Origin of the sequence: Specibacter sp. NPDC078709 (assembly GCF_040686795.1) — a bacterium.
Taxonomy (GTDB): Bacteria; Actinomycetota; Actinomycetes; order Actinomycetales; family Micrococcaceae; genus Specibacter.
This window is the reverse complement of record NZ_JBFBLU010000002.1, coordinates 1-57,671: the sequence shown is the minus strand read 5'-3', so window position 1 is coordinate 57,671 and position 57,671 is coordinate 1. Positions and strand designations below refer to the sequence as shown.

Annotated in this window: 48 protein-coding genes (1 of these 48 running past the window's edge); 19 read left to right on the top strand and 29 right to left on the bottom strand. The window is 60.9% G+C overall.

Annotation, left to right across the window (positions count from 1 at the left end; all coding sequences use genetic code 11):
* Nucleotides 1-2,837 carry the 3' portion of an FtsK/SpoIIIE domain-containing protein gene (locus AB0P14_RS04350; RefSeq protein ID WP_363838323.1) on the top strand. Its footprint begins 1,417 nt before the window's first position, so the window shows 2,837 of its 4,254 coding nt (coding positions 1,418-4,254); its start codon lies off the left edge, out of view; its stop codon occupies nt 2,835-2,837.
* A gap of 59 nt (nt 2,838-2,896) precedes the next feature.
* Here the strand turns inward: AB0P14_RS04350 and AB0P14_RS04345 are convergent, their stop codons facing one another.
* Nucleotides 2,897-3,406, bottom strand: a complete 510-nt coding sequence (locus tag AB0P14_RS04345; protein ID WP_363838320.1) for a hypothetical protein — start codon at nt 3,404-3,406, stop codon at nt 2,897-2,899.
* 233 nt (nt 3,407-3,639) lie between these two features.
* Here AB0P14_RS04345 and AB0P14_RS04340 point away from each other — a divergent pair, with 233 nt between their 5' ends.
* The gene (locus tag AB0P14_RS04340; protein WP_038469266.1) at nt 3,640-3,888 is read left to right on the top strand and encodes a WhiB family transcriptional regulator; all 249 of its coding nucleotides are present in this window, start codon (nt 3,640-3,642) and stop codon (nt 3,886-3,888) included.
* 241 nt (nt 3,889-4,129) lie between these two features.
* Here AB0P14_RS04340 and AB0P14_RS04335 read toward each other — a convergent pair whose 3' ends face one another.
* The 4 genes from AB0P14_RS04335 to AB0P14_RS04320 form a co-directional block, all read right to left on the bottom strand.
* On the bottom strand, nt 4,130-5,608 hold the full coding sequence (locus tag AB0P14_RS04335; protein WP_363838316.1) for a histidine kinase N-terminal domain-containing protein: 1,479 nt from the start codon (nt 5,606-5,608) through the stop codon (nt 4,130-4,132).
* 118 nt (nt 5,609-5,726) lie between these two features.
* A complete protein-coding gene (locus tag AB0P14_RS04330) occupies nt 5,727-10,598 on the bottom strand; it encodes an NAD-glutamate dehydrogenase (protein ID WP_363838313.1) in 4,872 nt (1,623 codons plus the stop codon).
* Nucleotides 10,599-10,666: 68 nt separating this feature from the next.
* Nucleotides 10,667-12,277, bottom strand: coding sequence for a chromosome partitioning protein (locus AB0P14_RS04325; RefSeq protein WP_363838310.1), 1,611 nt, complete (start codon nt 12,275-12,277; stop codon nt 10,667-10,669).
* A 29-nt stretch (nt 12,278-12,306) separates the two neighbouring features.
* Nucleotides 12,307-12,948 (bottom strand): SAF domain-containing protein, encoded by a 642-nt coding sequence (locus AB0P14_RS04320; RefSeq protein WP_363838307.1) that lies wholly within the window; start codon nt 12,946-12,948, stop codon nt 12,307-12,309.
* A gap of 196 nt (nt 12,949-13,144) precedes the next feature.
* Between AB0P14_RS04320 and AB0P14_RS04315 the strand changes: the two genes are divergently transcribed.
* The gene (locus tag AB0P14_RS04315; protein ID WP_363838304.1) at nt 13,145-13,363 is read left to right on the top strand and encodes a helix-turn-helix domain-containing protein; all 219 of its coding nucleotides are present in this window, start codon (nt 13,145-13,147) and stop codon (nt 13,361-13,363) included.
* A 44-nt stretch (nt 13,364-13,407) separates the two neighbouring features.
* Here the strand turns inward: AB0P14_RS04315 and AB0P14_RS04310 are convergent, their stop codons facing one another.
* Complete coding sequence (locus AB0P14_RS04310; RefSeq protein WP_363838302.1) at nt 13,408-13,983, bottom strand: hypothetical protein; 576 nt, start codon at nt 13,981-13,983, stop codon at nt 13,408-13,410.
* A gap of 174 nt (nt 13,984-14,157) precedes the next feature.
* Here AB0P14_RS04310 and AB0P14_RS04305 point away from each other — a divergent pair, with 174 nt between their 5' ends.
* Both AB0P14_RS04305 and AB0P14_RS04300 read left to right on the top strand, forming a co-directional pair.
* A complete protein-coding gene (locus tag AB0P14_RS04305) occupies nt 14,158-14,946 on the top strand; it encodes a LysM domain-containing protein (protein ID WP_363838299.1) in 789 nt (262 codons plus the stop codon).
* 90 nt (nt 14,947-15,036) lie between these two features.
* Entirely contained in the window at nt 15,037-15,693 is a 657-nt protein-coding gene (locus AB0P14_RS04300) for an Rv3235 family protein (RefSeq protein ID WP_363838297.1), read from the top strand.
* Between the two features lie 151 nt (nt 15,694-15,844).
* Here the strand turns inward: AB0P14_RS04300 and secA are convergent, their stop codons facing one another.
* The 8 genes from secA to AB0P14_RS04260 form a co-directional block, all read right to left on the bottom strand.
* A complete protein-coding gene (gene secA / locus AB0P14_RS04295) occupies nt 15,845-18,625 on the bottom strand; it encodes a preprotein translocase subunit SecA (protein WP_363838294.1) in 2,781 nt (926 codons plus the stop codon).
* Nucleotides 18,626-18,701: 76 nt separating this feature from the next.
* Nucleotides 18,702-19,928, bottom strand: coding sequence for a crosslink repair DNA glycosylase YcaQ family protein (locus tag AB0P14_RS04290; protein WP_363838291.1), 1,227 nt, complete (start codon nt 19,926-19,928; stop codon nt 18,702-18,704).
* Nucleotides 19,929-19,977: 49 nt separating this feature from the next.
* Nucleotides 19,978-20,673 (bottom strand): ribosome-associated translation inhibitor RaiA, encoded by a 696-nt coding sequence (gene raiA / locus AB0P14_RS04285; RefSeq protein WP_363838288.1) that lies wholly within the window; start codon nt 20,671-20,673, stop codon nt 19,978-19,980.
* Between the two features lie 128 nt (nt 20,674-20,801).
* The gene (locus AB0P14_RS04280; protein ID WP_363838285.1) at nt 20,802-21,062 is read right to left on the bottom strand and encodes a phosphoribosyltransferase family protein; all 261 of its coding nucleotides are present in this window, start codon (nt 21,060-21,062) and stop codon (nt 20,802-20,804) included.
* Nucleotides 21,063-21,857: 795 nt separating this feature from the next.
* Nucleotides 21,858-23,639: an LpqB family beta-propeller domain-containing protein gene (locus AB0P14_RS04275; protein WP_363838282.1), complete on the bottom strand. Its 1,782-nt coding sequence runs from the start codon at nt 23,637-23,639 to the stop codon at nt 21,858-21,860.
* Complete coding sequence (gene mtrB / locus AB0P14_RS04270) at nt 23,639-25,648, bottom strand: MtrAB system histidine kinase MtrB (RefSeq protein ID WP_363838279.1); 2,010 nt, start codon at nt 25,646-25,648, stop codon at nt 23,639-23,641. Before mtrB ends, AB0P14_RS04275 begins: the two co-directional genes overlap by 1 nt.
* Before the next feature lie 34 nt (nt 25,649-25,682).
* Nucleotides 25,683-26,357: an MtrAB system response regulator MtrA gene (gene mtrA / locus AB0P14_RS04265; protein WP_062286912.1), complete on the bottom strand. Its 675-nt coding sequence runs from the start codon at nt 26,355-26,357 to the stop codon at nt 25,683-25,685.
* 236 nt (nt 26,358-26,593) lie between these two features.
* The gene (locus AB0P14_RS04260) at nt 26,594-26,908 is read right to left on the bottom strand and encodes a hypothetical protein (RefSeq protein WP_363838274.1); all 315 of its coding nucleotides are present in this window, start codon (nt 26,906-26,908) and stop codon (nt 26,594-26,596) included.
* A 198-nt stretch (nt 26,909-27,106) separates the two neighbouring features.
* Here AB0P14_RS04260 and AB0P14_RS04255 point away from each other — a divergent pair, with 198 nt between their 5' ends.
* From AB0P14_RS04255 to AB0P14_RS04235, 5 genes are read left to right on the top strand one after another with little or no spacing between them, the layout of a single operon-like run.
* On the top strand, nt 27,107-28,198 hold the full coding sequence (locus tag AB0P14_RS04255; protein ID WP_363838272.1) for a glycerophosphoryl diester phosphodiesterase membrane domain-containing protein: 1,092 nt from the start codon (nt 27,107-27,109) through the stop codon (nt 28,196-28,198).
* 15 nt (nt 28,199-28,213) lie between these two features.
* Nucleotides 28,214-28,888: a DUF4129 domain-containing protein gene (locus tag AB0P14_RS04250; protein WP_363838270.1), complete on the top strand. Its 675-nt coding sequence runs from the start codon at nt 28,214-28,216 to the stop codon at nt 28,886-28,888.
* Between the two features lie 29 nt (nt 28,889-28,917).
* Nucleotides 28,918-30,204 carry a DUF4350 domain-containing protein gene (locus tag AB0P14_RS04245; RefSeq protein ID WP_363838267.1) on the top strand — a complete coding sequence of 429 codons (1,287 nt, stop codon included), beginning with the start codon at nt 28,918-28,920 and terminating at the stop codon, nt 30,202-30,204.
* Nucleotides 30,201-31,313, top strand: a complete 1,113-nt coding sequence (locus AB0P14_RS04240) for a MoxR family ATPase (RefSeq protein ID WP_363838264.1) — start codon at nt 30,201-30,203, stop codon at nt 31,311-31,313. Before AB0P14_RS04245 ends, AB0P14_RS04240 begins: the two co-directional genes overlap by 4 nt.
* Before the next feature lie 15 nt (nt 31,314-31,328).
* The gene (locus AB0P14_RS04235) at nt 31,329-32,621 is read left to right on the top strand and encodes a DUF58 domain-containing protein (RefSeq protein ID WP_363838262.1); all 1,293 of its coding nucleotides are present in this window, start codon (nt 31,329-31,331) and stop codon (nt 32,619-32,621) included.
* A 79-nt stretch (nt 32,622-32,700) separates the two neighbouring features.
* On the opposite strand, the gene AB0P14_RS04230 is transcribed toward AB0P14_RS04235, so the two are convergent.
* The 11 genes from AB0P14_RS04230 to AB0P14_RS04180 form a co-directional block, all read right to left on the bottom strand.
* Nucleotides 32,701-33,522: a hypothetical protein gene (locus AB0P14_RS04230; protein ID WP_363838260.1), complete on the bottom strand. Its 822-nt coding sequence runs from the start codon at nt 33,520-33,522 to the stop codon at nt 32,701-32,703.
* 140 nt (nt 33,523-33,662) lie between these two features.
* Entirely contained in the window at nt 33,663-34,610 is a 948-nt protein-coding gene (locus AB0P14_RS04225) for an SGNH/GDSL hydrolase family protein (protein ID WP_363838257.1), read from the bottom strand.
* 77 nt (nt 34,611-34,687) lie between these two features.
* Entirely contained in the window at nt 34,688-35,848 is a 1,161-nt protein-coding gene (locus AB0P14_RS04220; protein ID WP_363838255.1) for a hypothetical protein, read from the bottom strand.
* Nucleotides 35,845-36,330 carry a chorismate mutase gene (locus AB0P14_RS04215; RefSeq protein WP_363838252.1) on the bottom strand — a complete coding sequence of 162 codons (486 nt, stop codon included), beginning with the start codon at nt 36,328-36,330 and terminating at the stop codon, nt 35,845-35,847. The genes AB0P14_RS04220 and AB0P14_RS04215 overlap by 4 nt, the downstream gene beginning before the upstream one ends.
* Before the next feature lie 101 nt (nt 36,331-36,431).
* A complete protein-coding gene (locus AB0P14_RS04210; RefSeq protein WP_363838250.1) occupies nt 36,432-38,141 on the bottom strand; it encodes an ABC transporter ATP-binding protein in 1,710 nt (569 codons plus the stop codon).
* Nucleotides 38,138-39,088: an ABC transporter permease gene (locus AB0P14_RS04205; RefSeq protein ID WP_363838247.1), complete on the bottom strand. Its 951-nt coding sequence runs from the start codon at nt 39,086-39,088 to the stop codon at nt 38,138-38,140. Before AB0P14_RS04205 ends, AB0P14_RS04210 begins: the two co-directional genes overlap by 4 nt.
* Nucleotides 39,089-39,091: 3 nt before the next feature.
* Nucleotides 39,092-40,183 carry an ABC transporter permease gene (locus AB0P14_RS04200; protein WP_363838244.1) on the bottom strand — a complete coding sequence of 364 codons (1,092 nt, stop codon included), beginning with the start codon at nt 40,181-40,183 and terminating at the stop codon, nt 39,092-39,094.
* 148 nt (nt 40,184-40,331) lie between these two features.
* Nucleotides 40,332-41,960 (bottom strand): ABC transporter substrate-binding protein, encoded by a 1,629-nt coding sequence (locus AB0P14_RS04195; protein ID WP_363838241.1) that lies wholly within the window; start codon nt 41,958-41,960, stop codon nt 40,332-40,334.
* A gap of 224 nt (nt 41,961-42,184) precedes the next feature.
* Nucleotides 42,185-42,808: a TIGR03086 family metal-binding protein gene (locus AB0P14_RS04190; protein ID WP_363838238.1), complete on the bottom strand. Its 624-nt coding sequence runs from the start codon at nt 42,806-42,808 to the stop codon at nt 42,185-42,187.
* Nucleotides 42,809-42,978: 170 nt separating this feature from the next.
* Entirely contained in the window at nt 42,979-44,118 is a 1,140-nt protein-coding gene (gene mnmA / locus AB0P14_RS04185) for a tRNA 2-thiouridine(34) synthase MnmA (RefSeq protein ID WP_363838235.1), read from the bottom strand.
* 74 nt (nt 44,119-44,192) lie between these two features.
* Complete coding sequence (locus AB0P14_RS04180) at nt 44,193-45,422, bottom strand: cysteine desulfurase family protein (protein WP_363838233.1); 1,230 nt, start codon at nt 45,420-45,422, stop codon at nt 44,193-44,195.
* A 178-nt stretch (nt 45,423-45,600) separates the two neighbouring features.
* On the opposite strand from AB0P14_RS04180, the gene AB0P14_RS04175 reads away from it, so the two are divergent.
* Nucleotides 45,601-47,115, top strand: coding sequence for a S8 family serine peptidase (locus tag AB0P14_RS04175; protein WP_363838230.1), 1,515 nt, complete (start codon nt 45,601-45,603; stop codon nt 47,113-47,115).
* Between the two features lie 120 nt (nt 47,116-47,235).
* Here AB0P14_RS04175 and AB0P14_RS04170 read toward each other — a convergent pair whose 3' ends face one another.
* Nucleotides 47,236-47,976: a helix-turn-helix domain-containing protein gene (locus AB0P14_RS04170; RefSeq protein WP_363838227.1), complete on the bottom strand. Its 741-nt coding sequence runs from the start codon at nt 47,974-47,976 to the stop codon at nt 47,236-47,238.
* Nucleotides 47,977-48,117: 141 nt separating this feature from the next.
* Between AB0P14_RS04170 and folE the strand changes: the two genes are divergently transcribed.
* The 4 genes from folE (at nt 48,118) to AB0P14_RS04150 (ending at nt 51,914) form a co-directional block, all read left to right on the top strand.
* Entirely contained in the window at nt 48,118-48,723 is a 606-nt protein-coding gene (folE, locus tag AB0P14_RS04165; RefSeq protein WP_363838224.1) for a GTP cyclohydrolase I, read from the top strand.
* Nucleotides 48,724-48,829: 106 nt separating this feature from the next.
* Nucleotides 48,830-50,101, top strand: a complete 1,272-nt coding sequence (locus tag AB0P14_RS04160; RefSeq protein WP_363838221.1) for an FAD-dependent oxidoreductase — start codon at nt 48,830-48,832, stop codon at nt 50,099-50,101.
* An 8-nt stretch (nt 50,102-50,109) separates the two neighbouring features.
* Complete coding sequence (folP, locus tag AB0P14_RS04155; RefSeq protein ID WP_363838218.1) at nt 50,110-51,099, top strand: dihydropteroate synthase; 990 nt, start codon at nt 50,110-50,112, stop codon at nt 51,097-51,099.
* Nucleotides 51,096-51,914, top strand: coding sequence for a pyrimidine reductase family protein (locus tag AB0P14_RS04150; protein ID WP_363838216.1), 819 nt, complete (start codon nt 51,096-51,098; stop codon nt 51,912-51,914). The genes folP and AB0P14_RS04150 overlap by 4 nt, the downstream gene beginning before the upstream one ends.
* A 54-nt stretch (nt 51,915-51,968) precedes the next feature.
* On the opposite strand, the gene AB0P14_RS04145 is transcribed toward AB0P14_RS04150, so the two are convergent.
* A complete protein-coding gene (locus AB0P14_RS04145; protein WP_363838214.1) occupies nt 51,969-52,682 on the bottom strand; it encodes a hypothetical protein in 714 nt (237 codons plus the stop codon).
* A gap of 95 nt (nt 52,683-52,777) precedes the next feature.
* A complete protein-coding gene (locus AB0P14_RS04140) occupies nt 52,778-53,719 on the bottom strand; it encodes a diacylglycerol kinase family protein (RefSeq protein WP_363838211.1) in 942 nt (313 codons plus the stop codon).
* 175 nt (nt 53,720-53,894) lie between these two features.
* On the opposite strand from AB0P14_RS04140, the gene AB0P14_RS04135 reads away from it, so the two are divergent.
* The 3 genes from AB0P14_RS04135 to AB0P14_RS04125 all read left to right on the top strand — a co-directional run bounded on the left by AB0P14_RS04135 (nt 53,895) and on the right by AB0P14_RS04125 (nt 56,345).
* Entirely contained in the window at nt 53,895-54,920 is a 1,026-nt protein-coding gene (locus AB0P14_RS04135; RefSeq protein ID WP_363838208.1) for a DnaJ domain-containing protein, read from the top strand.
* Nucleotides 54,921-54,992: 72 nt separating this feature from the next.
* A complete protein-coding gene (locus AB0P14_RS04130) occupies nt 54,993-55,466 on the top strand; it encodes a tRNA (cytidine(34)-2'-O)-methyltransferase (RefSeq protein ID WP_363838205.1) in 474 nt (157 codons plus the stop codon).
* 72 nt (nt 55,467-55,538) lie between these two features.
* The gene (locus AB0P14_RS04125; protein WP_363838202.1) at nt 55,539-56,345 is read left to right on the top strand and encodes a class I SAM-dependent methyltransferase; all 807 of its coding nucleotides are present in this window, start codon (nt 55,539-55,541) and stop codon (nt 56,343-56,345) included.
* Between the two features lie 73 nt (nt 56,346-56,418).
* Here the strand turns inward: AB0P14_RS04125 and AB0P14_RS04120 are convergent, their stop codons facing one another.
* Complete coding sequence (locus AB0P14_RS04120) at nt 56,419-57,465, bottom strand: type IV toxin-antitoxin system AbiEi family antitoxin domain-containing protein (protein WP_363838199.1); 1,047 nt, start codon at nt 57,463-57,465, stop codon at nt 56,419-56,421.
* Between the two features lie 20 nt (nt 57,466-57,485).
* Between AB0P14_RS04120 and AB0P14_RS04115 the strand changes: the two genes are divergently transcribed.
* The coding region (locus AB0P14_RS04115) for a hypothetical protein (protein ID WP_363838196.1) at nt 57,486-57,671 on the top strand (186 nt) is incomplete at its 3' end.

The following is a 57,671-nucleotide window of genomic DNA, read 5'->3' as shown; positions in this document are numbered from 1 at the left end:
GCACATCCCGGCCTGTTGGCGACGGCTCCTATGCGGCGCCTTGTGTGCTCCTCATGGTGGGGAATGTTGATAGTGCTGGAATGGCTTTGGGGTCCTACGTCCGGACTCTCCACTTCACTGCGAACGATACCGATACTGCTCCGGCAGCTTCCTCCGAGCGAAACCTGATCATGCTCCGTGCGGATGGACCAGGCCTTGCTGCTTCGTGGGCTGGAGGGGATTTCATTCCCGACGGTGTGCCGCCAAAAGTATTTGCGGCTCATGCCCGACGTCGTGCATGGATGGCGGCTACACAGCGGCAAGAAGCCGGCGGTTCCCTCGCCGCAAACTACCTTCCATTATCCGAGCAGTGCAATGCCGCTTCCTTGACTACTGCATGGGCGCGGTCAGCGGGTGGGCCGTTGTTGCCGGTGCCCATCGGTAGGTCGCTGGCCGGACCCACATTGTTCAATTTTCAGCAGGACGGTCCACACCTACTTGTGGGTGGAACTACTGGTTCGGGAAAGTCAGAGTTTCTACGGACCCTGGCGGGTAGTCTTGCCGCCGCCCACTCCCCTGCTGACCTGCAGTTTGTCTTCGTTGATTTCAAGGGTGGTGCTGGGCTGGGTACCTTAGGGAAACTGCCGCACACCAGTTCATTGGTCACCGATCTGGGTGGCCACGGGATGGACCGAACCTTGGCGTCGCTGCGGGCGGAGTTGCACCGGCGGGAAGCCGCACTGTCGACCGTCGATGCTGCTGACAGTGCCGCCTACCGCACCCACGCTCACCTGCTGGGAAACGGCGCTTCCAGTTATGGCATGGCACACCTGGTGATAGTGATTGATGAATTCCGTGTGTTGGTGGACCAGTTCCCTGAGGCTATGGCCGAGCTCATGCGGATTGCTGCGGTAGGACGGTCTTTGGGTATTCACCTAGTTATGGCCACGCAACGGCCTCAAGGTGCGGTGAACGCCGATATTCGCGCTAACGTCACCAGTTCCATTTGTTTGCGGGTGCAATCCGGCTTTGATTCGGTCGACGTTATTGGCAGCACGGTAGCGGCAGACATCGCCGTCGCCACTCCAGGTCGTGCCTATATCAGCCGGGCGGGTGGTGGTGCTGAAGAGTTTCAAAGCGCTGTTCTGGGCTTGCCGCTCTCTGGCGCGGGACTTGTGCCGCGGGTGAAGCGCGCGGACGAAGCGGAGCTGGACAGTGGCGCTTCGGGATCATGGGCGGGATCTGCAGGTACAGCGACCGCCAGTGGAGTTGATGGAGTGGCGGAGCTGATGACGCAGGCGTGGCGCCAGGCTTGCGCGGACGACTCTGCCCTAGTTGCTGCTCCGGCCGTGGTGGCTCCCGAATTACCGAGCGAAGTGTCCCTTGCCGACGAGGGAAAGTTCATGCTCAATGACCTTTCCGAGCACCTGTCGGTGGCGGAGGCTGCGAGCGGCCCAGGAACAGTGTTACTGGGGCTGGTGGATTTACCGGAACAGCAGCGCCTGAAGCCCCTAGTGTGGCTGCCTCTGCAGCATTCCCATGTGGCGTGTTTCGGGACGGCTTCGGAAACCTCCCGTGCCGTGGCTCTATTGGTGGACAGAGTTTTGTATTCCGCGGCCGACTTACCGGAGCCCACGGACGCACCGGAGTCAGATTCCTCCACGGTTCCTTTGCTGTACCTCCTCGATGCCGATGGTTCGCTTCAGGAATTCGCCACCAATTCTTGGGTGGGTAGTTATTTGACGCCTCAGCATCTGCGGGCAGCGGCGCATTTGGTCAAGCGGTTGAGGGATTCTGCCGGAACCAGCACACACCCGCTGCTGCTGTGCATCACCGATTGGGGCCGTTGGGCCTCTGCCTTCAGATCTAGCCCGTGGCACGAGGCCGAAGATGTCATTGCTGAGTTGGTCCGCTTCGGAGGAAAGAATCTGATCGTGGTGGTTGGCGGTGGACGGGAGCTGCTCACCGCTGGATTCATGGCCGCGATTCCCAACAGAATGTATTTGAGCAACGGGAGCCCTGCGGAATCGACAATGCTGTGGCCGTGCATTCCCCAGTTTGCTCCGCTGCCCGGGCGGGCCGCGGTGGACGGACCCATCAACTCTGTCAATGCCGACCCGCCCACGAATAGCATGCACGTGGCGCAGCTTGGTGTGACAGCGCCGGCTGTGTCAGCTTCCAGAAAACCACCGCAGCTTAGAGCGCACTCATTTGCCGGACAGGCACTTCGTGTCAGCCCCTTGCCGGAATCCGTCTCCCCTACACAACTCATCAAACTCGCCGAATTGGGCTGCCTTGCCGGGCTACCTCAGACTACTTCTGGCAATGGTGCTGGGATGTCGCTGATGGTGGGGATCGGCGGGGATGGAGAAGATCCCGTGAGCGTCCGACTCGAACCTGGCACCGTGCTTCCCGTGCTGGGCGGTCCACAAACTGGAAAGAGCAGCTTCCTGCGGATGCTCGCACACCTTGCCACCACAACATGGCTGAGCGATGTCTCGGCCGACGCTTCCTTTGACACGACCAGCAAAGTGCTGCTCGCAGACAACCCCCTAACTCTGGCAGCCGAGCAGCTTCAGATCGCCAACCAATACTTAGCTGCAGGAGGTGTGCTGGTAGTAGCTCTGCCCTATCCTGGGCCTGCGATGTCTCGCCTACCGCTTGAATGGGGCTTGAGGACCGCCCAACAGGGGGTGGTCCTGCGGCCGCAGCGAGCCACAGATGGAGAACTCTTCGGCGTTCGGCTAGACACTGCCGGATCAGAACCTCCCGGACGCGCCGTCTTGATCGATGCCCTACGCAGGGAGTGGTTCCAGGTCCCCTTCATCGGGGGTCCACCAACGGCCAGCTCTGGCTAGCGTGTCTGGGTCTCTTCCTGGCGTGCCTGTGTCCAAGGTTGAGAACAGGACCAGGAAAGCTAGAGGAGTTTACCTTCGCCTTCTTGGGAGTCTTCGGCTGCCGTACGCAGCGAGAACGCCACCACCTTGGGTGTGAACAAGAAGTAGGCAACAGCCAGTGGCGGCACCAAAAGCACCAAACCTAGGAGCACTTGGCCTTCCAAGAGTGCTGGCACAGCGATGGCCACCATGAGTAATTGCCAGACAAAGGCGGCTGACCGGGTCCAGCGAAGTCCCTTGAAAGCGTTGACCGCCACAGCTGCCAAGCCGGCGGCCAACCCCAAGAGCAGCACCGTTAAAAAGATTGAGCTCGCCAAAGAATAGCTGGGCTGTGTCAGCAGGGAAAAGATTGACCAAACACCCAGAACTCCAAGCGCCAGCGCTTCCAGTCCCACCACCACGGTGACGACAAAGACTCCCAGCGGGCGGGTTACTGGGCCATTGTTGGGACTGCCATCTAGGGCTGAATCCACCGCGTCATGGTCCTCTGGGAGGGGCAGGTCAGCTGGGGTTTGAGGATCGTTGCGCACAACAGCACCCTATCGGAGATAGCAGTAAAGTGGCCGCGAAACCCTGAGTCATTGTGACGCATCGCTCACGCTTATAGGCTATTATTTCCACCTCAACCCCTTGTTTACGCAGAGTTAACATGACAGGCTTAAGTCAATGACCTACAGGGGCCCAGATAGGGCCCTTTCTTATGTGGCCTAACGTGAAATTTTTCACAAGTAGCCTCCCGTTCTAAAAGGAGTGATTGATCAGCATGGACTGGCGTAGTCGCGCAGCCTGCCTCGACAAGGACCCGGAGCTGTTTTTCCCAGTGGGAAACACCGGACCGGCCTTGCTGCAGATCGAGGAAGCAAAAAGCGTTTGCCGTCGCTGCCCCGTGATTGACACCTGCTTGAAGTGGGCTATCGAATCCGGACAGGACGCAGGCGTCTGGGGTGGCCTGAGTGAAGACGAGCGTCGCGCTATGAAGCGCCGCGCAGCTCGCGCCCGTCGCGCCAGCTAGTAATCGCTCCAACTGACCCGCAGCAATCTTTTGATTGCTGCGGGTCAGTTTTTTAACACCGGATAGGGGTTAGCGGAGTTCTAACCCCGGATTTGGACCTACTACCGCTAAACCCGCCAGGCCGCGCCGCGATCCCAGTTCAAACTGCAGCAGATGCGATAATTACCCGATTTATATCGCATCAGCTGCAGTCTCAAACCCGCAAATCGCATCAGCTGCAGTCTCAACCAAGACCGGCAAATCAATGCCTGCTGATTAGCGCCATCTGCAGTTCCACTACGGTGCCGCCACCTTCGCGCGTCGACCAGTCGATGGTGCCGCCCAGTTCGCTGGTGACCAGGGTCCGCACAATTTGCAGCCCCAAGCCCTCGGCGATGTTCCCCTCCGGCAAGCCCACGCCGTCGTCCGCGATTTTCACGATCAGCGCGTCATCACCTGATTTATTCTTGAACCGGTTTGCCATCAGCCAGACAGTTCCGCCCTGGTCCTGCAAACCATGTTCGACGGCGTTGGTCACCAGTTCATTGATCACCAGTGCCAGCGGGGTGGCGAAATCGCTGGGCAGCTCGCCAAAGGCGCCTTCCTTTTCGGTGCGCACCCGCTGGGACGGTGAGGCCACCTCGGCGGAGAGCCGGAACTGCCGGTCAATGAGTTCGTCGAAGTCAACGTTTTGCGCCAGCCCCTGGGACAGCGTTTCATGCACCAAAGCAATCGTGGCTACTCGACGCATGGCCTGCTCCAAGCCCTGCTTGCCTTCCTCGCTGTGCATCCGGCGGGATTGCATGCGCAGCAACGCGGCCACGGTCTGCAGGTTGTTCTTCACCCGATGGTGGATCTCGCGGATGGTGGCATCCTTGGTCACCAGCTCCTGTTCCCTGCGGCGCAGCTCCGAGACATCGCGGCACAACACCAGGGCACCAAAACGTTCTGCGCCATCACGCAAGGGGATGGCCCGCAGCGACAGGCTGACACCCCGAGACTCAATTTCAGTGCGCCACGGCATCCGCCCGGTCACCACCAGCGGCAATGATTCATCCACCATGCGCCGGTCCTTGAGCAACCCGGTGGTGACTTCCGCAAGTGAGCGGCCTTCGAGGGACTCACCATCGCCCAGGCGGCGGAACGCCGAGACACCGTTGGGGCTGGCATATTGCACAATGCCGTCCACATCGAGGCGGAGCAAACCATCTCCCACACGCGGGGCTCCACGGCGGGAACCGGTGGGAGAAGCAAAATCGGGCCACAGCCCCAGAGTGCCCATCTTCAAGAGATCGTAAGCGCACTGCCGGTAAGTGAGTTCCAGCCGGGACGGCATCCGTGAGCTGGAAAGGTCCATGTGCGAGGTGATGACAGCCAGAGTTCGGCCGTTGCGCACCATGGGAATGGCCTCCACCCGCATAGCCATTTCAGGACTCCAAATTTTGGTCTCCTGAGAACGCTCAATATTTTGGCTCTTCCACGCTGCCTGGACCAGCGGCTCGAGTTCGGGTTGGATCCGCTCCCCCACAAAGTCTGCGTGGAACATGGTGTGGGAGGTGGAAGGGCGCACATGGGCCAGCGCCACATGGCCCTCGCCTGTTTTAGCCGGGAACCACAAAACGAGGTCGGCGAAGGAGAGATCGGCAATCATCTGCCAGTCCCCCACCAAAAGGTGCAGCCATTCGGCGTCGCCCGGGCCCAACCCGGGATTCTCCCTGATCATGTCGGCAAAAATTGCCATGCGGGCTCCTTTAAACGTGGGTGGCGGCGCCCGCTGCCAACAGAGGGCGCCGCACTAACTAATGCATCGTTACGGTTACATCCACAAGGGACGCAATGCACTGATGAGGTGCGGCAGACTAACGCCGCACAATTGAACGCAAGAGCCTCAATGCTACCGACAACGACGCCATATCATCCTCTTCCAGCTCGTTGACCTCGGCAAACATCCTGATGGCCCGCTCCAACTGCTCCGCATTCTGCGCTTCCCAGGCCTCAATTCGAGCCATGGTGGCGGCCTCAGGCTCGGTGCTGCTCATGACGTTGCGCGTCATATCAGCCGTGGTCGCGTAGAGGTCATCGCGCAGAGCGGCACGGGCCAAAGCCTGCCACCGATCATTACGCGGCAGCGCAGTGATGCGTTCCAGCAAGGCATCCACACCATAGCGGTTGTAGATGGCGTAGTAAACGCTGGCGACGGTGTCCTGGGGTTCGCCCAGAGCCTCGCTGACCTTGGCCACATCCAACAGCGGGAAGGTCTCAAAGAGCTCCGCCCAGCGGCGGCCCAACGCCTCCGGCATCTCAAAGGAGGTGGCACGGTTGTACCAATTCTCCACACGATCCACGTCAACGCCTTGGAAGAAGTCACCCATGCGGGGCGCCAAACTGCTCACCACCGGCTGGAAGCGGTTCACCACTTCCTGGATGCTCTGCTGCCCGATCCCGTCGTTGACCAGCCAGCGCACCGCACGGTCAAGCAGTCGGCGCATATCCTGGTGCACGGTGCTCCACTGCTCCGTGGGGAAGCTAGGCGGCAGTTCTCGCAGCATGGTGGCCATGGTCTTGAAATCAAAGATCTCGTGCAGGGCCACAAAAGCCTTGGCAACCACCACTTCGCTGGCAGAGGATTCCTCCATGGCACGGAAGGCGAAAGTGATGCCGCCCACGTTCACCATGTCATTGGCCACCACTGTGGCAATGATTTCCCGGCGCAGAGGGTGCGTATCCAGCTCCTCATCAAAGCGTTCGGCCAACTCTGCAGGGAAGTAGCTGCGCAGGGTTGACTTGAACCACGGGTCATCCGCCAAGTCGCTACTGCTCAGGGCCTTGGCCAGCTCCATCTTGGCGTACGCCAGCAGCACGGCAAGTTCCGGGGAAGTCAGCCCCTGCCCGGAAGCGAGCCGTTCCTGCAGTTCAGCATTGCTGGGGAGGGCTTCAAGCTCACGGTCGAGGTCGGCGTGCTCTTCCAACCAGTTCATGAACCGTTCGTAGCTGGGGCTCCACTGAACCACCTTGGTTCGATCATTGAGCAGCAGAATGTTCTGCTCAATGTTGTCCTCGAGGACCAACTGCCCAATTTCATCCGTCATGGACATCAGGAAACCTGTGCGGTCTGCCGGGTCCAGCTTGCCGGCGACCACCATGCGGTCCACGAAGATCTTGATGTTCACTTCATGGTCGGAGCAATCCACACCCGCCGAGTTATCGATGGCGTCCGTGTTCAGGATGACCCCGTGCAAGGCTGCCTCCACCCGGCCATGCTGGGTCATGCCCAGGTTTCCACCCTCGCCGATGATCTTTACGCGCAGATCAGCACCGTCGACACGAATGGGATCGTTGGCCTTGTCTCCTACCGAAGCATTAGTTTCGGTGCTGGCCTTGATGTAGGTGCCGATGCCGCCGTTGTAGAGCAGATCGGTGGGTGCCAACAACACGGCCTGCAGCAGTTCTGGAGGGCTGAGCTTCACGGTTCCTGTGGGCAGACCCAACGCCACAGCTACTTCCGGGGAGATCGGGATGGATTTCAGTGAGCGTGAGAACACGCCGCCACCGGCGCTGATGAGGTCCTTGTTGTAGTCCTGCCAGGATGATCTCGGCAGATCGTACAGGCGCTGGCGCTCCTCAAAGGCTGCCCCTGCGTCAGGGGTGGGGTCAAGGAAGATGTCGCGGTGGTCAAAGGCCGCCACGAGGCGCACGTGGCGGGTGCGCAGCATGCCGTTGCCGAATACGTCTCCGGACATATCGCCCACGCCCACGGCTGTGAACTCTTGGGTCTGGGTGTCCACGCCGAACTCGCTAAAGTGCCGTTTGACGGATTCCCATGCGCCGCGGGCGGTGATGCCCATGGCCTTGTGGTCATAGCCCACCGAGCCGCCCGAAGCGAAGGCGTCGCCCAGCCAGAAGCCGTACTCGGCGGAGATGGCGTTGGCCGTGTCGGAGAACGACGCGGTGCCCTTGTCGGCTGCCACCACCAGGTAGGTATCGTCGCTATCGTGGCGAACCACGTTCTCCGGCGGCGCGACGACTTCACCTTCTGGCGTGGCCACCAGGTTGTCGGTGACATCCAGCAGGCCACGGATGAAGGTCTTGTAGCTTTCCCGGCCTTCCTCCATCCACGCGCCACGGTCCACGGCGGGGTTGGGGAGTTGTTTGGCGAAGAAGCCACCCTTGGCACCGGTGGGCACAATGACGGCGTTCTTAACCGTTTGTGCCTTGACCAGGCCCAGCACCTCGGTGCGGAAATCCTCACGGCGATCGGACCAGCGCAGTCCACCACGGGCCACCTTGCCAAAGCGCAGATGCGTGCCTTCAACGCGGGGGGAATATACCCAGATCTCGAACATGGGCTTCGGTGCGGGTAGGCCAGCGATGGCTCCAGGATCCAGCTTCAAGCTCAGGTAATCGCGCTCACGGTAGTGGTTGGTGCGCAGCGTGGCATCAACCAAGTTGGTGAAGGTGCGCAGGACCCTATCGGCGTCCAGGGTCGGCACGTTTTCCAGCGCTTCGTTGAGCTTGGCGTGGATCGCCTCCTGCAGGGCCGGACGCGCCAGCTCATCAACAGCGGGATCGAAACGAGCCTCAAACAGCTCCACCAGGCCGCGCGTCACCGCAACGTTGTGCAGGAGAGTGTTGGCAATGAAGCCAAAGGAGTTGGTGTTACCCATCTGGCGCATGTACTTGGCATAGGCGCGCAGAATGACGATCTGGCGCGAGTGCATGCCCTCGGTCAGGACCAGCTGGTCAAAGTTATCCGACTCGCTCAGGCCCGTAATTGCGGCACCAAACGCCTCGGTGAGTAGATCCGCCGTCGTCAATGGGTTTACACCCTTGGGATACCGCAGGCCCAGATCGTAGAGGAAGAAGTCACGTTTGTCGGCGGTTTCAATTTCGAAGGGCCGTTCATCGAGCACCTCCAGCCCCAGGTTGTGGAAGTACGGGAGGATCTTGCTCAGGCTTTGCGGGTGTGCCATGTACAGCTTGACGCGAGCGTCCTCTTCCAGCTCGTCGATACCGGCGGGCAGGTAGACGTGCATGCCGGGAGCGCACTGATCCGGGCCCTTCCCGGCCGCAATGACAGCCTTGTAAGCGGCGTCAAATTCCTCAAAGCGGGCAATGTCCGCCTGGGCATCCTCCACCTCAAAATCAACCCGGTAACTGTTCGGGAACGCGTCGGACCACTTGGGCACTAACCGCTCCGCTACGTCCCGCGGTTGGGATTCGCGCAGCACCTGGGCAACACCTTCGGGCCATGACCGGGCCGCCCGTACCAGCCGCTGCTCCAGCTCAGCGGTCTGCAGATCGGCCGGGACCATGTAGGCCTTAGGCAGGCGGATGCGGAAGAACAGACGGGCCAGCGAGGACTCGCTCATGCGCGCCTCAAAATCGATGGACACGCCGCTGAAGGTGTTCATGAGCTCTTGCTCGATGCGGTGCCGCACGGCGGTGGTGTAGCGGTCACGCGGAATGTAGATCAGCGCCGACATGAAGCGGCCGTAGATGTCCGGGCGCAGGAACAACCGTGTCCGACGGCGTTCGGCCAGCCTCAGGATTCCTTCCGAGATCTCGATCAGATCTGAGACTTCCATTTGGAACAGTTCATCGCGAGGGTAGGTCTCCAGGACAGCAAACAGGTCCTTGCCGGAGTGCGAATTCGGGGGGAAGCCAAAGTGCCGCAGTACGGCTTCAACCTTCTCCCGGACCACCGGGATATTGCGCACAGAACCGGTGTAAACGGCGGAGGAGAACAGCCCGATGAAGCGCTGTTCGCCATTGACGTTGCCCTGAGAGTCAAAGGACTTGACGCCAATGTAATCGAGGTAGGCACCGCGGTGAACGGTGGAGCGGGAGTTGGCCTTGGTGATGACCAGAACACGCTTCTCGCGGGCTTTGCGCCGACCGGTGGTGGTCAGATGTTGCACGGTGGGGTGGCTGGAACCGTCCCGCAACAGGCCCAAGCCGCTGCCTTCACGGTTGACCAGCACGTCCTCACCGTCACGCTTTTCAAGATCGTATTCGCGGTAGCCCAGGAAGGTGAAGTTGTCCGCTTCCATCCAGTGCAGCAGGTCCTCTGCTTCACGCAGGTCCACTAAATCTTCGCCGGCCAACACGGTGGCCAGAATTTCTGCCCGGCTCAGCGCCTTCTCGCGCATGGCGGACCAGTCTTCCACGGCGGCGCGCACGTTGCCGAGTACCTTGGCAAGGCCGGCGTAGAGCGCCAACTTGGCGTCGTCGTCGATCTTGGGGATTTCAATGGCGATCCACGACTCAAGGAAGGAGGTGTTGTCCCCGTCGCCGAGCAGGTGGGCGATGTTGGGCATGGCGGAGGTGTCGCCGCTGGCGATGCCTGCGTGGGAGGGGACCTTGGTGACGGCGGTCAGCGTGTGGGTTTTCTTATCCCGGGAGATCACAAATACGGGGTGTGTCACCAAGTGGATGGCCAGTTTTTGGCGCACAAGTTCAGCGCTGACGGAGTCAACCAAAAACGGCATGTCATCGGAAACGATGTACACCACGCTGGCGTCGCGTTCATCGCGGATGTCCACAGTGGACTGTCCGGGGGTTCGAATAGCCGCCACCTGCTGGTGGAGCAGGGCCCGGGCTTTGAGCACAGCAGGATCGTAGAGATCTGCGTCCTCGACCGACAGTTGCACAAAGTAGTCATCAAAGAATGACTGCCCGCCGAACCGTGGTTGCTCCTGCACGGGATCGTGAGTGAATGTGTGCGATGACATGTATTAGCGCCTCCGTCAAAGAGATAAGACCGCTTCTTTGCAGTCCTGAACTGAGCCTATCCCCGATTTTAGAGCTCTGCTGTGGCGCTTGCTACAGCAACTTGTGGCTTCTGTTGGACAGCTGCACAATCGATCTCGCGGATGGCCTTGCGCAGCGGTGCGTCCGGGGCGATCTCCAAGAGGAGCCGCCCTTCCAATAGCGCACGGTCACATATGTCCGGGTCCCACGGCAGGAAATGACGGATGGGCAGGGACGGCCCAAACCTTTCCCACGCCTGAGCCAAAGCCTTCTCCGGAGCCCGGCCCGCGGCTTTGCGGCGCACTTTGTTCACCACCACTTCTACCCGGGTGGCTGGAAAGTCCTCTTGGAGTTCATTCATGCCGCGGATCAGACGCGGAATACCCACCGGGTCCCCACTGCCCACCGCATAAATAACGTCGGCCTCGGCGAGTACGGCCAGCGTTGCTGCGTTGCGTCTCGGGGCGATGGTGTCGTAGCTGAGCTCTTCATCGTTCTCGAGTGAGAAGCCACAATCGACCACCACCAGCTGGGCCGATTCCCGTGCCCGCTGTAGCACCCTAGCTACGGCCGCCGCCCGCAGCTCCGGCCAGCGGTCGGCCCTGGTCAGACCTGTCAACAGCGAGAAGGTTCCACCCGAAAACACCACCTTCGTGGTGATGGCCGCGAATTGGGCCGCCGACAAAGACCCCTGATCGGCGGCCCGGCAAGCCTGTGCGAACGACGCCGACTCTTCCAGCAGCCCCAATGCAGCAGCAATGCTGGCACCGTAGCTATCGGCGTCAATCACCATCACGTTAATGCCGGTCGCGGCCTGTTCCGCCGCCAGATTGATGGCCACGGTAGTACGTCCGGGTGATCCGATGGGACCCCATACTGCCACCAGTGTGCTGCCGCCCGGAAGCGCATCCTTTTCCGTTGTGGTCGCTGGGGATTTTGCTTGCGAGGGATCCCTGGCTGCGCTGGCTGCTTTGGCTGCTTTGGTACCGCTTTTCGGGTCCTCCGCTGCCTTAGCTTGGTGATGAAAACGCTGCCGGGTCCGAGCCCACAAACTTGCAGGGGCACCCGCCGCTGCCAGCTCGGGTCTGCTGCGCGGCGGCCTGTCTTGGATGTCATCCGACTGACCGTCAACTCCAGCGGTCGGACCGCTGGTGCCGTCCGGAGCGGCACCCTGCTCGGAGCCGCCGGAGCCGCCGGAGCTTGCGGCAGTCGGGGACACGTCGTCGTACGGGTCTTGGCGGAAGTTTCCACCGGATGCGACACGGCCATCGGGCACAGTGGGCACAGCGTATCCGGCGGCATCCAGCCACCTGCGGGACTGCACTGCGGACACAACAACCTGGCTCAGCAGCTCCGGCGTAGCCTGCTCCGACACAGGGACCGCTCCCAAGCCTCGCAGACGCTGCGCTTCGGTCTCCGTAGCGGCAATGGCCACGACACTGACGCCGACAGCAGCCAACCGATCCACCAAAGTGGCGCTCAATTCATCGGCGCCGCCAGCCACTACGGCTGCCTGAGCCAGCCCGTTCTGACAAGCGGCCAGCAGTTCGGCAAGCTCTGGGCAACGGCGCACAATCCGTAAAGTGCCGGTCCTCTTGGCCAGTTCCGCAATCACGCCGGACGGGGTGTCTCCCACGGCAACCACCGTCACTGGATTCACAGGACTAGTGGGGCCGCCCGCCGCTGAGCTCATTGGGCTGCCCCGGGATTCCACACCACCGAGACCTTGGCTTTGTTGGCCACGGCACCGAGGAACTTGGGCATCTGGGCGTCAGTCACCAGCACCATGAGCGCCATATTCTTGCTGGCACCCAAGGTCCCGGACGCCGCACTCAGGGAAGCTACTTCGGCTCCGGGCAGCATCAGGACTGGCTCAACAAAACCATTACGATCATCCGGCAGCGCCACCCAGACATCGACATAAGCGCCCACCACCACTTCTTTGGGGAGCGGCTCGGTAATACTGATCGGGGCCGGTTTACGATCCAGTGCGTCGATCCGGCCAATGCTAGTGCGGGAGACGAGCTCGCCCTTGGGGACCATGCGAACAGCGACGGCATTTACATCCAATTCATCGGTGGGATCAAGATACTTTCCATCCACGTCTCCGAGCTGGACCTGCACCACGGTGAAGGACTCCGCGGTGATCTTCTGGCCCACCACGAGCGCATCTTTGGCCGCATACATGGGGACTGTGCTGTCGGCGTTGCCCACCAAGGCAACCACCCCGGCCACAGATGCCAGTACCAGCAAAATGCCAATGAGCAGCCGTGGGTCCTTCCACGACGGCTTGCTCAACCGTGGCGCCGGTCCCGACGTCTCCATCGCCATAGCTCCGCCCCCTTCAGGACCGTGCCAGCAGCTGTGCGAGCCGCGCTGCCGTCTCCTATTTGTACCGTTGATTGACCAAGGTTGAAAGGGGTCTTTGAGAAAACGACCAAATCTGTGGAGAACTCCGGCGCTAACGACACTGTGGATAACGTGGTCCAACCTCGCTAAAGGGAGCTAACGGGGGGATAATGGAGGTATGCCTAGATTCTTGACGTTGGCCGATGTGGCCGAACAACTGCAGATCTCAGCCGCCGCCTGCTACGCGCTGGTGCACAGCGGTGAACTGCCGGCCTTCCAAATTGGTGGCCGGGGGCAATGGCGGGTGGACGAAGCGAAGTTTGAACAGTTTATTGACGATCGGCACGCGGCAGCCCGGGCCATGCTAGCCGCCGAAAACCCCGCTAGCGCTAGCTGACTGCGCGCTTTCGGACGGGTGGTCGGCGCGCTAGCTGGCCTGATTCAGAATTCATTCTCCGGTGAAGAGGCAATGGATACCAGCCGTCCGATCGGAACCACCACGGAGCCTTGCCGGTTTCCGGAGTCGCGCCCCACGCCGTCGGCCAATTGCATGAGCTGAATATAGTCCGCTCCCACCTGGTCCAGGACTCCCCTAATGCGCACCGCGCTGGAGCCCGCCTGAGCTGCGGCGTCGAGCTCCAGGACCACCACCGACCTGTTCCTTGCCAACAGCCGCAAGGCAGCTGCTAGCGAATAGTTCAACGTGCTGGCGGACTCTCGACGAGCCAGCCCTAAGCCGTGAATCCGCACAATTTTTTCCAGCGGCACGATGACCGAGTTGTTCCCCTCCCGTAGCAGCGCCCACGTCCCTTCCACCCTCAGAAGCTCACCGTGGATGGCCGAACCTGTACACATGACCACGGAAAGTTGCTGTCCACAGGCTCCCCGCAGCGCCTCTGTAAGAGTCAATTGGGATGCTTCAATGCGGGCCAGTTCATTGACGTACTGCTCGAAATCCTGCTGCGTCGAGGCGTGCCACTGCGCTTCCATGTCACCGAAAAGAAGTTCCCACCGCATGCGGACACGCTAGGCGTAGCCCGCAGGGCAGTCAACCCCGACCATCCACAAGCTCTGCGCAGACTCTGGACAGCGAAGCATTAAGGGTTCAAAATGAGTTGAACAACGTCATTCGATGTTAAATGATGTCTAAAAAGATCAAATACGGTCAGAAGTACTCAAAGGAGAGTTCTCGTGAAATCACAAACACGGGCCGATGTGGCTATGACAGCCGCGATCGTTTTCCTGGGATCAGCATTGATCTTCAGTGGTTTTTCCTTGCTTCGGCTGCATTGGAGCGGAAGGTCTCAGGCGTTGGTGCTTGACCTGCCCGAACTGCTGGGCGTAGCCGGGGCAGGCATCGGCATTGCGCTGCTGTGCTGGTGGTGCTTCGCCCTTTTCTGCGCTTGCCTGTCCGCCGTTGCGCACAAGCTCGGAGCCCACCACCTCTCAGCCGTCATGGCAGGACTATCACCGGCTTTCATGCGCCGAGTAGTCGCCGCAGTGGTGGGCATCAACCTGCTCACGGCACCACTAGCAGGAGCAGCACAAGGCCCCGGGGTAGATCCGCTCTGGCAGGCACAGACCGTCGCCACAGCTCCGGTCACACCCAGTGGAACCACAGCTGCCGCCAGCGCCGCCGCGCAGGATCTGCTGGCGCCAGCGCCTCCAGTGGACCCCAAGTGGGTGCCCAACGCCCCAGAGACTGAACCCGATCTGTTGATCCGCCAACCTCCTCGAACCGATCAGGGCGACCCCGAGTCTGGAACTGCCGAGTCCTTTGACCCCGAGACTGGCGACGTTGTCGTCAAAAGTGGTGACACACTCTGGGGGATTGTGGCCGAGGCCTTGGGCCCATACTCCAGCGACGTGGATGTCGCCCTCGCCTGGCCACAGTGGTACAGCACCAACCGCACCACCATCGGTGCCGATCCGAACCTCATTCTTCCGGGCCAAGTTTTACATGCGCCGGGCAATTACTGATTCCCTATCCAACGAACAATCAGGGTAGAAAAGCTGCCGGCAGCTAACCCCCAGCGCTGGCGGCACCAACATAGTGCAAAGGAGCACACCGTGAGTACAGCAGCCATCTCTGAAACAACCGCACCCACCACCTTGCTTGCAGTCAAAGCAGTTGCCGCCACCCAAGGCACTACCGCAGCGCCCGACAATCTGGTGAAACTCTTTCCTCAGGGCACCCGTGGAGACCAGCTCCGAACGAACGCTCGCGATACAGCCACGCCAGGCAAACGCACTGGAAATTCGGCGCGCACGCCTGGCAAGGCGGGCCGGCCCGGCAAGACTGGCATGGCGGACAACACTGGCACGGTGGCGAGCCTAGACCCGGAGGCGGCAGAGCGCGCAGTGGTCAGCAATATGTCCTGCAAGGTTGCCCAAAGTGCCTTGGAAATCATCAACGGGGTCCGCTCGGTGCAGCAACTTGCACGCTGGCTCGATGTCCGCTGTTTGAGCGCCCTGACAACCCGGGCTCGTCTCTATGCCCAAGCCTGCCGGGAACAGGACCGCCACCGCAGCCGCGAGGGGCACCCTGACAACGTCCGTCTTCTACACAGACAGCCACGGGTCCACTCGGTTCACTGCTTCGCCGTAGAGCCTGGCATCTTTGAGACTGCCGTGGTGGTTGCCGACAGAACCAGATTCCGCGCCATCGCCATGCGCCTAGAACTATCCAAGGGCATGTGGAAGGTCACGGCACTGCGTATCGGTTGACTAGACCTGGTCAAGGAGTGCCGTGGCTGGGGAGGAATTGGATGGCCAGAAAAAACCGCCGCCTGCCGGAACGGTCGCAGAATTCTCTGCAACCATTCCGCCAGACGGCGGCATTCTCATAAAATCGAATCAGCGTGGATCCAAAGATGAATCAGCGCTTTTTCTTCTTCTTATTCTTCGTGGCCGGACGCTTGGCCGATGGCGGAAGCCCGCCGGTGCTACGTCGCTCAACATGGGTTTCAGCAACACCCTGAGCATCCGGAGCCGTGAACTGCAGCTGAGCCGGGCGTTCCGGAGCTTCTAGGCCCGGAGCGGTGATGCGAGGGGCCGCATGGGCATGGTCGTGATCTGCATCTGCGGCGCCGCCCTCGACTCGTTTCATGAGGTTGGCAGGGGCGTCGGCAACCACGCCCACGGCCGTAGCCGGAGCGTTCTCAACCTGAACTTCCAAGTTGAACAGGAATCCGATGCTTTCCTCGCGGATGGAGGCCATCATCGACTGGAACATCTCGTAGCCTTCGCGCTGGTACTCCACGAGGGGGTCGCGCTGGGCCATGGCCCGCAGACCAATGCCTTCCTTGAGGTAGTCCATCTCGTAGAGGTGTTCTTGCCATTTCCGGCCCACTACGGAAAGCACGACGCGGCGTTCAAGCTCACGCATGGTTTCTGAGCCAAGAGCAGCTTCGCGTTCCTGGTAGGCAACCCGGGCATCTGAGAGCAGCTCGGTCTTGAGCTGTTCAGCGGTAATCCGGCCTTCGCCGCCCACTTCCTGCGCAATTTCATCCACCGTGACGGTGACCGGGTAGATGGTGCGCAGGTTGCTCCAGAGCGTGGTGAAGTCGTAGTCACCGGCGTGTCCGGAGCTCAGCGAAGCGTCGATGATCTCGTTGACGGTGTCTTCCAAGAAGTGCTGGACCTTTTCGTGCAGGTCTCCACCCTCAAGAATCCGGCGGCGGTCACCATAGATGGCTTCACGCTGACGGTTTAGGACGTCGTCGTACTTCAAAACGTTCTTGCGCTGCTCAGCGTTGCGGCCTTCAACCTGGCCCTGGGCAGAAGCAATAGCCTTGGACACCAGCTTGGATTCCAACGCCACATCATCAGGCATGGAGGATCGTGACATGAGCCGCTCGGCTGCACCGGAGTTGAACAGGCGCATCAAATCATCGGTCAGTGAGAGGTAGAAGCGTGACTCACCGGGATCGCCCTGACGGCCAGAACGGCCTCGCAGCTGGTTGTCGATGCGTCGTGATTCGTGGCGCTCGGTACCCAGAACGTACAGGCCACCAGCTTCCAAAACAGCCTCGTGCTCGTCCTTGACGGCCAGCTTGGCTTCCTCAAACGCCTCGTCCCAGGCCGCCTCGTACTCTTCGGCATTTTCTTCCGGGTCGAGTCCACGTGCAGCCAACTCAGCCACAGCATTGAATTCTGCGTTACCGCCGAGCATGATGTCAGTGCCTCGACCGGCCATGTTGGTGGCAACGGTGACAGCGCCACGGCGGCCGGCCTGGGCCACGATCGCGGCTTCACGGGCGTGGTTCTTAGCGTTCAGGACCTCGTGCTTGACGCCTGCCTCAGCCAATTTCTTGGAGAGGTATTCGCTCTTCTCAACGCTGGTGGTACCGACCAGGACAGGCTGACCGGTTTCGTGGCGTTCTGCAATGTCGGCCACCACGGCGTCGAACTTTACAACCTCGTTCTTGTAGACCAGGTCAGCCTGGTCCACGCGCTGCATGGACTTGTTCGTGGGAATCGGGACAACACCCAGCGAATAGGTGCCCATGAACTCGGACGCTTCGGTCTCGGCAGTACCTGTCATGCCGGAGAGCTTCTCGTACAGACGGAAGTAGTTCTGCAAGGTCACGGTGGCCAAGGTCTGGTTCTCAGCCTTGATCTCCACACCTTCTTTGGCTTCAATGGCCTGGTGCATGCCTTCGTTGTAGCGGCGGCCGGCAAGGATACGGCCGGTGTGCTCATCAACGATCAGGACTTCGCCGTCCATAATGACGTAGTCCTTGTCGCGCTTGAAGAGTTCCTTGGCCTTGATGGCGTTGTTGAGGAACCCGATCAGGGGCGTGTTGGCGGACTCGTACAGGTTGCTGATGCCGAGGTAGTCCTCGACTTTTTCAATGCCATCTTCGAGAACGCCGACAGTGCGCTTCTTCTCGTCAACCTCGTAGTCGTCTTCAATCTTCAGACGCTGAACTACCTTGGCGAACTCGCCGTACCAGCGGTTGGCGTCGCCTGAGGCCGGACCGGAAATGATCAACGGCGTACGGGCCTCATCGATGAGAATCGAGTCAACTTCATCGACGATGGCGAAGTTATGGCCGCGCTGGACCAATTCTTCCTGGCTCCACGCCATGTTGTCGCGCAGATAGTCAAAACCAAACTCGTTGTTGGTGCCGTAGGTGATGTCGGCCGCGTACTGGGCACGTCGCACTGAGGGGTCCTGATTGGACACAATGCAACCGCTAGTCTGACCCAAGAACCTAAAGACACGGCCCATCAAGTCCGACTGGTACTGCGCCAAGTAATCGTTCACCGTGACCACGTGAACGCCCTTGCCGGTGAGCGCGTTCAGGTAGGCGGGGGCCGTAGCCACTAGGGTCTTACCTTCACCGGTCTTCATTTCAGCAATGTTGCCCAGGTGTAGGGCGGCACCGCCCATGAGCTGGACACGGAAATGGCGCAGGCCGAGTGTGCGTGACGAGGCTTCGCGCACCGCGGCGAAGGCTTCCGGCAGCAGATCATCGAGCGATTCGCCATCTTCGTGGCGGAGCTTGAGCTTGTCTGTTTCCTCGCGCAGCTCCGCGTCGGTGAAAGTCTGGAATGAATCCTCCAGCGAATCAATGGCGTCTGCGAGGACATTGAGTCGTTTAAGCGTCTTGCGATCGCCTGTGCGAAGAACTCGCTCAAGAAGTGATGGCACGAAATTGCTCCCAATCTATTGCTGCCTAAAAGTGGCGTGTTCAGTCTACGTGAGAAGACGCACAGCCCACCGCCAATTATGGCAGTACGGCCTGCAGTTTCCCTGAGAGGTCCCCATTCTCATGTACGACGACGGTCCCCAGCCCTAGCCATTTCGCCATAGCTTCCAGCTCAGTTGCCAAATGTAGCGCGGTATCCTTGGGCGCTTCGGCTTCAGCATAGGCGCCGCGCACTCGCAGAACGCCGGCTTGCCTGTCGGCTTTCAAATCAACCCTAGCTACAATGTTCTCGCCTAGCAGAAACGGCAACACGTAATATCCATATTTTCGGCGCGGCTCAGGCGTGTAGATCTCCAGCCGGTAGTGGAAATTGAAAAGCCTTTCGAGCCGTCGGCGTTCAAAGACCAGCGAATCGAAGGGACTCAGCAGCGCGCTGGCTACCGCCGCGCGTGGGACGGTGGCGCTGGCGTGCAAATATGTTTGTTCCGACCAACCATTTACCGTCACCGGTTCCAGTTCCCCGGAATCCACTAGCTGTCCGATCCCCTGAGCCACTGCCTTGGCCGGAAGTCTGAAGTAGTCGGCAAAGCATCTGAGGGTGCCGATACCGTGAGCACTGGCCGCCGCGGAGATCAGCCGGAGTAAGGCTGCATTCTTATCGACTTCCGGCATCTTCTCCCCCGGCGCCAAGATTCCGCGCTCAGTGGGTGGCAAGACCCTTTCAATCAAGGCGTAGCGGCGTTCGAACTGATCATTGCGTGAGGCCGCCCCGACTACCCCACGCTCAAAAAGTCCCTCCACAGTGCGTTTGACGGCGTTCCAGTTCCATCCCCAGTGGCTGCGGTCGGTGACTTCTTGGTGGCCAATTCGTTCCCCAATTTCCCGGGCAGTCAGTGCTCTGCTGCGCGTCAACACGGAAATAATGCTCTCTTCGAGCGCATCGCGTACGGCTGGATCCATATCGCCCGAGCCTGCCCAGCGCCGGTGCTGGAATTGCCGAAGGTCATGAAAATGTGAGGGGCGAATAAAACTGGCCTCATGAGCCCAATACTCCATGAGCTTGCGGGGCGCCGTCCCGGCCAGTCCGTCAACGACGGACTGGGGATAGGGGCCCAGCCTGGAAAAGAACGGTAGGTAGTGGCTGCGTGAGAGGACGTTAACGGAGTCGATCTGCACAAGCTGTATTTGGGCAAAAGTCCGGCCCACCATCCGCGCTGTGACGGGTTGGGTGGGCCGGACGGTTGCAAGTCCTTGAGCTTTAAGTGCGATGCGCCGGGCCTGAGAAAGGCTCAGGCTTGCACTCATCGACACAGCTCCTTGGACTCAGTGCGGGACGTTGACAATCCGGTCTGGTTTAGACGCGGACCGGCTCATCCGGCGAACGGTAGGCAGAAATTTCTTCGACCATATCGGCATTGTCATCCAATGAGATAACTCCGTAGGTCCATCCCTTGCGACGGTAAACAACCGAGGGGATGCCGGTTGCGGAATCGATGAAGAGGTAGAAGTCGTGTCCCACCATCTCCATGTTGTCAACGGCGTCGTCCAGGGACAGTGCCGTGGCCGGGAAAACCTTGCGCCGGATCAGCACAGGTGAATCGCCGGCGGGGATGTCATTCTCGATGTCGTAGGGCGACTTCTCCTCAACAACCTCCGGTGCGCTCTGGGCATAGATGGGCTCAGAGCTGCTGACGGGAGGCAATGACCCGGTGGCTTCGTTCACTGCAACAGGAGCGTGACGACCGTGGTGGACTTTTTTCTTGTCCTTGGCACGTCGGAGACGCTCGAGCAGTTTCCCGTAGGCCAGATCAAAAGCAGCGAACTTGTCCGATGCGGCAGCTTCCGCGCGGATGACCGGACCACGACCCAGAACCGTCAACTCAACTGTGAGTGGGGTCTCTGCTGTGCGGGCCTTGCTCTCCTTGGAAACCTTCACATCGACCCTCTGGACCTTGGTGGTCAGCTGTTCGATCTTCGTGAGCTTTTCGCCTGCATATTCGCGGAATCGGTCCGAAACACTCAAGTTGCGACCGGTGATCATGAACTCCATGGTGCCCTCCAAATATCTTCGGTGACACGGCGGCCGGCTAGCATATTTGGTGCTGTCTCCAGACCGCCGACGGGCGGTTTCCCCTCGAAAGAGGTACCCGTTTACTCACGTTAGTTCACTGCATGGCTTTATTCATCTTTTGGACACAAATTGTTTTCCGCGCGTCCTTCTTCGTGACCATCGGCTGAGGTCCCGGACGGGGCTCGAGCCGCTGCCAGCACCACCGCGGCCCGGACTCGAAACCCTGATAATTCCAGTGTTTTGGCCGCTTCGCGGAGAGTGGAACCGGTAGTCAGGACGTCGTCAACCAACACAACTTCGATAACATTTTGGCCGGATGGCTTCGCTTTCAGCCGAAAACTGCGCACAAATTTTTGTTTGATTTTCATAGTGTTACGGATATTTCGCCTTCGGGCTGCTCGGCCCAATCCCTTCTGGTGCCGGCGGTGCCACGGCAGCCTGGTTTTGATCCGCAGCAAGGGCACCACCTCCATACCGAAGGGTAGACGCCCTTCCCTTACCAGGGTCCTCAGGAGCAGGGCCACGGGGTCGTAGCCGCGGCGCCGCCAACCGCTGCCAGTGCTGGGAATGGGAACTAAAAGAACAGTGGGCCTACTGGCCCGTGGGGTTGATGGGGGTGGCGCGGCCGTAGTGTCCAGCGCTCGTGCCAGGCAGCGGGATAACTGCGGACCCAATTCCGTTCGGCCATGGTTTTTGAACGTCAAGATGGATTGTGACAGGGCGTCCCGGTACTCCCCCGACGCGACAACGCGCAACAGCGGATGGCCGGCAACACTCATCAACGCATCGGCACTGTGTTCGGCCCGGAACGGCGCTGCTGTTTGTTTGCGCAGGACAGCAGCGCATTCGGGGCACAACGATTGGTCTTCGGCCCCACACACCACGCAGTCGGCAGGCAGCACCAAGTAGAGGAAGTCTCGCCACGCCGCCTCGCACCACAACCAAATCCTCAGCCACAACGTGCGGGCAGGGCCTCTGTGCCGGTGAGCTGTTGCATCCATGTCCCCAGCATGGACCCACACCCGGGCAGCGCGCCGGCCTCGGACGGTGTTTGTGGACAGGGCAACGACTACTCAGGCTGTGGAGGACGCAACCACGAACCGCAGACCATCCAGATCGCCAGCTATCCAGCCCTCAATCCAGCCAGCCCACCAATCCTCTTGCTATCCAGCGAATGACGCCTGTTGAAGTTCCTTGGCGTCGACTTCCCAGTAGTTACCCACGTTGGTGTAGAACTCAGAAGCAGTTTGGGCGTGCACGTTCCGCACTCCCGATCCAGCGCTCAGCCACTGCACCCCCTTGAGCTCATCCATCTGCACTGCAGGGACGGCGAGGTCCAGGACCTCAATGACCACCGGTTCTGTGGCTGACGGGTTCATGACCGCCACGCTGGAATCGCCAGCCCACACACCAAGGCTCGGCGTTCCAGAATGGAGCAGCCGGATGGGTGCGGTGAGCTCCTTGGGCAGCTCCCCTGTTTTGAAAATTCCTGTGATGCTGACCTTACTCACCCCGTTGGCCTCTGAAATCACCAAGGCTCTTGTCCCGTCACGGGACACCCGGAAGGTGTGTACTTGCTGCCCGACCAGCCATGGAACAGTCAGCAGGACAGGTGTCCCCAGCTTGCCGCCGTCGTCCGGGTCAATGGCCATCACCAGCCCAGAGCCATCCCCGGCAGCCGACCACAGCCAGCCATTAGGGGCAAAGGAGGGCGGCGTGAGCGCAACTCCCGCCAGGGTCAGCAGCGGCGCCTCATTAGCTTGGACAGTAAAAATCTGGTTACCCACACCTGACAGGAATGCGAAGTTCTTCCCCGAATAGGAAATCGCGGGCGCCGACGGCTCCAGATTGGCCACCGGCGAGACACCTGGGATGGGACCAATTTTGGTCCCATCGAAGGTGACCAGATCGCCCTGAGCGAGCGCAATCTGAGTAGGCGGAACGGGGTTGTCAACGATCATATGACTGACGTCGTCGCCGGTGCCGCCCATGTCTACGGACCTGTCGTCGGCCAAAAACTGGACCTCAGTGATGGTGTTTAGGCTCTTCTGGAACGTTGTCAGTAGCTGCGCGTTCATTTGTTGGCGCTGCTCAATGCTCGTTGCCAGCAACTGCTGGGCCGTCAAACCAACCTTGGCCTGACCGTTATTGACGGGCACTGAGTCGCGGTCAAGGGCCATCCCGCTAGGAAAGGCGCTAACCACGGCACCTTGCAGATACGGCGCCGGTCCCTGCAAAATCGCCTTGACAATGGAGGTGGCTGTACGCGAGGTCCGCCCGGCCAACCACCTGACATCAGGGACCCCGTAGGTAAAGGTGGGGTCGTAGAAGAACAGTGATACCGGCGCATACAGCGTCTGGAAGTTCGCCTCCGCGATGACCACGCCGTCGGGCACTTCAGAGATCCGCCACTGCCCATCCACTTGGACCAACTTCATGCTCAGCATCTCCGTGGATTCGGCCTTGGCAGGGGTTAGCACACCCGTGGCGTCCACGGAGGAGACTGCGTTAAAGGTCAGGTCAAAGACGCCGCTTTGCGCAGCTGGTGCCACGGCGAACGTGTCCTGATACACCAAGGTGCGTTTGTCCGGTGCCCAGGATTGAGCCAGCGCCGGGGTGAGATACTGCCGGGCAACTTGAAAATCGTCCGAAATACCTGTTCCAGAATCGATAAATCCGCGAATGATGCTCTCGGGCGCAGCCCCGTCCACGGGCGAAAACTGTTGCAAGCTGACGTTGACGGAGTTGTTCCGCGGAGCCAGCGGATCACTTTTTCCTACAGAACCGTGCATCGGAATGGCGGAGCACCCGGTGGCCACCAGAAGAACGACGACGACCATCGCCCACAGCGTCATGGCCCGGTTCCGCTGTGCGCGTGTGCCAGGACGGTGCTGGATTGAACGTTGGGTAAGAAGCTGCCGGTTCAGCTGTTCCATGCGGTTCATCAGTGGTTCACCTTCTCAGAGCTGTTCATGCCCGGATCGTCGCCCTCAGGGCCGCGCTTATCCACACCATTGTCACTATTGTGTTCAGCACTCTTAGCCATTTCGGTGACGGGTTTCATGCGGCCCAGCGCACCGACTACCCCTATCGATCCGGTGTGGGTCATCACTGGTCCGGTGTTCAAGGTGCTGGCACTGCTGGCCTGTCCGCCGTCGGGAGGGAGCGGAACCGGGGAATGAGTCAGAACTATTCCGCGCTTGCGGGGCAGGGTCAACCGGAAGCAAGATCCTTCTCCCGGGATTCCCCAAGCATCCAGCCAGCCATCGTGCAGCCGGGCATCTTCCATAGCGATCGAAAGGCCCAGGCCGCTGCCACCGGTGGTCCGGGCACGAGCAGAATCGGCCCGCCAAAACCTGTCAAAGACGTGGCCGACGGCGTCGGGAGACATGCCGATGCCATAGTCACGCACAGCAACCGCCACGGCACTCTCATCTGCCGAGACGTAAATCTTTACTGGGTTTCCTTCGCTGTGCTCAAGGGCGTTGAGCACCAGGTTACGAAGAATCCTATCCACCCGGCGCGAGTCCATCTCCACAATGCACTTGTGGTTGCGCAGCCGGGTCACCACCGAAAGCTCGGCCTTGTTCGCCTCGGCCACGGGCATGGCCCCGTCAATCACCGAATGGATGACGGAGAAGATATCCAACTGTTCCGCGTCAAGATCTGCCACACCCGCGTCAAAGCGGGAGATTTCCAAGAGATCCGCGAGCAAAAGCTCGAAGCGTTCAACCTGGTGAAAGAGCAGCTCCGAGGACCGCTTGTTGATGGGGTCAAAGTTTTCGCGGGCATCGTAGAGGACCTCGGCGGCCATCCGCACAGTCGTCAGAGGTGTGCGGAGTTCATGGGAGACGTCCGAAACGAATCGCTGTTGCATCTCCGAGAGCGTGCCCAGCGCCGTGATCTGGTCCTGCAACGAAGTGGCCATCTTGTTAAAGGACGTGGCCAATCTGGCCATCTCATCCTCACCGCTGACTTCCATGCGTTCTTCGAGTTCGCCGGCCGCCAACTTTTCCGAGACGGCAGCGGCTTCACTGACAGGCTTGACCACTGTCCGGGTGACATACCAGGCAATGGCGCCAATGAGCACGAGCAAGATTCCGCCAGCCACCCACAACACTGACTGGATGTAGTTCAGCGTCACTTGGGCGGTGTTCAAGTCATAGATCATGTAGAGCTCGTAGTTGGTTCGCAGCAGCTCCACTTGGCTGCCCACCACTACGGCAGGGCTGAATCCGGATTCGCCGGTGGGCAGTGCGATGGACTGCCAAAACTGGCTATCGGGATCTGCTTGAACTGCTTGGCGCAGCTCGTCCGGAATGATGGCTGTGGTGACACCGCCGGAGTCCGAGGAGCTCACAGCCAACCGGCTGTTCTGGCCAGGGATCTTGACCATCAGGTACTTGCGGGTGTCATCGGCGCCGCCGAGTTCCAGCAGGCGCAGGGTGTCCCCCACAAAGGTAGACATGCGCGGCTGATCGCTCAAGCTGGCGTTAGAAAAGCTCTCCTGCACTTGGGTAGCGCCACGAGCCGAATCCTGTTGAGCCTGGGCCAACCGTTCCTTGAATAGCCCGTTGGAAATCTGTCCTGCTAGGTAGCCACCAACACCTACCACTGCTACGGAGGCAATCAGCAAGGTGGTGACAACTGTGCGGAACTGCAAGGAGGTGCGCCAGCGGCGCATCCACGCAGCCCGAATCCAAGCGAACAGCCGAGCCGCAGCCCTGCCAACCGCAAAGAATATGCGGGCCGCCTGGGCGAGGAGAGCGCGCCAAAAACCAGTTTTTGAATCGTCCAGATCGCCCGCAGTATCCCTAACGCCTGAGGTGGTCACATCATCTGTGGTGGGCACCGTTTCTCCAGTAGGCACGGTTTCTCCAGTGGGCACAGCGGCAGCCGGAGTGGCCCCCGAAGGTGCGTGTCCGGCGTCGTGCTGGTCTTGATCTGCACTCATTCTGGGCTCACCCGCCGCACATGATAATCAGCGCTTACTGCCCGGCCTTGTAGCCGACGCCGCGAACCGTGAGAACCACTTCCGGGGCCTCGGGATCACGTTCAATCTTGGAGCGCAGACGCTGGACGTGGACGTTGACCAGGCGGGTGTCGGCGGCGTGGCGGTAGCCCCACACCTGCTCCAGCAACAGCTCGCGGGAGAAGACCTGCCAGGGTTTGCGGGCCAGCGCCACCAGGAGATCGAACTCCAACGGGGTCAGCGAAATGCGCTCACCGGCGCGGCGAACGGCATGGCCAGCGACGTCAATGCTGATCTCGCCAATGACAAGAGTTTCGGGGGCCTTGACGTCACCGGGACGCAGGCGGGCACGGACCCGGGCCACCAGCTCGGCGGGCTTGAACGGCTTGGCCACGTAATCGTCGGCTCCGGATTCCAGCCCACGCACCACATCAGAGGTGTCGGACTTGGCTGTCAGCATCACAATGGGTACATCGGATTCAGCACGGATCAGGCGGCAGATTTCAATGCCGTCAATTCCGGGCAGCATCAAATCCAGCAGGACCAGATCGGGCTTGCTGGACTGGAATGTCTCCAAGGCTTTGGCGCCGTCCGCACAGAATACCGGGTCAAACCCGTCATTGCGCAGCACAATACCAATCATCTCGGCCAGTGCTTCGTCATCGTCAACAACTAAAATACGTGCCTTCATACCTCTATATTTGCCTATAACCCGCACAATGTCCCTATCGACGCTCCACAGGCGCTCCCAATAGTTTCCGCAATGCCCGGCTTGTTCACAGGGAAAAGGTGCATCTTCCCGATAGGGTTTGATGATGGACGCAGCAACAGCATGGGTCCGCCGCGGATTTTGACGCTACTTGGTGGCTTCCGTTGCGGGGTATCTGGCCGTTGTTGCTGCCGTACACGTTTTTCACGGGGGAACTTTCAGGGAGCATCATGACGCAGGAACCACAGGACCCGAATCAGCCGGGTCACGGCGAGCAGCAGGGGCAGTCGGGTCATGGCGAGCAGCAGGGGCAGCCGGGCCAGCAGGGTCAGGGCCAGCAGGACTGGCAGGGGCCGGGTCAGCCGGGTCAGGGTCAGCCGGACTGGCAGGGGCAGGGTTGGCAAGGTCAACCGCCATTGCCTCCGCAGCAGCCTGCGGCCCAGCCGCAGCAGCCAGCTCAAGCCCAATGGGGTCAATACGGGCAACAGCCTCCGGTCCAACCGGCCCAGCCCCAGCAACCTCAGTGGGGTCAATACGGCCAGCAACCTCCGGCCCAGCCGGCTCAGCCTCAGCAACCCCAGTGGGGTCAGTATGCTCAGCAGCCTCAGCAGCCGCAGCAACCTCAGTGGGGTCAGTACGGACAGCAGCAGGCCCCTCAGTACCCCGGTCAGCCGCAGTACCCCGGTCAGCCGCAGTATCCAGGCCAGCCCCAGACCGGCTACAACAACTACATGGCACCTCCGAAGCCTGGCGTCATCCCGTTGCGCCCTCTGGGTCTGGGTGAAATCCTCGACGGCGCTTTCCAAGCCGCCCGACGCAACGGCAAGGCCATGTTCGGCTCCGCTCTGATCTTCCAACTGATCACGGTGGCCGCCACTCTTCTGGTCATGTTTTTGACCTTGGGCCAGTTCATGGTCGGGCTCCTGGACGGCACTATGCTCATCGATGGCAACAACGCCACCGATACCGACGCCTTCCTTGGCAGCATCCTCGGATTCACCGTTGCCATTGTGGTGACGGTTTTCATCTCCACACTGCTACAAATGGTCCTACAAGGCGCCCTAGTGGTTCCCGTGGTGCGGTCCGTACTCAACCGCAAAACAACTTTTGGCCAAATGTGGCAACTGACGAAGCCACGTATTGGCAGCCTCCTCCTACTCGCGGTGCTGTATGCCGTGGCCGCCCTGATCGCGGTCTTTGTGTACATTGCTGTGGTCGTATTACTGGTCCTGAGTCTGGGCTCCATGGACTCGGATTCAGCGGCGCTGGCAGGCGTTGGCCTGTCCCTGCTGCTGAGCCTGCCGTTCCTGGCCGTAGGCCTCTGGATCGGCACCAAACTGCTCGTGGCTCCGGCGGCGATCGTGGTGGATAACATTGGCGCTTTTGCAGCCATCAAACGTTCCTGGCAACTCACCAAGCGCAATTGGTGGCGGACCTTTGGAACGTACCTGCTGGCCGCGATCATCGCCGCTGTCATTACCGGGGTGATCACGACACCTGTGAGCTTCATCGTGGGCATGATCATGGGCATGATGAGCATCGAGTCCACCCCTGAACAGGCGCTCACCCAAACCATCATCGCTCAAATCATTTCAAGTGCCATCGGCGCATTGGTGGGTGCTGTCACCCTCGCGTTCCAGACCGGCGTCATGTCCTTGATCTATGTTGACTTGCGGATGCGCCGCGACGGTTTCGACCTCACCTTGCTCAAGGAGTCCGAAAGCGGCAAGGACGACGGCGGGATCCCCGGCTCCTCTGCTCGCGCAGACTTGGTGCCGGGCCCCTATACGCCGGGCAGCCCGCAACCTCCCAGCGCCTACTGATAGCAGCCTTGCCCCATGGTCTCTTCACTGGTGTTGCCCGCCCTGCGCTACCTCGAGGTCCCCGTTGTCCCGGGGGCCGATGAGGCGCGCCGTTGGGCGGCTGAAGAACTGGCCAAGCAGGCCTATCAAGATGCCAAGCCCGGCCTGGCGCGGCAGATCTTGGACCTGTTGGGCCGGGCCCTGTCGGAGCTCTTGGGAAACATGGGATCGGCAGATGGAAACATTGGGCTAGGCGTTGTCATTGGGCTGGTGGTGGTTGCCGTAGTGGTCATCATCTTGATCGTCAGGCCGCGGCTGAACCGCAGAAGGGCCGTAGACAAAGCGGTTTTTGCCCCTGATATGACGTTGTCGGCCGAACAGCACCGCAAACTTGCCAAGGCTGCCGCACAGGCCGGCGACTGGCACACCGCTATCAACGAACAGTTCCGGGCACTGGCCCGGGCCGGTGAAGAGCGCGATGTCACCGCCAGGACACTCGGGCGCACAGCCGTGGAAATTGCCAGGGAACTGGAGCTGGCTTTCCCCAGCGCCAGTTCCGATATCCGCCACGCGGCGGAGCTTTTCAACGCTGTCCGCTACGGAAAAGTCCCGCCCACCCAGTCCATGTACGAAGAGCTGGTAGCCACGGACACGGCCGTGGTACGAAGCTCACCGGTGTATGCCGATGATTTCACGGCGGTGTCCCTGTGACCATGCCTACCTCCCCTACCCCAGCCCCTGTGAGCACGGACTCGCCTGAGACAGCCGTTGCGCCCGATGGCACTGGCGAACAGGTATTTCACGCCGACGGCACCAGCTTTGGCCAGCGTTTGGCCGCCCGGTGGCGGAAGTATCGGTTCTGGATCATCGGCGCGGCAGTGTTTGTACTGTTGTCGCTGCTTGCCTTTCTGCTCAATGATTCAGGCAATCGCAGCATTGACGCCCTGGCCATTAACAACCCGGCCCCGGCCGGCGCCCAGGCCGCAGCATCGGTCCTAGAAAACCAAGGCGTGGATGTCACCGCCATCAAGTCACTGGCCGAGACCACCGATGCGCTGGCCCACAACCCCTACGGCAGCAGCACAGTGCTGTTTTATGATCCGAGGAACATTCTCAGTCCTGCTCAGGTTTCGGAGCTTGCCGCCGCCGTGGCGGAAAACGGTGCCAAGCTGCTGGCGATCACGCCCGGGCCGCTCACTGTAAAAAGCCTCAGCCCCGAAGTCAGCTCGGCCGGCACCACCGCCGGCAGTCAGCAAGTAGCTGCCCAGTGCGATCATCCAGATGCCGCGGCCGCTGGCTCCATCAGCGGCGGCGCTCCCGACCCAGCACTGGATGCGGGACCCGCCAAGGGTCCGCTGATGTTGTTCAAGGGTGCGCAGACGTGCTTCAGCCCCGAAGGAAAAGCAGGCACCTCTTCGGGTGGACTCTTGGCGAGCAACAGCGCCGGTGACATCACCGCATTGGGGTATTCCGGCGTCGTCAATAACCACAATCTGGCCCAGGCCGGGAATGCTGCGCTGACGTTTAGGCTATTGGGCAGCAAACCCAATCTGCTCTGGTACACCTCCTCTGTCAGTGACATCCCGCCGGCGCAAAACCCGCCTGGTCTGGCCGAACTGACCCCGGCGTGGATGTTCCCAGCCTCAGCGTGGCTGATGCTGGTGGCCCTGGTGGGTGTGCTGTGGCGCGGGCGCAGGAACGGCCCATTGGTGACCGAGCCGCTGCCGGTCATTGTGAAGGCCTCCGAAACCATGGCTGGCCGGGCACGGCTTTATCAGGATGCCCGGGCCGTGGATACTGCCACCCGAACGCTCCGGCATGCCTCGCTGACCCGGCTGGCGCGCACCCTTCGATTGGGGCACGCGGCTGATCCGTCCGCCGTTGTCGAAGCTGTTGCCGGGGCAAGTTCTCGCTCCAGCGCGCAGGTTCATGCCATTTTGCTGGGCGAGGCCCCCACGACTGAAAAAGACATGTTGAGAATCGCCGCCGATCTTGCGGCACTAGAGGAAGAAGTGGCCCGTCGATGACCATGCCCCACCCGGAGACGAACCCGGAATCCTACCCGCAGCCTGGCTACCCCGGCTCCCCCGCGCCGCAGTACCAGGGACAGCAGTACCAACAGCCGGGCCAGTACGAGCCACCGGCGCAGGCACCGCAACAAGTCCCCCAGCAGCTGCAGGCCGCGCCGAGTGCCTCGGCGCAGGCGTTGCTGGCGGTCCGGTCCGAGGTGGCAAAGGCCGTTGTGGGCCAGGACGACACCGTGACCGGGCTTCTTATCGCTCTGCTCGCGGGCGGCCATGTACTGCTTGAAGGCGTGCCCGGTGTTGCCAAGACCCTGTTGGTCAGGGCGCTGTCTACTGCGCTGAGTTTGGACACCAAGAGGGTGCAATTTACGCCTGACTTGATGCCAGGCGATGTGACTGGTTCCTTGATTTATGATGCCAGCACCTCCGCTTTCACCTTCCGTGAAGGCCCTGTTTTCACCAACATCCTGCTGGCTGATGAAATCAACCGGACACCTCCCAAGACCCAGGCCTCCTTGTTGGAAGCCATGGAAGAGCACCAGGTTTCCGTGGACGGCGTCTCACGCAAACTACCGGCCCCGTTCATGGTGGCCGCCACCCAAAACCCGGTCGAGTATGAGGGCACATACCCGCTGCCCGAGGCTCAATTGGACCGTTTCCTGCTCAAACTCACCATGGATCTGCCCGGCCGTGACGATGAGATCGAGGTGATTCGCCGGCACAGCTTGGGCTTTGACCCTCAGGATCTGCACGCAGCTGGTGTGCGAGCCGTGGCCGGAGCAACAGAACTGGCCCAGGCCCGCGAAGAAGTTGCCCAAGTCAATGTGGCCGGGGAAATCCTCGCCTATGTGGTGGATCTGGTCCGCGCTACCCGCACGGCGCCGTCGTTCCAGTTGGGTGTCTCACCGCGTGGTGCTACTGCCATTCTGAAGTCCGCCCGGGCGTATGCCTGGTTGTCGGGCCGCACCTTTGTGACCCCGGACGATATCAAGGCGCTCGCCTTGCCTACTCTCCGCCACCGTGTGGCGCTCCGCCCGGAAGCCGAGATGGATGGCGTTGCCGTGGATGGCATCCTGCTCTCCATTCTGGCCACCGTTCCGGTTCCGCGCTGATCCGGGCGTAGAACCATGGCTATTTCGGGCAGGTTTTTCTGGGTGGCATTGGCCGCCCTGATTCCGATTGTCCTTTTCCCGGGGCTAGTGACCTGGGTAGTGGCTGTCTCGGTGCTCCTCCTGTTATTGGTGGTGGATCTGGTCTTTGCAGCCTCGCCACGGAAGGTTTCTGTCCGCCGCACCATCCCTTCCGGGGTCCGGCTGGGCGAACCGGCGACGGCTGTGGTGCGGCTTTCCAATAACTCCACCACGGCGTTGAACGCTCAAGTGAAGGACGGTTGGCAGCCCTCGGCCGGTGCCGGAAATGCCCTGCAACAGCTCCGGATCCGAGCCGGTGAACGGGCTGCTATGAGTGTTGAGCTGCTGCCGTCCCGGCGCGGCGATCTGGCGACCCATCACCTCACCATCCGCTCCTTTGGGCCGCTGGGGATGGCCGCCCGGCAACACACCATCATGGCTCCGGGCGTATTGCGGGTGTTACCGCCGTTCCACTCCAAACGGCACCTACCCTCCAAACTTCGCAAGCTGCGCGAGCTCGACGGCAAGGCCGCTGTACAAATCCGTGGAGCCGGTACAGAATTCGATTCACTGCGCGACTACGTCCGTGGCGATGATGTCCGTTCCATTGACTGGCGTGCCACGGCCCGCCGCCAAGACGTGGTGGTGCGCACCTGGCGACCCGAGCGCGACCGCCGCGTGGTCATCGTCTTGGACACCTCCCGCACCTCAGCCACCCGAATTGACGATGAAACGGCCCTCGACACCGGGATCGAAGCGTCTCTCTTGTTGGCTGTTTTGGCCGAACGTGGCGGGGACCGGGTCAGCCTGGTGGCCTACGATCGCCGGGTGCGGGCCAAGGTTTCCTCCACCGGCAAGGGCAATATGCTCAATGCCATGGTGCAGGGTCTGGCCCCACTGGAACCGGAACTGATTGAGTTCAATGCCCAGGGAATTGCTGGGCAGGTCCGGGATGTCACAGCTCACCGTGCCTTGGTGGTGTTGGTGACCTCGCTGGACGCCGGGGCCGCTGAAGAGGGACTGATTCCATTGGTCACCACGCTCTCCCAAAAACATTTGGTGGTGGTGGCTGCCGTCCGCGATCCAGATCTGGAGCGGGCCCGGCTAGAACGCTCAACCAGCACCTTGGCCTACCGCGCGGCAGCGGCCGAACACGCGCTCAACCGGCGCGAAGCCATCACGGCCTATCTCCAACAGGCCGGGGTGGAAGTGGTCGACGCAGCACCTCAAGAACTGCCCCCGAAACTGGCCGATCTGTACATCAAACTCAAGGCCGCTGGCCGGCTCTAGCCAATTTGGGTGTTCTCAGCCACATAGGATTTACGGTGAGAAGCATCATTGCCGTCGCAGTCGGCACAAATATTCTGAATTAGATTTGCCCGGAATCAAAGGGGACCTCAACGTTGACTTTATCTACGCCCTTCACCCACTTACGTCCAGTCGAGTCAATCAGGTCAATACTCGTTACACGAGCAACAATTGACATGATTGAAAGATTGGAGTATCTCGGATCCCCACTGCCAATAAGGCTTATGCAGAAACTTCGATCGCTGTCCAGATTATAGGAAACTGTATCGCCCGGACGAAAGGGTTCATAATAGTCCGAATCCGCTTCCCACATCCTCATGCCGTCATGCTTCGTATGCGTAAATTTTGACCAATTTGACGTATGAATGACGGCTGACACAGGCTCTTCAGGGTTAAATGCTAAGTCAATGCCGAAAGAATTATCACGGGCAACTATAGGTGATCTCAACTGGTTTTCAGCCATGTTCCACTTCGGCCGGTAGTAGATGCGCCACTCGATGGAGACCTTTTGAATGCGTACAGGGAGATCACCATCGTTCGCAATCTGCAATAAAATGTCCTCATCCAAATACAGGACCGTGGTTGACAACGATCCATCATTGATGGTCTGTTTTATCCACCCTTTCGGCACATCCCCTATATTCTCGCTTCCACCTCCCATAGTCCTGAACGCTATTGGCGTATGCGCACCTTCAATCCAAACACTCGTCGAGTTGGCTGATTTTTCAAGCTCCTGTTGGTTTCTCAGGATCAATGACTTTGTCGCCTGGACGCGACTCTTAGACTCGCCCCTGTAAGTAGCGACACCCACCCAGAGGGCAATTACCGTTGCCAGCGCGGCCACTGACGCCGCAATCGCTTGCAACCAATCCGTAAAATTCATTCAAAACCTTTCACAACAGAGGTCTCTGACCCTAATTTCGGCTGTCGGCGATCATAAACAGGTCCGCTGCCTATGCCGTTGGGACAATCTTGATCACTATTTTCAATAATGAGAGCCGGGAAGGCTACCCAGAGCATTAATCAGCCCCGCGCGTTACCCAGCGTAGGCCCTTGCAGTTTCATGGCTTTCAGCCGAGCCGCAAGAACTTTGGACAAAGTCCCGTGCCCGCCCTCGGTGAGGTGGACGGCGTCGGCCATCTTGTTTCCGACGCCGTAGCGGGTGATCCAATCACCGGTGCTAATAAACGGGACGCCGTTGCGTTTGGCGAAACCGGCCAGCAGCGTATCCACATGAGTGCGCCGGCCGCCGTCCTTCCCGCCGCGGGCCAGTGTGCCGATGAACAGGAATTTTGCCCGCGGATAGCTGGCCTGCAGTTCGCGCAACAGTCCCGTTGCACTGGCCAGGATCTGGGCGTCGCTGGCGCCCCTGGCAGCGTCGTTGCCACCGCCTTGCACCACCACCAGCGCGGGGTTTCCGTAGGGAAGGAGCATTTGGCCGCTGTCCAATGCGTCAAGATAGTTACCCCTGCGCCCAGAAGCAGCCGTGAAACCGGTGCCGCCGGCACCCACAAAGTCCACCGTGTAGCCGCGCTCGGCGAGCCCGCGCACCACCCACGTTTGCGCTGATGAGACGCCCACAGCCCCGGAGGATTGCGAGTCCCCAATCAGCACAGCCGTGCGCCACACCTCCGGATTGAGTATTTCGCGCCGGCCCGAGGCAGGGTTGAGGACCAAAGTACCTGACGGTAAATCCCACACCGTGGCGACTTCATTCTGGGCCGGCGGGGCTGAGGCTCGGCCGCCGTCGGGCACGGTATTGCGTTCGGGATAGTTCAAAGGAAGCGGCGGGTAGCTCGGTAATTCTGTAGGGACGGGGTCACTCGCTGCGGCCCTGTCAGTCTCCCCCGTGGGGACAACTGCGCCTGACCCCAGTCCCAGCAGCACCATGGCGGCCACCAGCAGCACACCGGCGCCTTGGCGCGCCCATCTGAGTATTCGTCCCCCGGCCATGGCCCAATTCTCCCCCACGATTGGCGCCGTTGATGTAAACATTACGCCCGACACTCCGGCGCGAAACCGGAGCCCCGGCGAATGCAACGCGTCACTTAGGCGTTGCGGATGTCACCGAGCGCTTGAGCCACATCCAACGACCTACTCAGCACCGCCCGCGCCTCCCGCGGAGTGAGCTGTGCAAGACCGGATTCCTCCGTAATACGCAGCTGATTCAGCCCCGATTCAGCCAGCCCCAGCTTCCGCCACGGCCGCATGATCCGCTCCACCAAGGCAGAGTACGACGCCGGCACCTGGCCTGAGCTGGCTGGCACCGTCCCAGCCCACACTCCCATGCCGGATTCGAGGGCGCCTGCCAGCGTTTCCCAGTGCCCGCCATCGAGCATATTGAGGGGCACGGCCACGGCATCGACACCGGATTCCAGTGCGATTTCTAGAGCTTGCCGCCACGAGGTGGCCTCGGCCGCGTGCGTACTGTTGCCGTTATCTCCTGGCATCCCCTCGGCAGAAGCCTTTTCAGCCAGTGCCTTCTCCGCGGGGGCCAGATTGAGAGCGACCTGGCTGAAACCAGCGTCACGTGCCGCCGCCACCAGATCACTCCAGATATGGCGCAATTCTGAGCGCGGAATGGCCCGCAGCGTCCGGTAGCCCGAAGATGTGGGAATGCTCCCGGCGAGGACAGCAGCAATGTGCGGCTCATCAATTTGCAAGGTCAGCGCAGCACCTGGAATAGCGCTCTGGACCTTGAGCGCGTGGGCGTGTAGTCCCGCTGCCAAGGACTGCGCAATGTCTCGCCGAGCACCGTGATCGCGCACGGCCCGTTCACCGTAATGCAGATGAATGGAAGCAGCCAAGGAAAACGGCCCCACCGACTGAACCTTGAACGCTGACGGTGAGAGTTCGCCGGCACCCACCACATCGGCGAGGACGTTGATGTCGGTGGACAGCGCCGATTCCGCGCGCAGAAAATCCAGACCGGGCCTATCCACAAAGCGCCAACCGTAGGGCTGGACGTCTACCGGTAGTTCGGTCAGTAGCGCGGCCGTGCGGCCAATGCTGTCCGAGCCCACGCCGCGGCTCGGAAGCTGCGGCAGAAACGGCAGGTTCGGGCTAGGGAAAATACCGAGTGAAACCTTGGCGGCCTCAACCGGGTCGGTACCGGGCCACGAGCCCAAAGCCGTTGCAGTGGCAGTGTCAACAAACGCACTGACCGGTTCCGCTACGGGACTAGGAGTGTGCTCAGGTGAGGGATTCACGGAAGCTGCGTGCCGGCGTCGTCCGTCTTGGCGGCAGTCTGCGGCTGCGTATCTGCCACAAACCCCAGACCGTCCTGGCTGACCACCGGAACACCCCCGGTGGCGGCTGCTGCGGAGTGGCTTTGGGAGATGGCCTGATGGTGGTGGATGACCTCGCTGATAATGAAATTCAGGAACTTCTCGGCGAAAGCGGGATCCAGATGGGCAGACTCGGCGAGGGCGCGCAGGCGTTGGATCTGGGCCTTCTCCCGGCCCGGATCGCCCGCAGGAAGCTGGTGCTTGGCCTTGAGAATGCCCACGCGCTGGGTGGCCTTAAAGCGTTCGGCCAGCAGGTAGACCAGGGTGGCATCGAAGTTGTCGATGCTGGAGCGGATGGACAGCAGCTCCGCCATGATGGCCGGGTCCACGGCTCCGCTCAGGGAACTGGCGGTCGGGTCAAAATCTTCGACGGACAAGTGCTCTGCGTGGCTCGATTCGGTCATGAAAACAGTTTAGGCGGTGCCCGGCGGGGACAAAAACACTGTCCATGCCGGGCACCGCCCACGCGTGCACCTCAGCGGCGCTTCCGCTGCGCCGAGCTACATTACTTTGCCGCCAACAATGCCTGATGGGCGGCGCGGCGTTTGGCCTGCTCCGCGGGGTTGGGCACGGGCAGCGAGGCGATCAGGCGCTTGGTGTAATCGGCCTGCGGATTGCCCATGACCTGATTTCCAATTCCCTGCTCCACCATTTTGCCTTTGTAGAGGACGCCGACCCACTCGGCCAGAATGTCCACTACGGCAAGATCGTGACTAATGAAGAGCGCCGCGAAGCCCATCTCTGCCTGGATTTCACGGAACAGTTCCAACACCTTGGCCTGGACGGAAACATCCAGCGCCGAGGTGGGCTCATCCGCGATCAGCAGTTTGGGCTTGAGCGCCAGCCCACGAGCCAGCGAGGCACGCTGACGCTGCCCACCGGAGAGCTCATGCGGGAAACGCTTGGCATAGGCTGCCGGCAACTGCACCGATTCCAGCAATTCGCCAACCCGCTTGGTGACGGCCTGGCCGGAGAGATCGGTGTGGATGAGCAACGGCTCGGCCACACATTCGCCAATGCTCAGGTACGGGTTGAAGGATGCGGCCGGGTCCTGGAAGACAAAGCCGATGTCCTTGCGCAGGGGCCGGAACGAGCGCTCCTTGTAATTGAGCATCTCGTAGCCAAGCACGTTCAGCGAACCGCCCGTGGTGCGGTTCAACCCGGCAATGGCACGGCCAATGGTGGTCTTGCCCGAACCGGACTCGCCCACCAAGCCGAACACTTCGCCAGCGCTGATGGTGAAGGAGACCTTGTCCACGGCCCTGAACGCGGGGCTGCCCAAGCGGCCCGGGTACTCAATTTCCAGATCCGAGGCACGGACCAGCACTTCCTTGTCTTGGAAGGCCCGCTCCGTGAAACCTTCCGACGCCGAGTTGCGGCCCAGGTGCGGCACAGCGGCCAGCAACGCCTTCGTGTAGTCCTGCTTGGGTGCGTCAAAGAGCACGGCCGAGCTGGCTTCCTCTACGACGTCGCCCTGGAACATGACCACCACGCGGTCGGCGAGGTCTGCCACCACACCCATGTTGTGGGTGATCAGCACAATGGAGGTGCCGTAGCGATCGCGTAGATCCCGCAACAACTCAAGAATCTCCGCCTGTACCGTCACATCGAGTGCCGTGGTGGGCTCATCGGCCACGATCAGGCCCGGGTTCAGGGCCAGCGCTGCGGCGATCACCACGCGCTGCTTCTGACCTCCGGAGAACTGGTGCGGGTAGTAGTCAACCCGCTTCTCCGGCTCCGGAATACCCACCTTGGCCAAAGCCTCGATGGCCAGCTTGCGAGCTTCCTTCTTGCCCACACGCTTTCCCTCAGGACGGTGGGCACGCAGGCCCTCGGCAATCTGCCAGCCCACCGTGTACACGGGGTTCAGTGCCGTGGATGGTTCCTGGAACACCATGGCCACATCCCGGCCACGAATCTGACGCATCTCCTGGGCGCTGACACTCAACACGTCGTTACCCGTGATGATCACGGCGCCGCTGCTCTGGGCAGTCTCCGGCAGCAGACCCAAGATGGTCTTAGCCGTGACGGTCTTGCCCGATCCGGACTCCCCCACGATGGCAACAATTTCACCCGGTGCCACGGTGAACGAGACGTCCTTGACGGCCGGAACATCGCCCTGATCCGTGGCAAAAGTGACCTTGAGATCGGAAATGTCCAACACGGACCGCGGCGACTCTTCACCGTGGGGTGCATTTTCTGTGGAGCGACTCATGCTTCCACCAACTCCTCTTGCTTCGTGGCTGCGTTCTTTTTCGTCTTCTTACGTCCACGCAGACGAGGGTCGTTGAGATCGTTCATGGACTCACCGAGCAGGGTCAAGCCGAGCACCGTCAGCACAATCGCAGCACCGGGGAACACACCTGTCCACCAAATACCGGCGGTAGCGTCCGACTGCGCGTGGTTGAGGTCGTAGCCCCATTCTGCAGCCGAAGAGGGCTCAATACCGAAGCCCAAGAAGCCCAGCCCGGCCAACGTCAGAATGGCCTCGGAGGCATTCAGCGTGAAAATCAGCGGCAGCGTCCGGGTGGCGTTCTTGAAAATGTGCCGAGCCATGATCCGCACGGTGGAGGCGCCCACCACAATGGCGGATTCCACAAACGGTTCGGCCTTGAGCCGGATGGTCTCAGCACGGATCACACGGAAGTACTGCGGGATGAACACGACGGTGATGGAGATGGCGGCGGCAAAAATCCCCGCCCACATGTCCGAGCTTCCCTGTGTGAGCGCAATCGACATGACCATGGCCAGCAGCAGTGTGGGGAACGCGTAAATAGCATCAGCCACCACCACCAAAATCCGGTCAAGCCAGCCGCCCAGGTAACCGGAGAGCAGGCCCAAAATCACGCCAATGAAAATGGACAGCGCAACAGCAATCACGATCACGAAGACCGCGGTCTGGGCCCCCCAAATGGTGCGGGACAAAACATCGTAACCTCCCGCCGTCGTACCCCACAGGTGAGTGGACGACGGCGGTGCCTGAGTTGCGTCGAATCGCTGGGTGGGGCCGTAGGGGGAAATCAACGGCGCCAACGCGGCCGTCAATAGGAAGATGAGCGTCAGGACAATGCCCGCGACGAGCATGCCACGCTGGAGTCCCATACTCTTTTTGAGCTGGGAGATGACGGGCAAACGGCTGAAGAGCGACTTTTTGGTCTCCATGGCCTAGTACCTCACCCTCGGGTCGATCAGCGCGGCGATGACATCCACGATGAAGTTGGTGACGGCCACGATAACGGCCAGTAGCACAACGATTCCTTGGACTGCTACGAAGTCGCGCGCGGTGAGGTATTGGGCCAGTTGGAAGCCGAGTCCCTTCCATTCGAAGGTGGTCTCGGTCAGGACTGCGCCGCCCAAAAGGAGTGCGATTTGCAGCCCCATGACGGTGATGATCGGGATCAGCGCAGGCTTGTAGGCGTGCTTGGTGATGAGCCGGAATTCGCTGACACCGCGGGAACGTCCGGCCTCAACGTAGTCGCGGCTCAGGGTGCCGATCATATTGGTGCGTACCAGTCGCAAGAAGATGCCGGCGGTGAGCAGACCGAGGGCCACGGCGGGCAGGACGGCGTGCTGGACAACATCCCAAAACACGGTCATGTTGCCGCTGCGCAGGGCATCGAGCCAGTAAATGCCCGAAGGCGCTTCCAGCTGGGCCATAAAAATTTCCGTGCTGGTGTTGCCGCGGCCCGCTACCGGGAACCAGCCGAGCCAGATCGAGAAGACGAGCTTCAAGATCAGGCCTGCGAAGAACACCGGGGTGGCGTAAAAGGCGATGGCTGCAACGCGGGAGATGGCGTCCTGCCACTTGTCGCGCTTGTAGGCGGCGAGCATCCCCAACGGGATGCCGATCAGCAGAGCCACGACGAGTGCGTTGATGGCCAATTCCAGTGTTGCCGTGCCATAGGTGGCGAGCATGTCCGAGATCAGCAGGTTATCGGAGATGGTGCGGCCAAAGTTACCAGTAGCGATCTGGCCCAAGTACTCGACGTATTGGACGAGAAGGGGCCTGTCATAGCCGGCCTCGTGGATACGAATTGCCAGCTGCTCCGCGGGGAGGCGGCCACCGAGGGCTGCCGTGATGGGATCACCTGTGAGTCTCATGAGGAAGAACACCATGGAGACGAGGATGAAGATAGTGGGGAAGATCAGAACAAAGCGGATGGCCAGGTATTTGCCTAGGCTACCGCCCGCTTTCTTTTTACTCTTGGGGGCCTGCAGTGCGGGTTCCTCCACCGGCAGGTCAATCATTGCGGTCATGTGCGCCTGTTTCTTTTGATGCTGGGCAAAAGCTTGGGTCCGTTAGGTCCGTGCAAAAGTTACGTCGGTGCAAAAGGGCGGGGCATCCATTTCAGATGGCCCCGCCCAATACACTTGTGGAGTTTCTCCAGCGGCTACCGAAGTGGCCTTACTTGGACAGAACGCCCAGACGGAACTTGAACGAAGCGTCCAATGTGTCCTTGGTGCCGTTGACGTTGACACCGGAGACTGCAACCTGAGCACCCTGCAGCAGCGGCAGAGTAGAGAGATCCTTGGACTCGGCGGTCTGGATGTCTTCGATCAGCTGCGTGCGCTTGGCCGGATCGTTCGTGGTCACCTGTTCGGTGATCATCTTCTGAATGTCCGGGTTGCTGTAGTGGTTGCCCAAGAAGTTGTTCTCGCTGAAGAACGGGGTCAAGTAGTTATCAGCATCGGAGTAGTCCGGGAACCAACCCAGCTGGTACATCGGGTATACGTCCTCGGTGCGCTGCTTGGCGTAAGAAACCCACTCAGTGGACTGCAGGTTGACGGTGAACAGCTTGGTTGCTTCCAGCTGCGACTTGATAGCCGCGTACTCATCGCCTGAGGAGGAACCGTAGTGATCCGGGTTGTACTGCAAGTCCAGCTTGACGGGAGTCTCTACACCGGCGTCAGCGAGTGCCTTCGTGGCCTTGTCAATATCCGGGCCGCCGTTGCCATCGCCGTATTCGGACTTCAACGGTTCAATGGCTCCGGTGAATCCGGCGGGGACCGGTGAGTACAGGGGCAGGTAGGTGCCCTTGTAAACCTGATCGGCAATCTTGGCGCGATCAATGGAATCAGCCATGGCCTGACGGACGGCCAAGGCCTTCTTGGCATCGGCTTCGGCGGTCTTGGCACCGAACGGCATGGTGTCGAAGTTGAAGACGATGTAGCGAATTTCGCCACCGGGGCCAACATCAACCCTGACGTTCTTATCGCCCTTGAGGCTTTCAATGTCGGTTGCCGTGAGGGAGCGCCAAGCTACGTCGATGCTGCCCTTCTGGACTTCCAGCTTCAAGTTATTGGAATCGGCGAAGTACTTGATCGTCACCGTCTCAGACTTGGCCGGACCCAGCAGGCCCTTGTAGTCAGGGTTCTTCTTGAAGGAGATCAGCTGGTTCTTCTTGAAGGAGTCAATGGTGAACTGTCCGGCGTAGGACTTGCCAGCAATGATGTCCTCGTCGGTGGTGATGGCATCCGCGCTGAAGACGCTGTCATCGACGATGGGACCGGCCGGGCTGGTCAGTACCTGGGGGAAGGTTTGGTCGTTGCCAACCTTGAGCTTGAACACCACGGTGGTGGCATCCGGAGCTTCAACGCTGTCCAGGTTGCCCAGCAAGGATGCGGGACCGTTGACGTCGTTGATCTTGACCTGGCGATCGAAGGAGAACTTCACGTCCTTGGAGTCCAGCTCAGTGCCATTGGCCCACTTGAGGCCGGCCTTTAGCTTTACCGTGAATTCAGTAGGTGAGGTGAACTCTGCCGATTCGGCGATATCCGGCTTGGGATCTGCGCTGCCGGCTTCGGAGTTCATCACAAACGGGTAAATCTGGTTCATGACCATGAACGAGCCGTTGTCGTAAGATCCTGCCGGATCCAGGAAGGTGGTCTTGTCAGTGGTTCCGACAACAACCGGACCGCCTGTTGCGCCACCGGTGCTTTCTCCACCTGCCGGGCCTGTGCATGCCGTCATGGCGAGGACGGAGACGCCTGCAACGGCGATCACCGAACTAAATCCAAACTTATTCTTAGCCATCACAAAAACTTTCTCTTGTGCTTCACGTGGAGAGCCGCCACACACCCTTGTGTGACGGCTCCCACGTATTTGATACTTAATGAATATCAGACTTGCGCGTGCGACCCTGCATGGATCGGGAAGTTGCAACCAGAAGGTTACCAAAGGGTAAATGCGCCGAAGACCGCCACAGGTGGGACGGATGGGACGACTGCGCGGCGCGCGAGCTCTGGGGTGAGGCTCTGCTAGGGCTGACTGAGTGAATCTACGCGTGGCCCCGCACGGAAATAGGGGCTGCGACCGAACCAGCCGGCCAGCTGTGTATAGGCGTCCGAGGCTATGGGAACACGAACCTCCAAGCCGATGCCCCGGTCCGCGCCGCGGTGCTCCATTTTCAGCATGCGCTGGGACCAAGCCAAGGATTGCTCAGCCAGTACGGGATCCAAAATTATGGGAACACTCGTGGCTTTGACGAGGTCCCACGCATGAACTGTAAATTCAGTAATTTGCAAGCCGATCCGGCTACGCAGCGGAGCTTCGCCGCCTCCGGGCAGTGCCACCTGGGTGCTGAGGTCCGCTGCGGCCCAAGCTCGCATGAGCAGGGCGGCGCCATCGCTGAATCGCGTTGACCAGTCAGCTCCAACCGTGGCATCGGCGGCGAGCGGGTCAACGTTGTTGCCCCTGGCCATGAGCGTGAATTTGTGGAGATCATGCACCACGAGGTGGTGCAGGAGGTCCTGGACGTTCCATTCGGCGCATGGCGTGGGCCATTCCGCCTGATTTGCCGAGATGGCGCTGATAACTTCAGCGCATTGATTCAATGCGCTTTCCAAGTGTTGTAGCGGGTTGGGAATTGTGTGCGGGGGCATTTTAAAAACCTTCCGTGGGCCAAATCACCTTTATAGGAAGTTTACGCCAGCCCCGCAAGACCCCTCCCCGCCCAGCATCGCTATCGCAGCACTGGCTGAATTTCCCACCATTGCTGCAATAGGGTCGAGAAAAAAGCAGCCACTAGTGGGATAGCGTCTGAACGGGAGGGTTAGGGGAGGTCGGGGCGGGCCAGCGACCTCGCCGTGTCAATGGTGGCCTGACCCAGCACGCGCGAGCCTTGATACAGCACGATGGTCTGGCCGGGGGCTACGCCGCGCAGCGGCTCCACCAAGGTGACGTGCAGCTGCTGGCGAGTGCCGGCTTCGTCCGTCTCTTCGGTGACAAAAGCGCGGGCAGGGACCGGATCGCCGTGGGCGCGGACCTGGGCGTAGCAATCGAATTCCTCGCCGGTGGCGACCTCGTCGATGGGCAGCCCGGCCCAGGAAACCTTGATGCCCTGGATGGAATCGATGGCCAGCAAAGCGTGCGGACCCACGATGACCTTGTTCTCCTTGGGCCGGATTTCCAGCACGAAGCGGGGCTTGCCGTCGGCGGCGGGGGTGCCCAACTTCAGGCCGCGGCGCTGACCCACGGTGAACTGGTTGGAGCCTGTGTGGCCACCAACCTTTGCACCGGTTTCGTCGACGATCTCGCCGTCGGTCATCTCAATCTTTTCGGCCAACCAGCCGGCTGTGTCGCCGTCGGGGATGAAGCAAATATCGTGGCTGTCGGGCTTCTTGGCCACGGACAGTCCGCGGGCCTCGGCCTCGGCGCGCACCTCCGCCTTGGACGGGGTGTCGGCGAGGGGGAACATGGAGTGCTTGAGCTGCTCATGGGTCAGCACGCCGAGCACATAGCTCTGGTCCTTGGCCCAATCCGCGGCACGGTGCAGCTCCGGGTTGCCGTCGGCGTCGGTGATGACCTTGGCGTAGTGTCCCGTGCAGACGGCGTCGAAGCCTAGGGCGATGGCCTTCTCCAGCAGCGCAGCGAACTTGATCCGCTCGTTGCAGCGCATGCAGGGATTGGGGGTGCGGCCGGCGGCGTATTCGTCGATGAAGTCCTGGACCACATCTTCTTTAAACCGCTCGGAGAAGTCCCAGACGTAGTACGGAATGCCGAGCAGATCGCAGGCCCGCCAAGCGTCATTTGAATCCTCCACGGTGCAGCAGCCGCGGCTGCCGGTGCGCAGGGTTCCGGGCATGCGGGACAGCGCCAGGTGAACGCCGACGACGTCGTGCCCGGCATCTACTGCTCGTGCTGCGGCGACGGCGGAGTCAACTCCACCACTCATGGCGGCCAATACTCGCATTACGTACCTTTCAATTCATTACTGTTTTGTGTTGCTGTGTTGCTGTGTGGTGCAGGTGCCGGATCTTGACCGGGTCAGCCTGCGGCCCGTGTGCTTGCCGTTTCAATACTTGATTTATGCCCGGCCATGCCCGCCTGTTTTGCGCGTGCGTGAGCATTGGGCAACGCGGCCACGAAAGCGTCAACGTCTTCTTGGCCCGATGTATGCCCCAAACTAAAGCGTTGTGCGCCACGTGCGGTGTCCTCATCCAGACCCATGGCCAACAAAACGTGCGAGGGACGGGGCACTCCAGCCGTGCAGGCCGAGCCTGTGGAGGATTCAATTCCCGCCATGTCCAGCAGGAACAGCAGGGAATCGCCCTCGCAGCCGGGGAAGGTGAAGTGCGCGTTGCCGGGAAGCCGGCCATCAGGGTTTGCGGCCGGGTCAACGCCGCGCAGCACGGCTTCCGGAATAGCTTCGCGAACAGCGGCAATGATCTGATCGCGTAGGCCGGAAATGCGCGCATTTTCTGCGCGCAGGTTGGCCGTGACATCTGCAGCGGCTGCAGCGAAGGCCGCGATGCCTGCCGTGTCCAAGGTGCCGGAGCGGACGCTACGTTCCTGTCCCCCACCGTGCTGGACGGGCATAAGTTTCACGGCGCGACCCAACAGCAGCGCGCCCACCCCAACGGGGCCGCCGATCTTGTGACCGCTGATGGACATGGCCGCGAGGCCAGATTCCTTGAAGTTGATGGGGACCGATCCGAAAGCCTGAACGGCGTCCGAATGTACGGGGATGCCGTAGTTGTCGGCGAGCGCAACGATCTCGGCGATGGGCTCGATGGTGCCCACCTCATTGTTGGCCCACATGCAGGTCACCAGCGCCACGGAGTCTGCTCCGCCGTCGTCCAGTTCCTTTTTCAGGGCAGAAAGACTCACCACGCCGTCCTCATCGACGGGCAGCCAAACCACTTCGGCGCCCTCATGCTGTTCGAGCCATTCGACGGTGTCCTGGATGGCGGCGTGTTCAACGCTGGAGACCAGAATCCGCTTGCGGGCAGGCTCGGCGGCGTTGCGGGACCAAAACAGGCCCTTCACGGCGAGGTTGTCCGCCTCGGTGCCGCCGGAGGTAAAAATGACCTCGGTGGGGTGGGCGCCGGCAGCCTTGGCGATGGTTTCGCGGGACGCTTCCACGGTGGCTCGGGCGCGACGGCCCGATCCGTGCAGGGAGGACGGATTGCCGCTACGGGCGATAACGGAAGTGAGTGCGGCGAGGGCCGGGGCCGAAATTGGCGTGGTCGCCGCGTGATCTAGATACACGGGCACGGTCTCAATTCTACGGCACGGACTGCGCTGGCCACGCACTTCAACTACAAGGTGGAATCGGCACTAACCTTTCGGATTGTCCTTGGCGGGACCCTGCATTTCGTCTTGTCATGATTCGCAAGCCAGTGGCAGGATCGTGGTGTTTCACATCACACAATGATCTTGAAGGATTGAATCCATGCAAAAAGTCCCCTTCCGTCGTGCCGCGGCTACCGCCGTCTGCGCCGTGACCATGGCAGCAACAACCTTTATCGGAGGCAGTGCCGTAGCTGCTCCGCCGCAAACGCCATCAACACCCATCGAATTCCCCGCAGCGGACGGCCAACTCATGAGCTACGTCGTCAACGCAAAGGCGGCCAACCGCGGCCAGACTAAGCAGGCCTCGAGGGCCGTTCAGGCTGCTGGCGGCGTCACCGTCCAAGAGTGGCCGGAAATTGGGGTGGTGATAGCCCAGTCTGACCGCGCCAGCTTCCGTGCTGACGTCCTGAAACAAGGAAAATCCCATGTGGTCTCGGTTGGCGCAACCCGCACCATCACCGTTGCCGAGGGCACACCTGCTGGCATTGACACCCCGTGGCAGACGGCCCAGCAACCACAGTTGCCGCAATTGCGCAGCAAGCAGCTGGCCAACACGGACCTCCTCTATGGCGATGCCACGTTCGACGGCGTCACTGCCGATCCGCGTGAAAACGAACAGTGGGATAAGGCGCAGATCAAGGCCAACCAAGCTCATCAGATCACCGATGGTTCCCGGGATGTTTTGGTCGGCGTCTTGGACAGCGGGATCGACCCGGTCCACCCCGATCTGCAGGCCAATATTGATGTGACCGCCTCAGTGAACTGCACCGACGCCGGACGGCCGGATACCTCGCCTACCGGCTGGTTCCCCACCACCTCGTCCCACGGAACCCACGTGGCTGGCATCATTGGTGCACCCCGTAACGGGATTGGCATTACAGGTGTGGCCCCGAACGTACGCATGGCCTCCGTCAAGGTGGTCAACGACGCCGGATCTATCTACCCCGAATACGCCATCTGCGGTTTCATGTGGGCAGGGATGAAGGGCATGGACGTCACCAACAACAGCTACTACGTTGACCCGATGCAGTTCTGGTGTGGTGACCAGCCCGATCAAAAGGCTGTCCTAGACGCCGTTGAGAAAGCCGTTGCGTGGTCCACGAAGCAAGGCGTGGTTCATGCGGCAGCTGCTGGCAATGCCTCTTACGATCTGGCTAACAAGACCACCGACGATGTGAGCCCCAATGACATTTCCGGCACTCACCGACAGATCAATAATGGCTGCAAAGACATTCCCACTGAACTCGACGGGGTGGTGACCGTAGCTTCCACGGATCAGGCAGGCAAGCTTTCATCTTTCTCGAACCGTGGCCTGAACGTCATTGACGTTGCAGCTCCCGGCTCACGCATCCTCTCCACGTTGCCGAACAATAAGTACGGCCTCTTGAGCGGCACCTCCATGGCTTCACCCCAGGTTGCCGGCGTCCTGGCACTGATGAAGTCCGAGCACCCGGGATGGGCGCCGAGTAATATGATCGCGCAGTTGCGCTCGCAGGCACAAGATCAGTCCTGTAAGCCGTCCGCGACACCTACCGGCTCAGAATGTGTTGGCTCCGCCGCCAATAACAGCTACTACGGCGAAGGCATTGTGGACGCGCTGCGAGCAGTCCGCTAACAGCACTCTCACCAGTACGTCAGTACCTGTCCGTCAACTTCGGCGGCCAACCCGCATCCCGTGGGGTGGCCGCCGAAGCTGTTTGTACTGACGGCGCCTTGGGCACCAGTTTCTCTTCCCTTACGGCGCCTTCGGCACCAGCCGGGCACAGCAGTGCGAGATTTCCTGATCAGGGGCGAGGGCATGGCGGTCATCGCCGCAACTCTCAAGCGCACCACCGAGCAGCGCGCCATTGAGCGAACACACCACCCCTTGATGGTCCTGCGACAGCCGATGAAAAGGGCAGTTGGCCATGATGGTGCCGCCGTCGCCGTCGGGCTCGGGGCTGTAACCGGTCTCCGTCAGCAGCGTGTGGATATCTCCTGCCGCCCGCCCCATACGTAATCCTTCTTCGTGGGCGACCTCGGCGAGGGACGCTTCAATTCCCCCTCCGGTATCGATGGATCGTTGCACCCCGGCAGCCAGCAAACTGGCCGCAAGATCGTAGTGGCGTGGCGGGACGGAAGCGCTCACTTCGCGGCGGGCCACGACGTATAACTTGCTGGGCCGGCCAGAACCGGGTCCGGTCCGCTCCCCCATCTTGCGGAATTCCACCCGCAACAAGGACTCATCCACCAAGCGATCCAGATGGACGCGGATGGTGCTCTTGGGGAGGCCGAGCGCCTCCGCGCATTCGTCGCGGCTCATCGGCGCGCCAGCATCACGGATCAGCTCAAAGAGTTTCTTACGCACCGGATCCCCCAGTGACGCCACGGCCCGTAGGCGCTGCTCCTGGCCCATGGGGAGTTCGGCGGCAACTGTTCGTTGCACAGACGCCGGAGACGCCGACCCCACTAGCGATTCCTGCTCGGATGGATTCATGGCCGCTAACCCTCTCCCCTCATGATCGTGCCGCCCTGCCTGCCCCCATAAGGCGGGCAGTTTGCGGAATATGTCGAATGGCTTGACGCTTTGAGTCTGCGCTTCTAAAGTCAATAATACAAGATTTAGAAAGGGTTGGATATGTCCATCACCAGTGCGTCCCTCCCGGACCTCCTCGCTTTTGAAGACCCGGAACTGTCTGCCGCAGCTGGCATTGACCTCCCCCGAGCGCAGGCAGCCATTGCCGAATTCCTGCGAGCGCTGGGCCGTGACGAGAGCGACCCCCACCTGCTCGATACTCCCCGCCGGGTGGCCGCCGCCTACGCCGAAATGCTCACGCCACGCGAAACCACCTGGACCACGTTCCCCAACGACGACGGCTACCAAGGCCTGGTGCTGGTCAAAGACATCCCCTTCCATTCCCTCTGTCAGCACCATTTACTGCCCTTCCGCGGCGTGGCCCACGTGGGATATCTCCCCGGCGAGCGCCTGTTCGGCCTATCGAAACTGGCCCGCGGTGTGGAACTCTTCTCCCGCGATCTGCAAGTCCAAGAACGCCTCACCCAGCAGATCGCCGACTGGCTCGAGAACACCTTGGCCCCACGCGGGGTCGGCGTAGTCTTGGAAGCTGAACACATGTGCATGTCCCTGCGCGGCGTCCAGACGGCAGGAACCCTGACCCGCACCTCTGTCTTTACTGGCCTCTTGAACGACGACGGACCCTTGCGACTCCAGTTCCCGCACTGACATCTGACTCACCCAGTCGGCGAACACCTCCGCTGAATCAACCGCAGCCAGCCCCAGCCACCACAGCAGAAACATTAGGATTTTCCACCGGAAAAGAGTTTCGACCATGAGCCAGACCCCCAGCCCCGCCGTTCCCGCCGCATCCACCCAAGAGCAAGAGCCAGGCATAATCATCATCGGCGGCGGTCTCACGGCAGCCACCGCAGCAGAAACCTTGCGCAAGGAAGGCTGGGATGGGCCGGTCACCATCGTGGCCGACGAGGCGGAGATCCCTTACCAGCGCCCGCCGCTGTCCAAGGGATTTCTTGCTGGCAAAGAGGGTGAGGATGCTCTGCTGCCCTTGCCCGCCACCTGGTATCCCGAGAACAACGTGACCCTCATGACCGGGATTGCGGCAACGGCCCTGAACCCGCAGTCCCACACTGTTACCTTGGCCAACGGAACCACGCTCCCGTATACCAAGGTGCTTTTAGCAACAGGTGCCGCCCCGCGCCGGATCCCTTTTCCCGGCGTCGACCTTGAAGGCGTGTACACGTTCCGGGCCAAGGCCGACAGCGTGGCCCTGAAGGAGTTGTTCACCGGCGGCGGCAAGAACGTGGCGCTGATCGGATCTGGCTGGATTGGCATGGAAATTGCCGCCACGGCCACCGAGCTCGGCAACAAGGTGGTACTCATGGGGCTCGAGGAGGTGCCGCTGTCCGCGGCGATCGGCGCGCAGCTGGGCACGGTGTTCACCGACCGGCACAAGGAAGCGGGCGTGCGTTTTGAGTTGCCAGCCAGTGCCGCCGAAATTCTGGGAACCGACGGGCATGTGAGCTCCGTGCTGACCACCACCGGCGTCACGATCCCGGCCGATGTGGTGATTGTAGCCGTTGGCGTGGTCCCCAATATTGCCCTCGCCCAGGATGCCGGGCTCACCATCAACAACGGCATTGAGGTGGACGCTGCGCTGCGAACCTCCGCCCCGGATGTGTTTGCCGCCGGCGATGTGGCCAACGCCCTGCACCCCGTGACCGGTACGCACGCCCGTTCCGAACACTGGGCCAACGCTATCGCGAGCGGCAAGGTGGCGGCGAAGTCCATGCTGGGCAAGGACGCCGCGCTCGATGACATCCCTTACTTCTACACTGACCAATTTGATCTGGGCATGGAGTATTCCGGCTTCGGCGCACTCACCAAAGACGCCGAACTGGTAATCCGGGGCGATCTAGCGAAGCGCGAATTCATTGCCTTCTGGGTGCTCGACGGCCGTGTGGTAGCGGGCATGAACGTGAACATTTGGGATGTCCAAGATGCCATCAAGGACCTCATTTCCTCCCGGCGCACCGTCGACACGGCCGCACTGGCTGACCCACAAACCCCGTTCGAGAGGCTTTGATGGAGACTATGAGCACTCCTGCCACGTCCACTGCGCCCCTTGCCACCGCTGCGCCGTTTTACACTCCGCCGTTGCTGCATCCGATCCACCATTTTGGCCCTCAAGCCCTGGATTTCAGCAGGCAGGTTGCGCTCATGGCGATCGTGAACCGAACCCCGGATTCCTTTTACGACGGCGGAAGCACCTTTGCGCTGGAGGCGGCAGTCGCGGCCTCGCTCACTGCCGTGGACGACGGCGCCGATTGGGTTGATATTGGCGGTGTCCCCTTTGCCCCGGGGCCAGCGCTGAGCGCCGAAGAGGAAGCCGAACGCGTGGTTCCGGTGATAGCCGCCGTAGCCGCAGCCAGCAACGTCATCATTTCCGTGGACACGTTCCTACCCGAGGTGGCCGCCCGCAGCATTGCCGCCGGGGCCCATGTCATCAACGACACTACGGGGCTGTCCAATCCCGATCTCGCCTCGGTGGTGGCGGAGTCCGGAGCACATCTGATCATCACCCATTCCTTGGCTGCCCCGCGTACTATCTATCCGCGCCCGCACTATGACGATGTGGTCACCGAGGTAGCTGCCTTCTTGTCCGAGAAAGTTGAACTGGCGTTGTCGTTGGGTGTTCCGGCGGAGAAAATCATCATTGATCCGGGGCACGATCTGAATAAGAACACGCTCCACACTCTGGCCATCACGCGCCGTTTCAATGAGATTGCGGCCCTGGGGTTCCCTACTCTGGCTGCCGTGTCCAACAAGGACTTCATTGGTGAATCACTGAACCAGAGAAAGGAAGACCGGTTGGAGGGCTCCATCGCCACCGGCGTGATCTGCATTCTGGGCGGAGCCCGGGTATTGCGCATGCACAACGTGGCCGCCGCCAACTCCGCCATCCGCATGACAGAGACCGTCATGGGGTGGCGGGAACCGGCGTACCTCAAGCACAATATGGGTGAGGTCAATGAACCCGCTCACCCAGAACGGAAAAGTCAGAACGGAAAAAGTAACCCATGATGGAGCGGATCTTCCCCGACGCCACCTTGCTCTCAGGTGCCGCCTTGGATCACGAGATTCTGGCCGCCCCACCGGAAAACCGGCTCAGCACCAAGCCTTGGGTCAGCTTCAACTTCATCGCCAGCATTGACGGCGCGGCATCCTTGGACGGAGTATCCGGGCAGCTCGGCAACGCCTGGGACCAGCGCGTATTCGCCCTGTTGCGGCAAACCGCCGACGTCATCTTGGTGGGCGCCCAAACCGTCCGCTCCGAAGGCTATGGCGGGGACCTGCTGAGCAAGGGCGCTCAGGCGTGGCGTGCCGAAAACTGGTTGTCGGAGCACCCACCGCTGGCGATCGTGTCCGGCTCATTGAATCTGGAAGCCGAGCTCGAAGTGTTCACACAGGCCCCGGTGCGGCCGCTGATCTTCACCCTTGCCTCTGCACCGCAAGAGCGCCGGGAAGCGTTGTCTGAGGTGGCCGATGTGGTCAATGTTGGGGAAGACTCCCTGGATGTGGATCGGATCATTGCCGAACTTTCGGCCCGCGGATACAAAAATATTCGCTCAGAAGGCGGGCCCACGCTGCTGGGAAGTTTCGCCGCGGCTAACCGGGTGGATGAACTCAACCTGACGGTGTCCCCGCTGCTGGTGGGCGGGACGGCCGGGCGGATTGCCAAGGGCACACCTGACGCTGGCCCTGCGGCAGGCTCGGCCGGTGGCGTCCCTGCTGGTGGAGTCTCCGCCGCAGCCGATGTGGCCCGCACCATGGAACTGACCCGGATACTGAAAGCGGAATCCATGCTGTTCTTACGTTACGTTCGCCCCGTGGAATAACATTTCCGGGCCAAATCGAACAGTCCAAGCCCACCAGGACTAGTTCGCGCAGGTCTAGTTCGACGGCGGTGCCACCGACAATTTCGTCATGACCTTAGCTGTTGTGTCGGTCAGCAGCGCGTCGGTGGGACAGGCCAATGTCACCACTAAGCCGGTATCGGCGGTGCCCAGCATTCGAGCCCACATGATACTGGCTTTGACGTCTTTACTGGCCTTGCGGGTGAAGCTCAGGAAAGAGATGCTCTGCCCCTTCTTGCCAGCCTCTTCCACCCACGGCAGCGTAGCTTCGCTCAGCGCCGATTCCGTCACGGAGGGAATCAGGTACTTCATCAGATTGCTCGTGGAGCTCTTGTCATCGCCCTCGGCAATGAGCGGACCTTGGTTGGTGGTGGTCCAGTGCGCCAGCTGACAACCGGCGGCGTTGCTGTACTGCGTCTGCCCGGCCACGTTGTTCTTGAGCAATGTCCATTCGGGCGGACCAGGTGTGCCAAGCGTTCCTTCGCTCGGCTGGCCCAGGGCGTCACTGAAACCGACCGGAACACCAGCCTGAAGCGTGTTGCCGGCAGCAAAGGTCATGGGCGCAGCAGCCACGGCGGCCGCGTCGTGCCCAGCCACTACGGTTGGTGCCGCGTAGCTGGGCGGAGCCGAACTCACAGATTCGCTAGCTGGGGACGGTGCCTCGGGGATGGCAATCGTGCAGCCGCTCAAGGTAGCCGCCAGTACGGTGGCCACGGCAACCATCTTCCACGTTCCAACTCTAAAGTTCACAGCATCCACTGTACCGACCACGGCTCTTGCCGTGCGCTTGAAGGGACTGCGCTTGAAGGGACTGTGCCTGACACCTCCGTCCAGCTCAGCATTAATTACACCCACAGCTGCAATGCGCCCGGATCCACGCTCACCAGCGCCGGCAGCGCACCCATCCGCTCGCCGTCGGCATAGGCCACCAAAGTCGGTGCATTGAAAACCACCTCGCGCACCCGCTCGATCGAAACAGCGGGATGGTCCGTGTGCCGCCCGGAGAACACGAGCGGAAAAATACGCAAAAAAGTCCGCCGAGGCACAGGCGAGACAACAAACAAATCCAGCCATCCGTCGTCGTACTCGGCATCCGGGGTGATCTTCATGCCGCCGCCAAAAGAGATCCCGTTCGAGACCGCAATCAACAGGGCCGGCTGCTGGCGCACCACACCATCCACCCGCACCGCGTAGTTCAGAGGCTTCAGGAAGGCCAGTTCGCGCAGGATCGCCAGGTTGTAGCGCATGGGCCCGTGCGGCCAGCGCCAACCGTTGGCCCGCTCATTGACCAGCGCGTCGAACCCGGCCGAGAACGCGCCCATAAACCACACCGGATCCTGACCGTCACGACCGATCCGGCCCAGGTCCACGGTGCGCGGCGGCTGCTGGCATCGCTGGATGAAATGTTCCACGGCGGCGCTCGCGTCTTGGTGGTCAAGGCCCAGACCGCGGGCGGCGTCGTTGCCGGTGCCAGCGGGGATAATGCCCAGCGGGATGCTCGTGTGTGCCAGCGCGTTGGCGGCCAGATGGACCATACCGTCGCCACCGACCACCACGAGGGCGTGCGTGCCGGCTGCGATTTCGGCGTCAACCGCTTCCTGCAGGGCCGCGTAGTCCCGGCGACGCAAGACCGTCACGTGATGGCCGGCCTCCCGCAGCCGCGCCACGACCATGTCGCCCGTGTTGCCGGGGGACTTTTTGCGGTTGCCGCCAAAGGCTGCGCGCGGATTGACGGCCACAGTGATGTTCAGGACGGTGTACGCCGCGGGGGCTGGGAAAGTGGTCATGGCAAGAGTCAGTATGTCAGCGCCCGGCTCCGGCACAGAATTTATGTCGCGTGGCTATGTTGTTTGTTGATGTGGTCTATTTTGTACCATGGTTTGATTTTGGGTCCTGACTTTATCTCCAGCGCCTGCAGTTAGAATGATTCCTTGGCACAGCCGGGCTATCGAAAGGCCACCAGTGGGCGAGAAATTTCTCACGCATTACCAAGTCTTGGGACTCTCTCGCACCGCCACCGAACGCGAGGTAAAAATCGCCTACCGGAAAGCCGCGCGGATAGCCCACCCGGATCGCGGCGGTGACCCTGCCTTGTTCCGGCGAATCACGGAGGCGTACGAGATCTTGGCGGATCCTGCCAAACGGCAGAAGTACGACAAATCTTACGGCGCCGGTTCCCGTGGGGCTGGGTCCAATGGGGCCGGGTCCAATGGGGCCGGTTCCTATGGGGCCGGGCGTAGTCCATCGGGCCCCGGGTCTCGTCCAGATGCTGGTTCGGGTTCAGGCTCGGGTTCAGACTCCGGGGGCTTCAGCGGATTCAGCACGCGCCGCACCCAAGAACAGCGCAACACTGCCGGAGATCCGGCCATTTATGTGCCCGCTTACGAAGGCCTGGCACCGGGTGAAACCCCGTTGCTGCCACGTCCCACCGCGGCCCAGCCCGTTCACGGTGCACCCCGAAAGCGCGGTGTCTTTGGTGCCGCGTCACGTTTGGCCCGCGAGGCTCGCACCGCTCAGCTCATCATGCAACAGGTTCAGCCGAGCATTCCTGCAGCTCGGCTTGTCAACGGTTTGACGTCGCCACGCAGCAACGGCTATTTAGACCACGTTCTGGTTTCCGGGTACCGGATCGCCATCATCGGTTCCATGCTGGTGCCTGATGGCGCCTTCCGCTGGGATGGCAACATGTTGGTCCACGGCAACAAGGTAGCCGCGCCACCACAGCTCATCCCCGCCACCCGCCAATTCCAAGAGCTGTTCCCTGAGTGCAATGTCACGGCTTGGGTCTGCGTACACAGCAACACAGGAAACCTCTTTGAACCGGTCATCGACTACGCACGCGGCACCGAGCCCGACGGCTCAAATACGGTCAACGTCGCCAATGCTGCCCGGTTTGTGCGCGAGGTCAAACAGTTCCTGGCCTCCGGTCCGTCCCCCAATGTGGTGGACCTGAGCGTTCTGGACCGCCTCCTCGGCGGCATGTACTAGCTCGCAAACCCATCAACCCGGGTCGTTGCCGCGGGTCAGGGCACGGCTGTCGCGGGCGGTAGTATAAAAGACGTGTTTCGTATCCTATTCCTGACGCCCGAGATCCCCGGCAACACCGGCAACGCCATTCGATTGGCGGCCATCACAGGCGCCGAACTGCACCTGGTGGAGCCTCTGGGCTTTGACTTTTCTGACGCCAAGCTGCGCCGGGCCGGGCTCGATTACCACGATCTAGCCGTGGTCACGGTCCACAAAACCCTTGAGGCGGCCTGGACAGCGCTGGCCCCGGAACGTGTCTTCGCCTTTACCTCAGACGGTGAAGCCGCCTACACGGACATCGCTTACCAGCCCGGTGACGTGCTGATGTTCGGCCGGGAATCCGACGGCCTACCCGAGGACGTCAAGGTTGATCCCCACATCACTGCCCGGGTCCGCCTGCCCATGCTGCCGGCACTGCGATCCCTGAATCTGGCCAATGCAGCCTCCATTGCCGTCTTTGAGGCATGGCGCCAAAATGGCTTTGCCGGAGCACAACTCCAGGCTTAGTCTTCTTGTTGCCGGTTCTGTGACGGCCACACATCATCTACTGCATCATCAACTGATCAACTGGAGGTATGCATGTCCGCTCGCGATCCTGGTCTGGCGTTCACTGACGGCGCCCTGCAATTTGAGGCGTGGGCGGACAAGCTCTGGGACCCCATGGGCCGCGACGTGGTTGAGGCCGCTGTGCTGCAGCCCGGCGAAAAGGTTCTGGATGCCTGCTGTGGAACGGGTGCGGCGACTCTTCCCGCCGCCTTGGCTGTGGGCCCGTCCGGAACGGTCGACGGCGTGGACCTCTCCACCGGGTTGCTGCGCATCGCGGCGGCGAACCTCGGCGAACGCGGCATCCTCAACACCACCCTCACCGAAGCCGACGTCACTCAATGGCGCGGCCACCGCACCTTCGATGCCGTGCTGTGCTCCTACAGCATGTTCTTCTTCGCCGATATGGAAGCAGGGGTGGAGCACCTCGTCTCCATGCTGCGCCCGGGCGGGCGAATCGTCATGAGCACCTGGGTTGACGGTGCATTGGAACCCTTCGCCGGGCTTATTCTCGCTGCCGCTATCAAGGAACGCCCACGGTTGGCTGGTGTTGAACCGCTGCCAAACCAGAACATGGGCCGGGTAGATTCCGTTGAAAAGTTCACCGCATGGCTTGGCCAACGGGGTCTGGAAGACATCTCCGTCACGCAGCACCCCCTGACCCTCACCGTCGATGACGCTATGGCGTGGAACCTGGTCATGGGCAGTGGTTGGCGTACTTTGCTCCCCCGCGATCCGGAGGCGATCGCCCGCGTTCGGCGTGACTTTATGGCGTCCGTGGGCCCGGTTAGTGAGATGAACTCCAACGCACTGATCGCCACGGCTTCGGCGCCTCGGGCCTAATCCGCGCAGTACTTCAACAAATGCCATGGTTTGACGTGGATGCCAGGGTCTGAGCTATGGCATCGACGTCAAACTATGGCATTTTTCGCGACTTGCCCCAGGGCCCCGTCATTAGTCCGCTCTGCCGCAGCCCCGCTTGACGCAAAATGCTCGCAAACGTCTCCGTGTCCATGAGGTCCTGCCAGTCCCATCTGGCGAACCCCACACCTTGAGCCCGAATTTGGTTTTCTCGCCGCTTTTCGGCAATGATCCGGTCAGGAAGGGAAAGCCCGCCGCTCCAGTTGGCTCGGAGGTATTTCCCCAGGCCGTCGAACTCCCCCACAATCCGTTTCTCTTTGAACCAGAAGTCTGTCTTTGCCTTCTTTCCATCTCGGAGCACAAACGTCTCCTGCAAAACCGGTGCGGGGAATCCCAGCCGGAACATCTTCACCCGGCTCAGCGATTCCCCGGCCGATCCTGACAAGGCTGAGGAGAACTCAATGACCTTCAATGCCCGGACTTGTGCCGCCCTACTGGGCAGCGAAGCTGCTGCTGCCCGCAATTGAGCCACCGTCAACGGCAGGCCCTGCGGCACTTCGGGTTCCCACGCCGGCCAGTGCTGGAACGGGTCCGATTCCGGAGGCATAAATAGGTTCCGATTCCATGAGTTTCCCGGCGCCCGCAGGCTCGAGTCACACACGGCAACGGCATAGGGGAAGGCCAGGGTGTCGATGAGCTGCATTGTGGTGCTGAGCTTGTCAGTGACAAGGAAAGGGCCACAGCGTTGAACGCTTTCCGTGTAGGAGCCAATATGTCTTGTGACCCCAGTCGAGCTTCGCCCGCTGGTTGTTACTTCAGTTCGGGTATGAATCCTTTGCGGCGTGCCGACAATCCACAATCCCCACAAAAGAGCCGCCGTGGCATGACAGAACACAGGCTCTTGCTCCGTCTGCTGCCCGAATGTCAGGACACGCAACCCGTACCGTTCTCGTCCGGAGAGCGTTCTCCATTCAGCGTCATCCATGTAAATGCCGCGCCGCACTCGAACCAGCAGGCCTTTCCTTTGCAAGGTAGCCAACTTGCGGCGGTCCTGGCCAAGATGGTCATACTCTGCTGACCGGATGAGCTTGGGCTTCTTCATGCGATCAAGGCTTCCACCCATTGACGGCGCAAAACAGTGGCATCTGGTGGCCTGTGGATAACTCCCGCGGCTGCGGCGGCAATGACCCCGCCACCGATACCGTCGCCGCCGGACCAAGGCAAAAACGTCGCCACTGCTGTGAGACAGCAAAAATGCCGCCGTTTGACGTAAATGCCACAGTTCAAACCCTGGCATTTACGTCAAAC

Coding starts and splice junctions, on each gene's coding strand:
- AB0P14_RS04340 (WP_038469266.1), top strand. CDS start 3,640: ATGGACTGGCGTAGTCGCGCAGCCTGCCTCGACAAGGACCCGGAGCTG.
- AB0P14_RS04335 (WP_363838316.1), bottom strand. CDS start 5,608: ATGGCAATTTTTGCCGACATGATCAGGGAGAATCCCGGGTTGGGCCCG.
- AB0P14_RS04330 (WP_363838313.1), bottom strand. CDS start 10,598: ATGTCATCGCACACATTCACTCACGATCCCGTGCAGGAGCAACCACGG.
- AB0P14_RS04320 (WP_363838307.1), bottom strand. CDS start 12,948: ATGGCGATGGAGACGTCGGGACCGGCGCCACGGTTGAGCAAGCCGTCG.
- AB0P14_RS04315 (WP_363838304.1), top strand. CDS start 13,145: ATGCCTAGATTCTTGACGTTGGCCGATGTGGCCGAACAACTGCAGATC.
- AB0P14_RS04310 (WP_363838302.1), bottom strand. CDS start 13,983: ATGCGGTGGGAACTTCTTTTCGGTGACATGGAAGCGCAGTGGCACGCC.
- AB0P14_RS04290 (WP_363838291.1), bottom strand. CDS start 19,928: ATGAGTGCAAGCCTGAGCCTTTCTCAGGCCCGGCGCATCGCACTTAAA.
- raiA (WP_363838288.1), bottom strand. CDS start 20,673: ATGGAGTTCATGATCACCGGTCGCAACTTGAGTGTTTCGGACCGATTC.
- AB0P14_RS04280 (WP_363838285.1), bottom strand. CDS start 21,062: ATGAAAATCAAACAAAAATTTGTGCGCAGTTTTCGGCTGAAAGCGAAG.
- AB0P14_RS04275 (WP_363838282.1), bottom strand. CDS start 23,639: ATGAACCGCATGGAACAGCTGAACCGGCAGCTTCTTACCCAACGTTCA.
- mtrB (WP_363838279.1), bottom strand. CDS start 25,648: ATGAGTGCAGATCAAGACCAGCACGACGCCGGACACGCACCTTCGGGG.
- mtrA (WP_062286912.1), bottom strand. CDS start 26,357: ATGAAGGCACGTATTTTAGTTGTTGACGATGACGAAGCACTGGCCGAG.
- AB0P14_RS04255 (WP_363838272.1), top strand. CDS start 27,107: ATGGCACCTCCGAAGCCTGGCGTCATCCCGTTGCGCCCTCTGGGTCTG.
- AB0P14_RS04250 (WP_363838270.1), top strand. CDS start 28,214: ATGGTCTCTTCACTGGTGTTGCCCGCCCTGCGCTACCTCGAGGTCCCC.
- AB0P14_RS04240 (WP_363838264.1), top strand. CDS start 30,201: ATGACCATGCCCCACCCGGAGACGAACCCGGAATCCTACCCGCAGCCT.
- AB0P14_RS04235 (WP_363838262.1), top strand. CDS start 31,329: ATGGCTATTTCGGGCAGGTTTTTCTGGGTGGCATTGGCCGCCCTGATT.
- AB0P14_RS04230 (WP_363838260.1), bottom strand. CDS start 33,522: ATGAATTTTACGGATTGGTTGCAAGCGATTGCGGCGTCAGTGGCCGCG.
- AB0P14_RS04215 (WP_363838252.1), bottom strand. CDS start 36,330: ATGACCGAATCGAGCCACGCAGAGCACTTGTCCGTCGAAGATTTTGAC.
- AB0P14_RS04210 (WP_363838250.1), bottom strand. CDS start 38,141: ATGAGTCGCTCCACAGAAAATGCACCCCACGGTGAAGAGTCGCCGCGG.
- AB0P14_RS04205 (WP_363838247.1), bottom strand. CDS start 39,088: ATGGAGACCAAAAAGTCGCTCTTCAGCCGTTTGCCCGTCATCTCCCAG.
- AB0P14_RS04200 (WP_363838244.1), bottom strand. CDS start 40,183: ATGACCGCAATGATTGACCTGCCGGTGGAGGAACCCGCACTGCAGGCC.
- AB0P14_RS04195 (WP_363838241.1), bottom strand. CDS start 41,960: ATGGCTAAGAATAAGTTTGGATTTAGTTCGGTGATCGCCGTTGCAGGC.
- AB0P14_RS04190 (WP_363838238.1), bottom strand. CDS start 42,808: ATGCCCCCGCACACAATTCCCAACCCGCTACAACACTTGGAAAGCGCA.
- mnmA (WP_363838235.1), bottom strand. CDS start 44,118: ATGCGAGTATTGGCCGCCATGAGTGGTGGAGTTGACTCCGCCGTCGCC.
- AB0P14_RS04175 (WP_363838230.1), top strand. CDS start 45,601: ATGCAAAAAGTCCCCTTCCGTCGTGCCGCGGCTACCGCCGTCTGCGCC.
- AB0P14_RS04170 (WP_363838227.1), bottom strand. CDS start 47,976: ATGAATCCATCCGAGCAGGAATCGCTAGTGGGGTCGGCGTCTCCGGCG.
- folE (WP_363838224.1), top strand. CDS start 48,118: ATGTCCATCACCAGTGCGTCCCTCCCGGACCTCCTCGCTTTTGAAGAC.
- AB0P14_RS04160 (WP_363838221.1), top strand. CDS start 48,830: ATGAGCCAGACCCCCAGCCCCGCCGTTCCCGCCGCATCCACCCAAGAG.
- folP (WP_363838218.1), top strand. CDS start 50,110: ATGAGCACTCCTGCCACGTCCACTGCGCCCCTTGCCACCGCTGCGCCG.
- AB0P14_RS04150 (WP_363838216.1), top strand. CDS start 51,096: ATGATGGAGCGGATCTTCCCCGACGCCACCTTGCTCTCAGGTGCCGCC.
- AB0P14_RS04140 (WP_363838211.1), bottom strand. CDS start 53,719: ATGACCACTTTCCCAGCCCCCGCGGCGTACACCGTCCTGAACATCACT.
- AB0P14_RS04125 (WP_363838202.1), top strand. CDS start 55,539: ATGTCCGCTCGCGATCCTGGTCTGGCGTTCACTGACGGCGCCCTGCAA.
- AB0P14_RS04120 (WP_363838199.1), bottom strand. CDS start 57,465: ATGAAGAAGCCCAAGCTCATCCGGTCAGCAGAGTATGACCATCTTGGC.